Source organism: Leifsonia sp. PARNA 1/14, assembly GCF_055720965.1.
Map to the genome: position 1 here is coordinate 523,361 of NZ_JBVQSP010000001.1, position 55,203 is coordinate 578,563.

Below are 55,203 nucleotides of genomic sequence, written 5' to 3' on the forward strand. Positions count from 1 at the left end.
CGCTCGCCAGCAGCCAGCGGTCGCCGCGCCGCAGCGGCTGCGCGGCGACGTGCAGGGCGGCCGCGTCGTCGGGGTCTCCATCCAGCACGTGGGTCACGACCGAACGCAGGGGATGCTCGGCGACCTCCGCCTCCATGATCGCGCCGGAGGCCAGGAGTTCGCGCACCAGCGAGTCGTCCTCGGTGATCTGCGCCAGGCCGCCGTCGCGCAGCCGGTAGGCGCGGGAGTCGCCCGTGTGCGCGACGAGGGTCTGCTCACCGTCGGAGAACAGCCCGACGAGCGTGGTCGCCATGCCGGCCAGCGCAGCGTCCATCCGCACCCGGAGGGCCAGGTCGGCATTGGCGATGGCGACCAGTTCGCGCAGCCGTTCCTCGCCGGGGAGGCGGCCCTCGGTCGCGTCCAGCATCGACGCGAGCCGGATCGCGACGGTGGCCGAAGCCACCTCGCCGGCCGCGTGGCCGCCGACGCCGTCGGCGACGAACGCCGACCAGGAGGACGCGTAGAGCGAGTCCTCGTTGCCGTCCCGGTAGTCGCCGCTGATGGATGCCTGTCCGGTCTCGAAGCCCAGGGGAGCGGGCGGCGCGGGCGGGGTGCCCGCGACGATGTCGTCGGCGTTGCCAGCGATCCACTGCATGAGGGGAAGCAGGTGCGAGGTGACCTCCCTGCCCCGGCCGGTCAGGCTGTAGTCGACGCGCGGCGGCACGGTGGGCTGAGCGGTGCGCAGCACGAAGCCGTCCCGCTCGAGGGTGCGGAGCGTCTGCGCGAGCATCTTCTCGCTGATGCCCTGCACGGTTCGGCGCAGCTCGCCCCACCGCAGATCGCTGCGGGCGAGGGCGACGAGCACGAGCACGCCCCAGGTGCTCGTGACGTGATTGAGCACGATGCGCGACGGGCACTCCGAGGGGAGTACGCCGTCCGTGAAGCCGAGGGCCTCGAACGACGGGAATCTGGTGTCCACGTCAGTAACTTACCGAAAAGTGGGTACCTCCGACAGGGAAGTATCGCGCTCTTTCCCCGGTTGCGAAAGGAGACCGAACGAAAGGAAACACCCCTATGACCATCGTCGTCACCGGAGCAACCGGACACCTGGGCCGCCTCACCGTCGACTCCCTGCTGGAGCGCGGCGTGCCCGCGGCCGACATCCGCGCCGTCGGCCGCAGTGCGGAGCGCCTCGCCTCCCTCGCGGCCCTCGGCGTGCAGACCGCCGTCATCGACTTCGAGCAGCCGGAGACCCTCGACGAGGCCTTCGCCGGTGCGGAGGCCCTCCTCCTGGTGTCCGGTTCGGAAGTCGGCCAGCGCATCCCACAGCACCGCAACGCCATCGAGGCGGCGGCGCGGGCGGGCGTCGGGCGGATCGTCTACACGAGCGCTCCCCGCGCGACGGACACCGACCTGATCCTCGCGCCCGAGCACGCCGAGACCGAGCGCCTTCTCGCGGAGTCCGGTCTCCCTGTGACGGTGCTGCGCAACAACTGGTACACCGAGAACTACACCGGCCAGGTCGACATCGCGGCGGCGACGGGCGAGCTCGTCGGCAGCGCGGGAACCGGGCGCGTGGCCTCCGCCTCCCGCAAGGACTACGCGGAGGCCGCGGCCGTCGTGCTCACCACGGACGGACACGAGGGCGCGGTCTACGAGCTGGGCGGGGACGTCGCATGGACGTTCGACGACCTCGCGGCGACGGTGGGCGAGCTGCTCGGCCGTCCGGTCTCCTACCGCTCGGTGGCACCGGAGGAGCACACGGCCGCTCTGCGCGAGGCGGGCCTCGACGAGGGGACGGCCGGTTTCGTGGTCGCGCTCGACGGCAACATCCGCGACGGCGCGCTCGCCGAGGTGACCGGCACCCTGAGCGAGCTCATCGGGCGGCCGACCACCCCGTTGGCGGCAGGACTCGAGGAGGCGCGGACGACCAGCGCCGCCGCCTGACCGTTCACGCCGACGCCGATACCCCGGGCGTCGGTGTCGGTGTCGGGGTCGGTGCCGGGCTCGTCGGAACGGGCGAGCTCGGCCCCGGCGTCGGTGAGATGCCGCCGTAGAAGTCGAGCAGCACGGGGTCGGTCGAGAAGATGATCCCGAGGATCACGAAGAGCGTGACCAGCGCGACGACGCCGGCGACCAGCGGGATGTAGAACGCCAGCCGTTTCTGCACGAGCAGCCAGACCGACAGACCGGCCGAGATCGCCCAGATGCCCGCCATCGCGATCGTTCCCGCGGTGATCAGCGGCGCGACCGACGGGTCCTGCACGTAGGGGCCGAGGTTCTGCGAGGAGTGCAGGAGTTCCATCGCCGCGGGCAGGGCCTGAAGGGTGCCGATCGAGTACGACATGCCGAAGAACCCGATCACGAGCATCACGATCGTGAAGGCGAGGTTCCAGCGCGGCGCATCCGCACGCAGCTGAGGGCCGGGAGCGTACGGCCCCGGGCCGTGCTGACCCGGCCCCGCCGGCGGTTCCGGCGGCGCAGGGGGACGCGGTTCGATCTCCGACGCCGCCGGACTGTGGTGCGCGGTGTCCAGGCGGTCGGCGTCCTGCGGCGGACGCCACACCCAGCCGGGAGGCGCGAGCTCGCCGTACTTCGGTCGCGGACGCTCGTCCGGCCGCTTCTCCGGCTCGTGCTCGCTCATCCCCCCTGCCTTCTGGACTACTTGCCGGAGTGCCCGGCGCTGCCCAGCTGCTGCGTGGCCTCCACGACGCGCGCGGCCATGGCGGTCTCGGCGACCTTGCCCCACGCGCGCGGGTCGTACGCCTTCTTGTTGCCGACCTCGCCGTCCACCTTGAGCACGCCGTCGTAGTTCTCGAACATGTAGCCGGCGACCGAGCGGGTGAACGCGTACTGGGTGTCGGTGTCGATGTTCATCTTCACGACGCCGTTGCGGACCGCCTCGGCGATCTCCTCGTCGGTCGAGCCGGAGCCGCCGTGGAAGACGAGGTCGAGCGGCTTGGGGCCGGTGCCGTACTTGGCGGCGAGGCCGTCCTGGATCTCCTTGAGCAGCTCCGGGCGCAGCTTGACGTTGCCCGGCTTGTACACGCCGTGCACGTTGCCGAAGGTCAGCGCGGCCATGTACCGGCCGTTCTCGCCGAGTCCGAGGGCCTCGACGGCCTGCTCGACATCGCCGAGAGTCGTGTAGAGCGCCTCGTTGGAGCCCTCGTGCCGCACGCCGTCCTCCTCGCCGCCGACGACGCCGATCTCGACCTCGAGGATGGCGTTGATGGCCTTGGTGCGCTTGATCATCTCCTGCGCGATCTCGAGGTTCTCGGCCAGCGGCACCGCGGAGCCGTCCCACATGTGCGACTGGAAGATCGGGTTGCGGCCGGCGCGCACCTCCTCCTCGGAGGCGGCGATCAGCGGCAGCACGAAGTCGTCGAGGGCGCCCTTCGGGCAGTGGTCGGTGTGCAGCGCGACCGTGATCGGGTAGTTCTTGGCGACCTCGGTGGCGAACTTGGCGAACGCGAGAGCGCCGGTCGCGCGGGCCTTGACCGTCTGGCCGGCGAAGTAGTCGGCGCCACCGGTGGTGACCTGGATGATGCCGTCGCTGCCCGCCTCGGTCAGGCCCTGGAGCACGGAGTTGATGGTCTGCGACGACGAGACGTTGAACGCGGGATACGCGAACCCGCCCGCCTTCGCCTTGTCGAGCATCTCTGCGTACTGGTCCGGCGTGGCGATGGGCATTGCAGCTCCTTGAGGATCGGGGTGTCGAACGGCTCTCATCATACCGAGGCGGCCGGTGCGGCCTGCCGTCGATGAACGTTCACCCGGGGTGGGGGTGCGCGGCGACCGTGCGCGGATACACTGGCATCGCCGTCGTCCGGCGGCTGACGCCGTCGTTCGATTCGCCGGTGTCGTTCTCGATTCGTCCGGGAGGACCCATCATGACCAGCACCGACACCGCGACCCTCTTCCTGCATCCCGATCGGAACCTGGCCATGGAGCTGGTGAGGGCGACCGAGGCCGCCGCGATCCGCGCCACGCCGTGGATCGGGCGCGGCGACAAGAACGCGGCCGACGGTGCGGCGGTGGACGCGATGCGCAAGTTCCTCGGCACGGTGAACTTCGACGGACTGATCGTGATCGGCGAGGGCGAGAAGGACAACGCGCCGATGCTGTTCAACGGGGAGCACGTGGGCAACGGCCGCGGGCCAGCGTGCGACATCGCCGTCGACCCGATCGACGGCACGTCCCTGACCGCGGCCGGACGCCAGAACGCGCTGTCGGTGATCGCGGTGTCCGATCGCGGCACGATGCTGGACGCCTCCAGTGTGTTCTACATGGACAAGATCGTCACCGGGCCGGAGGGCCGCGGCGTCGTCGACCTGTCGCAGCCGATCGGCGACAACATCCGGGAGCTCGCGAAGGCCAAGGGCAAGCCGGTCGGCGAGATCCGCGTCGCGGTGCTCGACCGGCCGCGCCACGAGGGCCTGATCGAGGAGATCCGCGCGGCGGGCGCCGGAACGCGCCTGATGCTCGACGGCGACGTGGCCGGAGGCATCAATGCGGCCCGCTACGAGTCGCGCATCGACCTGTGCGTCGGCATCGGCGGCAGCCCGGAGGGCATCACGACCGCGTGCGCGATCAAGGCGATCGGCGGGTTCATGCAGGGCCGGTTGGCGCCCAAGGACGATGCCGAGCGCGCCGGCGGGATCGCGGCCGGGCTCGACATGGACAGGATTTACGGCGCGGACGACCTCGTGAAGGGCGACAACACCTTCTTCGTCGCGACCGGCGTCACCGACGGTGGCCTCGTGGAGGGCGTGCGCCGCAAGGGCCCGATCATCCGTACCGAGTCGATCGTGCTGCGCTCCAAGTCGGGCACCATCCGCCGCGTGGTCGCCGACCACCTCGCCGAGAAGTGGCTGTCGGCCGACGAGCTGTGAGCTTCAGCGAACTCTGACCCGCGACGGCGCGGCGTCAGGCGGCGCCGGACTCGGCGTCGCCGGCGTCGGCGCGCTGCTTCTCTTCGAGGGCGAGCTTGTCGATGCCGTGCATATCGCGCGCGTCGTCGGGGGCGGCAGCGCCGGCGTGTGAGCGAACTTCGGCCTGCGCTTCGAGCTCGTTCGTGAGTTCGAACGCCGTGAGTTCGCGCGGGGACTCCTCGATGCCTTCCAGCACCCCGATGATCTTTGACTCGTCGTACGCTCCGAGCTTGCGCGCGGCTGGGAACACCTGGCGTTCGAACGACCCGACGAAGCCGTTGTAGTCCTTGACCGTGCGTTCGATCGACCGGCCGAGCTTCTCGATGTGGCCCGCGGTGGTACTGAGCCGTCCGTAGAGCGTCCGGCTCAGGTCGAAGAGCTCTTTGGCTTCCTTGGTCAGCACATCCTGCTGCCAGCTGAATGCGACCGTCTTCAGCACCGACCACAGAGTCACCGGCGACGCGAGCGCGACGCGCTTGCCGAAGGCGAACTCCATGATCGACGGGTCGGCCTCCATCGCCGACGAGACCAGCGACTCGCTCGGGATGAACGCGATCACAAGCTCGGGGGAGGACTCCAGGCCTGTCCAGTACGCCTTGCTGCCCAGCGTCGTGATGTGGTCGCGGACCGCCTTCACGTGCTGCTTGAGCAGCGCCTCGCGCTGCGCCCCCTCAGGGCCCGTGGCGGTGGCGGGGATCTGGCTGGCCTCGAGATACGCGTTGAACGGCACTTTCGCGTCGAGCGCGATGCTCTTGCCGCCGGGGAGCCGGATGATCATGTCGGGTCGGCCGGCGCCGGACTCGGAGTGGATGCTGGACTGCACGTCGAAGTCGACCCGCTCGATCAATCCGGCGGCCTCCACGACGCTGCGGAGCTGGGTCTCGCCCCACACGCCCCGGGTGCTGTTGGAGCGCAAGGCCGACGCCAGCGACTCGGCGGTGCTGCGCAGCCGCTCCTCGGACTCGGCGGCCGAGCGCAGCTGCTGGGCGAGCTGGCCGTGCTGCTGGTGCCGCTGAGTCTCGAGCTCGACGACTTTGCGCTGCATGTCGGTGAGGCTCTCGCGGACGGGAGCGAGGGCCTGCAGCACCTTGCTCTCGGCGCGCTCGCGCTCGCTCTGAGCAAGCGCCTCTGTGCGATGACGCTCCTCGGTCTCCCGCAACTGCTGCTGCAGCCCGCGCAGCTGCTCCTGAAGGGCGTCGACGCGGGTATCGGCGGCCGCGAGGTCGGCGCGCAGCTCCGACTGGACCGCGGCCTCCGCCGCGCGCACCTCGACGAGCTCCTTCTCGTGCCGGGCGGCGACGATCGCGGGGCTCTCCGCCGGCTCGGCCGCGGCCTCCCGCCCGCGCAGCAGCCTCACGACGGCGAATCCTGCCGCTGCAGCACCGACGATCAGGCCGATGAGGAGGCCGAGAAGGAGGGCGAGTGTGTCCATGCCCTCAGTGTGCCAGGGGCCGCCGACAGCGACCGTGAGCTCCTGTGGGCGGGGCGCGAAATCGCCTCGCGAGCCTGCGGGTTATGCGGCGGCGGGGTAGCCGATGCGGCCGATGCGCGCGCCGGTGAGCGCCGAGAGGTCGTCGATCGTCGCGGCCTCGTGACGGCGCGCGGCGTGCACCACGATGGCGGCGCAGGCCTCGGCGTCGGCGAGTGCGTCGTGGTGGTGGAAGTCCTCGAATCCCGCCGCCATCGCGGCGACGGGGAGCCGGTACGACTCCAGGTGGTAGGTGCGGCGGGCGACCTGGAGGCTGCACAGGTAGCGGTACTCGGGACAGGAGACGAACGTCGCGGCACACGCCGCGCGGATCACGCCCATGTCGAAGCCGGCATTGTGCGCGACGAGGTGGTCGTCTTCGGCGAACTCGACGAGGTCGGCCAGCTGGTCGACCCAGCCCGCTGCGCCCACGACATCCTCCGGCCGGATGCCGTGGATGCGGATGTTCCATTCCTGGAACAGGTCGTGCCCGAGCGGCGGCCGGATGAACCAGCTCGCGCGGTCGACGACCCGGCCGTCCCGCACCTTGACCAGTCCGACCGAACAGGCGGACGCCGCAGACGAATTCGCGGTCTCGAAGTCGATGGCGGTGAAGTCCAGTGGCACGCCTGAATGCTTGCATGACCCGCCGACGCCGCCCGCGCGCACCGCCGAGCACACCCGAAATCCGTCGGCGGCCACCGAGTCGGCGGCCACCGACCCGGAGGGTAGGGTCGCGGTATGCGGGAGAGGCGAGAGCGGGTGGAGCACGCGCGGTCGTTCGACCGGGCGGCAGACGTCTACGAGGCGTCGCGGCCGGGTTACCCGGCGGACGCCGTCGCGTGGCTCACCGACGGGACGGAGGGTCTCGTCGTCGATCTGGGCGCCGGCACCGGCAAGCTGACGCGCGCGCTGATCGGCGCGGGCCGGGAGGTCGTGGCCGTCGACCCGTCGCCGCAGATGCTGGCGGTGCTCGGCGAGCGGGTGCCGGAGGCCGAGGCGCGGCTCGGGAGCGGCGAGAGCCTCCCGCTGCCCGATGAGAGCGCGGGGCTCGTCGTCTCCGCGCAGGCGTGGCACTGGGTCGATCCGGTTGTCGCCGTGCCGGAGGCCGCGCGCGTTCTGCGCCCGGGCGGCCGGCTCGGCCTGGTCTGGAACGACCGCGACGAGAGCGTCGAGTGGGTTCGCGAGCTGGGCGAGCTGATGGGCGCGGGGGATGCAGTGACCGGCGACGAGGAGGACCCTGTGGTGGGGCCTCCCTTCGGTGCGCTGGAGCGCCTCGACGTGCACTGGGTGCAGGCGCTCACGCTCGACGGCCTGCTCGATCTCGCGCGATCGCGCAGCTACTTCATCACCAAGGACCCTGACGCGCAGGCGGCGGTCATCGGCTCGCTGCGCCGCCTCCACGCCGAGCACCCCGACCTCGCCGGTGCCGAGACCATCGAGCTGCCGTACGTGACCCGCTGCTACCGGGCGACGTTGGGCGGCTGAAGCTGTTTCCGCCGCCGAGGGGCACGTAAACGCCCTTTCCCGCGCGTTTGAGGGGCGTCCGCGTGCCCTTCGGTCGTCTTTCGCTCGCCCGGCCGCCCGTAGAATGGACGACCGTGGCTCTCACTATCGGTATCGTCGGACTCCCGAACGTCGGCAAGTCGACCCTTTTCAACGCGCTGACCAAGAACGACGCCCTCGCGGCGAACTACCCGTTCGCGACCATCGAACCGAACGTCGGCGTCGTCAACCTGCCCGACCCCCGGCTGGACACGCTCGCCGAGCTGTTCGGCAGTGAGCGCGTCCTCCCCGCCCCGGTGTCGTTCCTCGACATCGCCGGCATCGTCAAGGGCGCGAGCGAGGGCGAGGGCCTCGGCAACAAGTTCCTGGCGAACATCCGGGAGGCCGACGCGATCGCGCAGGTCGTCCGCGGCTTCTCCGACCCCGACGTCGTGCACGTCGCCGGCAAGGTCGACGCCGCCAGCGACATGGAGACGATCAACACCGAGCTCATCCTCGCCGACCTGCAGACCCTCGAGAAGGCGGAGCAGCGCTACGAGAAAGAGGTCAAGGGCCGCAAGCTCGAGCCGATCGTGCTCGAGACCGCACGCGAGGCGATCGCGTTCCTGAACGACGGCAAGCCGCTCTCGACCTCCAGCATCGACCTGGAGCCGATCCGCGAGCTGGGCCTCCTGACGGCGAAGCCGTTCATCTACGTGTTCAACGTGGACGAGGACGTGCTGACCGACGACGCCCGCCGTGCGGCGCTCGCGGAGTTGGTCGCGCCCGCGCAGGCGGTCTTCCTCGACGCCAAGCTGGAGTCGGAGCTCATCGACCTCGACGCCGCCGATGCCGCCGAACTGCTGGCCTCCACCGGCCAGACCGAGAGCGGCCTCGACCAGCTCGCCCGCATCGGCTTCGACACCCTCGGCCTGCAGACGTACCTGACGGCCGGTCCCAAGGAGTCCCGCGCCTGGACCATCCACAAGGGCTGGAAGGCCCCGCAGGCGGCCGGCGTCATCCACACCGACTTCGAGAAGGGCTTCATTAAGGCCGAAGTCATCTCCTTCGACGACCTCGTCGACGCGGGCAGCGTCGCCGAGGCCCGTTCGCGCGGCAAGGCGCGGATGGAAGGCAAGGAGTACGTGATGCAGGACGGGGACGTGGTGGAGTTCCGGTTCAACGTGTAGGTCCGCGGGCGTCGGCTGCGGAGGAGAACCCGGGTCGGCGCGCCGACGGACACCTCTCAGAGTGGTCCGGAGAGGAGATTCTCGGGCGCGTCTCCTCTGAGAGGTCTGGCCGCCGGGCAGGCGCCATCGAGTTGCTGCGCTACTGGTATCGTCCGCTCATGCCGTCTCACCATCTCCGTGATCTCCGTTGATCGCCGAGTTCATCGGTGACCTGGCCGCCTCCCTCATCGGCGGCTCCATCGCGGACCTGTTCACGGCGGGGCGACGAGCGCGGATCGCGAAGAACTCGGTGTTCCTCGGCGGTCTGCGGGTCGTGTCTGGGTCGCAGACCGGACTGAGCCGCGAATGGCTGGTCGGCGAATGGGCGATCCGTGAGGGCCGCCTGAATATGGAGGGCACCCGTGTGCCCGTCGAAGCGACCGTAGCGGGATCACGTCGTCCCGCTCGGTCGAACGAAATCGTCGGCGGGAGCGACTCTGTCGTCATCACCCTCCGGACGGCCGGCGCGGAGCTCGAGTGGTGCGTCCCGCGTCGGTTCGACGGTGTGGCCCTCCGGGCTCTTGCTGTTCCGGAGGCCGTGGCAGGGGAGTGATTTGCGGCAAATGATGCGATGAGGGGCGCCAATCGCTTCATCTGCCGCAAATCTGCGGTGTTGGAACGCTACTGCTCCGTCGTCGGCGGCGCGTACCCGATCGTCGTCTGCAGCCAGATCCAGCTGCCTCCCGTGCTCCCGCGCACCAGATCGACGTGCAGCCTCTCGTCCGCGCGGTGTGGCGCGCCAGTGATCGTGATGTGTGGAATCGTCGGAAAGTGGCGTTAGGGATGAACGGGGCTCACGCTTCTCGAGCGAATCGACAGGCGCGCTATGGGCCAATTCGTTCTGGAACGATTTGGGTTGCCCCGCGGGTGGGGGGTAGCGGTACGCGGCGCTGACAACGAGGCTGAACAAATCATCACCAGAAAGCACCGTTGTGGAAGTCATCTTTAGCAAAGCCCGCGCGTTTCAATTACTGGACGCTTTTGAACACGATCTTCGCCTTGCGATCGAGCAATACTTACTGGACCACCTGACTGCGGAAGAGGTCCTTGGGGCCGACCATGAGCTTGCCGAAGCCCGTCGGGCGGCTGACGATTCGTCTGAGTCAGTTTCGATTGTCCACTACCTCTATTTACGGCAGGCGTTCGACGTTCTTATGCGTCACTCGGTCGCCCTCCCTCGCGATCTCGGGGACGAGCTTGGCCGAAACGTAACCGCGATGGACAGACTCGTTGGCATTAGAAACCGGGTAATGCACGGACGCCCGTTGCACGGCGACGACCTAGAGAGCGCACAGGGCCTCATCGGTCTGTTCGCCTCGCGCTACTTCACGCTAACTAGACAGATGCTCTCGAGGCTTGAACGAGACACGCGGTGGGAGCCACCTTTCACATCCATCCCTAAGCCAGTGGAGAAGGTGCTCCACAATCTTCCTCTTGCAGACCACGAAGAGACGGGTCTGATCGGTAGAGGCAAGGACGTCTCCGACGTGACGGCTCTTCTCCTCAAGGGTCGGGATCGAATGATCACGATCACCGGTGAAGGCGGCATCGGCAAGACTGCTCTCGCTCTGCAGGTGGCGTACCAGATGGTTGACGCGTCAGAGCCCTTCTTCGACGCTGTTCTGTGGGTGTCGCTGAAGCACGAACTGCTTACCGCTGCTGGTGTCCGCAGCATAACGGATGCGTTGAGAGACGTCGCTGGAGCCACCGAAGCCTTAGGGCGAGTGCTCGATCCTTCCTTCCGGGGCTCGCTGGACGAGCTTGCGGACCACCTATCAGGACTTCGCTGTCTGGTCGTGCTAGACAACCTCGAGTCCGCGCAAGGCAGCGAGGTACTCGAGCTGTATGACGCGCTTCCGGAATCCGTGACCTTCCTATTCACCAGCCGGGTGGGGATCGGCCAGGTCGAGCGACGGTTTGCTCTTGGAGAGCTGGCGATCGCCGACGCCGTTCTCCTGTTCAAGAAGTTCGCTGCCAGACGTCGCCAGAATGAACTGGCCGCCAGGTCGACGGACGAGATCAAGGGCTATGTATCGAATCTGCGGATGTCCCCATTAGCCATTCGTTGGTTCATACTCAGTGTCGAGGCCGGGAAAATGCCAGAGGACACCCTCCGGCACCAGGGTGAACTGCTGCGCTTTTGCGTCGACAACGTCTACGAAGCGCTGCCTTCGGATTCCAAGCTCGTGCTCGCAATTCTGCGTTCCCTTGATCGGGCGATCTCTTTCGACGAGTTGGCTGTCATCTCGGCCCTGGCCGTGGACACTCTGCGTCGGTCTGCTCAGGATTTATTTCAGGGCTCGCTTCTGACCAGGACACCGTCACCCGACGGCGACAAGCTCGACCTGCTTGAGCTCTCGATGACTGCGCGCGCATATCTGCCGCGCGCCGACCACAATTCGACTTTGATGAATCAAGTGCTGGCGCGGGAGTCGGCTTACATTCACGACAGGGAAGAGCACCGGCGCGAACTCCAAAACCGCCAATTGGACGCGAACGTCATCCGTCTTAGAAATGACCTGGATGAGCCGACCGCACACCTGCTTCGACTCGCACTCCGACTTTCGGCAGACGCCGACTGGGCTGATGCGGAAGCCTATGTAGAACGGGCGCGGTCTTTGAACCCGGGGTTCTTTGAGATCGATCGCGTAGGCGCCTTCATAGCAAGCAAGAGCGGTGACGCGGCGCGAGCGGCATCGCTTTACCGGTCGGCGATGGCCGACTCCGAGTCTTCGGAGCACAAGGCTTGCGTCGCTCACTTCTACGCTGGACACCTCGCGCGGGTTATGCACGACATACCGGCTGCCATCGAATTGGAGCGTTTTGCGCACGAGACGCTGCGCAACTCCGACACCGCCTTCGCCCTAGGCAACTTCCTGGTCTGGGACAAGTCTTATGCCGAGGGACAGGAACTCCTGGAGGAAGCCCTCGACACCTCGAGCCACAAGTTGGCACGGATCGCAACTACGGCCCTCGTCGACAGCTGGCGTCGTTGGGCTGAAGATGAGCTGTTCGAAAAACGACCCGCGGTGGCCTTAGACAAGGCTCTGGCCGGCTTCTATTGTGCGAAACCGCTCATCGACGGCGGCAGTCGCGATGCGCGCCTCGTCTCGGGAGCTGTCCGCGCGGCGGCGGTTGCTCTGCGTTCCCTGAGCAGGTTGGAGACTGATGCCAAGCGTGACGATACTGCCCGTACGAAATCGGCACTAACGAGCGTGGCGGAGCACGAAGGCTTGTTTCGGCGGTCCGAAGAGTGGCCGCGCCTAGTGGCTGCGATGCAAGGCAAGGGAGCGGCCATGCTCGATATGACTAGCGAGATTGCGCGCCTCGTAGGCGAGCCAAGCCGTCCACGTGTCCCGGTGTCGACCGGTGAATCGGTAGTCGTTCGACGAGGTCGAGTGCTGAGTTACAAAGGCACCTATGGCTTCATAAGCCACCCCGAGATCCCCGACAACGTATTTTTCCACGCTGGCGCGTTGGCGAACTTTCCGGGAGACACCGGACCGATCGTCGGGCAGTTCGTCGAGTTCATACTGGATGAGGATTCCGAAGGCAGATTCCGTGCGCGCGAAGTCGCTCCCGTGCCATAACGACTTCCGTGAGTACGGGGAGGTAGTGGAGTTTAGGTTTAATGTTTCGGACCGAAGGATGCCCGCGGAATGCGAGACGCTGTGTGCCGTAGTGCTGTTGGCAAAGTCGGAGTGACCTCCCGTTGGGCCAGACGGTTCTGAGCCGGGGACCACGGTTGAATGACGACCATTAGCTCAGTCGTTGTGTGATCTTGTTGCCTCATATCACCGGGAACACCGCCTAGCGGCCCTCCCTTGGTGGATGGATGCGCTGACGACTCCCTCTGCGTGCGCTTACCTGTTCCCGCGCAGCGACTGCCAGAATGTATGAATTATCGAGTCTTGAGTCGATCAAGGATGTGGCGATTTGCAGTTCCGGGTAAGCGACAAGCAGCCTTCAGAGCCGGAGGCAGGCACATTCTGGCTGCAACACGCTGAATGGAACGACTGGTGGAAGTTCCGCACCCTTTACTCGCTGCACTATTTCGATTCGCGCGAGTCGGCTCGACTCGGTTTCATCAAGATTCTGGATCGCGAGCACGACTACATCGAGGATGAGCGAGAGACTTGGTCGACGCCGATTCCTGAACATTTCGACTCGCTGCCGCGCAGGTACGTCTCCGTTGGCCAAGACACCGACCTTTACATCAATATCCACAATCTATTCGGAGCGGAACGCGGCGCAGATATTCTGTCGGATCTCAGAGACCTAGCCGTAGATCAGCGCGAGTTCGAGGACGTTCGTTTGTCGCCGGGTGTCATCAATTCGCTCATGAGAAGCGTCACCGCCTACTCGGTTCGCCGTCAGTACCCACGACTTCTTCAGCTCGGCGACGTGCGGGCGTCGTTCGATTTCTCGTTCGTTCGTGAATCGCTCAACCCGATTGCACCCCCACTCAAACTCGACTTTGAGGTTATTGGTGATTCGAAGCCGCCGACCAATGTCCATGTATTGATTGGCCGGAACGGTGCTGGAAAGACCAGCACACTCCTGTCACTGGGGCGCCACATCTTGGGCACGTCGACTCCAGAGGATCGTGACGGTTATATCCCGACCGACGGTCCGCCCCTTGAGGCGGCAAATCTCGTCTATGTTGCGTTCAGCGCTTTCGACAACCCGTCGCTGCCAGTCGCGGACGATCGCGAGTCGTATAAGGTGCCTTACGCGTACCTAGGTCTCCAGCGGAGGACGGACGACGGCAAGATCGTCACGCAAACCCCGAAGGATCTTGCTGTTGGCTTTGCGGACAGTGCATGGCTGGTCGCCAGTTCCAAATCGCAAGGCACGTGGGTCGAGGCGCTTGCCACCCTGGAATCCGACCCAATCTTCTCGGCGGCCGAGGTCAGAGAATTGGCGGTCAGATACGACGAAGAGACGACTGAAGCTGAGTTCCGCGAGTCGGCGATGACGGTTTACAACAGGTTGAGTTCGGGACATAAGATCGTCCTGCTCACGGTGACGCGCTTGGTGGAGACCGTAACTGAGCAGACACTCGTCTTGATGGATGAGCCGGAAGGTCATCTTCATCCGCCACTGCTATCAGCCTTCACACGGACGCTTTCGGACCTGATGCGTAACAAGAGTGGGATTGCCATAGTTGCAACGCACTCGCCCGTTGTTCTCCAAGAGGTTCCACGAAAATGTGCTTGGAGGATTCGCCGAACAGGGGCGTTCGTTCAGGGGCGTCGGCCGGTCTTGGAGACCTTCGGTGAGAACGTGAGCACTCTTACGAGCAGCGTGTTCGGATTAGAGGTAACGGATTCCGGCTTTCACAAGATGGTCATCGATGCGGCGCGCAGTGGAAATTCCTACGAGGAAGTACTCGACTACTTTGGCCACGAACTCGGGTTTGAAGCTCGAAGCGTTCTCTTGAATTGGTACTCCGAAGTCGAGTCGAAATGAGGACCCTAGCTAAGCCCCCTTTTGGCGTGGGGGAAGTTCTCGCGGTCATGGAATCATCGCCGGAGGTGATCCTCGCGGTCGCGAGCAAACAGCCCCTGGTGGATGCGGAAGCGATCTACGCGACACTGGGACAGGCCGGAGAGCTATACCGCACTCCGGAGACGCTCAGTACGATCGGTGCTCCCGAGCATGTCGCCGTCAAATGGACATACACGAACCGGCTAGTGCCTCAAGACCGGAATGCTCGCATGTTCTACGAGATTCTGAAAGAGCTGGTCGGAGATTTTGACTGTCCATACTGTCTCAGACGCGAGGTCGACGAGCTCGATCACTACCTACCTAAGTCGAAGTTCCACTATCTCGCCGTCACTCCGCTCAACCTCGTGCCGATATGCAGCAAGTGCAACAAGAAGAAGAAGGCCTTCGTGGCGGCGGTGGCGGCGGAACAACCGCTCCACCCATATTTCGATGATCTCGGCGAGTTCGATTGGCTCGTCGCCGTCCTAAACGAGACGAGCGGCGCGTTGACTTACACAATCGTGTCGCCCCCTCGGTGGAGCGCGACCTTATCGGCGCGTGTCCGTGCGCACTTCAGCCGTCATGAACTCGGGCGGCTCTACTCGAAACAGGCGTCTCGCTTCCTCGGTGGTCTCCGTCTCGAACTGACAAGAAGGTTCGTGCTTGGCGGCGCGCCCGCCGTAAGGCAATCTCTTCTGGACCTTGAACGCTCTTGGGCAACTGGAGGCTTCGAGCCGTGGAACGTTGCTGCCCTTCGCGCGTGGAGTCAAAGCGAGTGGTTCTGTGGGGGTGGTTTTGGGACGCTTGTGTTGGCCGATGATGACCTGCCGTCAGCAAGCGACCCGATTGCTTGACAAGACCCTGACCCGGGCATCCATCTTCGCGTCGACCTCAAGTAATGCTTCACGCTCGATTCGACGGGCCCAACAATGCCTAACGGTGTCGGAACCCGGTGGAGTTCCGCTTCAACGTGTAGGTCCGCGGGCGGGGTGTTCGTCGCGGAGGAGATCGGGTTGCGGCGCGCCGCAGAAATCCTCCCAGAGGGGCTCAGGGAGGAGATTCCCGGGCGATTCTCCTCTGAGCGTTTCGGGACGACGGCCCGGTTCGTGACCGACGCTCAGTCCTCCGCGGCCGGGCCGGCCTCCCGCAACCCGACGCCGCTGACCGCGGCCGCCGCCGCGGTGATCGCCGCCAGCACCCCGATCCCGGCCGTCAGCCCCACCGCGGTGCCGATGGCTCCCACGATCAGCGGCCCTCCCGCGTCGCCGAGTTCGCGGCCGAGTTCGGCGTTGCCCATCGTGCGGCCCATCCGCTCCGCGAGTGTCGCCGCCGCCAGGTGCGCGTACGCCAGTGGCGTCGCGACGCCGACCGTCAGCCCGGCGAGCAGCGCCGACAGGTACAGCGCGGCCGGATGCGGCCAGAGCAGCAGGAGAAGCGCCACCGCCCCGATAGCGAGGGCGGACGGCACTCCGACGCGCACGGGGAGGCGCCCGCGGTCTCGGAGGCGTCCGGCCAACGGCTGTGCGGAAGCCGACACGACGGCCAGAACCGCGACCGCGCCAGCTGCAGCGACGGGCGGGAGGCCCTCCCTCGTCCCGAGCAGCGGCAGGTAGCCGACCGCGACGCCCAGCAGCGCCGTCGTCGTGGCCAGGGCGAGCGTCGGGAGGAGGAAGCCGCGCTCGGTGGTCTGACGGACGAGGTCGGCGAGGGTGTAGCGCGGGCGCGGGAGCACCGGCAACGCGGGCACGGCGAGGGCGACCCAGATCGTCGTCGCCACCGCGAGGGCGGCGAGGGTGACGTAGAGCGCCCCCAGCCCGGCGAGCGACACCAGGAGGGCACCGATCAGCGGGCCGGCGGCGTAGCCGATGCTCTTCCATGCGCCGTACCGGCCGAAGTAGCGGCCGAGCCGCTCGGCTCCGGCGATCCGGGCCACCGCGCTCGACGACGCCGGCGAGAACGCCGACGCGCCGGCTCCCTGCGCGAACCGTGCGATCGCGACCACCACCGGCGTCGGGCTCACGACCGCGAGCAGGGAGGCCAGCGCGAACAGGATCAGGCCTCCCACGATCACGGGCTTCACCCCGATCCGGTCGCTCAGCGCGCCGAATATCGGCTTCAGCACGACTTCCGCCAGGTCGTACAGCGCGAGCACCAGCCCGAAGGTCAGCAGCGACAGGCCGAGATCCCCGGCCTCCACGCCGAGCGCGGTCGCCACGCCGTGAGCGCCGAACGCGGTCGTGAAACCGGCCAGGTAGAGCGGGGCCAGGGTGGCGGCGCGGGGCGGGGACGTCGGTTCGGGGCGTGCGCTCACAACGTGGAGACTACCGGCGGCCGTCCCATCGAGCTCCCAGAATGCGTGCGGGAAGTGATGTGCGGCAAATGAGGCGATGAGGGGCGTCGATCGCACCATTCGCGGCAAATCTGCGAGCCCGGCGACGCTACTGCTCCGTCGTCAGCGGCGCGTACCCGATCGTCGTCTGCAGCCAGATCCAGCTGCCTCCCGTGCTGCCGCGCACCAGATCGACGTGCAGCGTCTCGTCCTGGGCGATCGCAGCGGTGCCGACGTGAAGGGTGCGCACTTGCGGCTGGTCCAGCGTCCAGCTCGCCGGCACCGCGCCGGTGTTGGGCGACGCCTCCAGCGTCACTGTCGCGCCCAGGTCGAGGAAGAAGGGGACGACGGTCCAGGCGATGTCGTAGGCGCGGGGTTCGGTGATGCCGAAGTCCGCAGGGGTGAAGCGCAGTGAGATCCGGAACCAGTCCGGAGGCTGGTTGGCGTGGACGTCCCACGAGTAGAAGAACGCCGGGTTGAGATCGGGGGCGAAGAGGATGTCGCCGGTGGCGATGGCCGAAGGGAGGGTGAGGTTCACCCCGGTGCCCAGGTTGCGGGCGAGGTGCCCGGCGTCGATCGTGGCGATGGTGCCGGGGAACTCGCTCACCGGCGGCACGCCGGCCAGCTGGCCGCGGAGCCGGTCGGCGAAGTCGGCGAGCTCCGAACGTTCCGGCCGCCGAGACCTGCTCGGCGGGTTCGTGATGTCGTCCATGGTGCCGCACCCTACGCCGCGACGACGCTCATGGCGCTACCTGGCCCTGTGGATTTGCGCCGAATGAGGCGAGGGGCGCCCTATCGCACCATGTGCCGCAAATCCGAGGCTCAGAACTCGCGCAGCACGCGGCCCTTCGGGCCCGCGACGAGGGTGCCCGCCGGCACGTCGTCGGCGACCACGGCTCCGGCCGCGATGACGGCGTCGCGGCCGATCGTCACGCCGGGGAGGATGGTGGCTCCCGCGCCGATCCACACGTTTTCGGCGACGTCGATCGGGCCGCCCGTCAGCCAGACGCGCCGGTCCTCCACGTCGACCGGATGACCGACGGTGATGAACGTGACCCGGGGTGCGACCATCACGCGCGGCGCCAGTCGGATGCCGGCGTAATCGAGGAATGTGCAGTTCTGATTGATGAAGACGCGCTCACTCACGTCGAGGTTCAGCCCGTGGTCGGTGAAGAACGGCGGGTAGATCGTCACCCGGTCCGGCAGGGGCCTGCCCAGGAGCTGCTCGAACAGCGCGGCCTTTTCCGCCTCGTCGTCGAACGGCAGCACATTGAGCCGCGACGTCAGCTCGGTCGCCCGGAGCACCCGCTCCGACATCGCCTGGAACTCGGGGGAGTGGATGCGCATGAGGAGGTCGCTGGACACTCGACGATCCTCCCGCCGAGCGCCGCGACCCGGGCGCGGGACACGCCAGCCATGCTCGCTGTCGGTCCTCCGCGCTACCCTCGGGGCATGTCCATCGAGGTGCTGCCGGCGACCGGTCGCTGGGACGATTTTGCCACGTTCATGGTGCCGCGCAAGCCGGGAGGCGGCGGCTGCGTCTGCATGTCGTACCGGGACGCACGGCTCGGGATGCCCGAGCGCATCGACTACATGCACCACGAATGCGAGACCGAGCCGGGGCCGGGCGTGCTGGTCTACGCCGACGGGGAGGTCGCCGGCTGGTGCTCGGTGGCACCCAAGTCCACCTACCGTCGCCTGATGAACTCCCGCACCATCCCGCACGTCGATGAGGAGCTCGACCCGTGGTCGATCGTCTGTTTCGTCGTGCGCGGAGGCTTCCGCAAGCGGGGACTGATGCACGACCTCCTCGACGGCGCCGTCGAGCACGCGCGCTCGAAAGGCGCGGCGCTCGTGGAGGGCTACCCTGTCGAGACCCGCGGCGAGCGGGTGGATGTGATAAGCGGCTACGTCGGCACCGTCGAGCTTTTCGAGAAGCACGGGTTCAGCAGGCTCCAGGCCACCGACGCGCACTCGGGCGGCAGCGTCCGCTGGATCATGCGGCGCGAACTCGGCTGAACGACAGAACGGCCGCCGACCCTTCAGGTCGGCGGCCGTTCCGCAGCCGGAGGATGGAGGCCCCGGCTCACCCGCGGCTGATCCGCCGCCGGTAGATGGACATCGCGAAGCCGTAGGCGACGACGAGGATGCCGACGCACCAGGCGAGAGCGATCCAGATGTCGCCGCTGACCGGCTGCTGGGCGAACAGCGCCCGGATGGTGTCGACGATCGGCGTCACCGGCTGGTTCTCGGCGAACCAGGCGACCGGCGCCGGCATGCTGCTCGTGGGGACGAACGCCGAGCTGATGAACGGCAGGAAGATCAGCGGATAGGCGAACGCTCCTGCGCCGTCCACGCTCTTCGCCGACAGGCCGGCGATGACGGCCACCCAGGTCAGCGCCAGGGTGAACAGGACGAGGATGCCGGCGACCCCGAGCCAGGCGAGCACGCTCGCTCCGGTGCGGAAGCCGATCAGCAGCGCGACCAGGACGACCAGCGCGACCGAGATCAGGTTGGACACCAGCGAGGTGAGCACGTGAGCCCACAGCACGCTAGAGCGGGCGATCGGCATGGACTGGAACCGTTCGAAGATCCCTCCCTGCAGGTCCATGAACAGGCGGTACGACGTGTACGAGATGCCGGACGCGATCGTGATCAGGAGGATTCCGGGCAGCATGTAGTTCACATACGACCCGGAATCCGGACCGGTGTCGATCGCGCCGCCGAGGACGAACACGAACAGCAGCATGAGGGCGATCGGTGTGATCGTGACCGTGATGATGGTGTCCAGGCTGCGCGTGATGTGCTTCATGGACCGGCCGGTCAGGACCGTGGTGTCGGCGACGAACGTTGCGGTGGACATCAGGACTCCTTGGTGGTCTCGGGGGCCGCGGTCTCGGTGGAGGCCGACGGTCCGACGATGGCGAGGAACACGTCCTCCAGGCTGGGCTGCTTCTCCACGTACTCGACCTGGGTCGGCGGGAGGAGCTGCTTGAGTTCGGCCAGCGTGCCGTTCGCGATGATGCGGCCCTCGTGGAGGATGGCGATGCGGTCGGCGAGCTGCTCGGCCTCGTCGAGGTACTGCGTGGTGAGCAGCACCGTGGTGCCGCGGCCGGCGAGGCGCTTGACCGTCTCCCACACCTCGATGCGCGCCTGCGGGTCGAGCCCGGTGGTGGGCTCGTCGAGGAACACCACCGGAGGCTCGCCGATGAGGCTCATCGCGATGTCGAGCCGGCGCCGCATGCCGCCCGAGTACGTACCGACCTTGCGGCCCCCCGCGTCGGTCAGCGAGAAGCGGGCCAGCAGGTCGTCGGCGATGCCGGCGGGGTTCTTGAGGTGGCGGAGGCGGGCGACCAGGATGAGGTTCTCGCGTCCGGTCAGGACCTCGTCGACGGCGGCGAACTGCCCGGTGAGGCTGATCGACCTCCGCACATCGTCGGCCTGGCGGGCGACGTCGAAGCCGTTGACCGTCGCGGTTCCGGTGTCGCCCCTGAGCAGGGTCGACAGGATCTTCACCGCGGTGGTCTTGCCGGCGCCGTTCGAGCCGAGGAGGCCGAAGATCGTCCCCTTCTCGACTTCGAAGTCGACGCCGCGCAGCACGTGCAGGTCTTTGTAGGACTTCTCGAGGCCGCGCACCTGGATGGCCGGCGCGGCGACAGCGGTCGGGGTCATGAATCCTTCTCCTGGGTTCGTTCGGCCGCCTCGACGGCCTCGGTGAGACGGGCGCGCTCCTTGTCGATCCAGCGCGTGCCGAGGTAGGCGGCGGCGAACTCGTCCGCGAACTCGACCGGGTCGTCGCCGACGATCTCGCGGATCGGGGTGCCGTCGGTGGCTGCACGCTCGAAGAGGTCGACGAAGTCGCCCATCATCGTCATGATCGTGTCGCCGTCGACGATGCCGCCGTTGTACATGAGGTAGCGGTTGACTGCTTTGGCGACGCCGTTGTAGGGCTCGGGGAGAGCCTCCAGGCGGGCCTTGAGCTGCCGGTACTGCTTCTTCTGCTCGAGCGATCCGGTGACCAGCTCGATCCACTTCGGTGCCATTTCAGTTGCCTCCATCTCGGAGCTGTTCGATCCGTTCTGCGAGGAAGCTCCAGGTCCTCCAGAATTCTTCGAGGTATTCGCGTCCCGCTGCGTTGAGCGAGTACACCTTGCGGGGCGGTCCCTTCTCGGAGGGGACCTTCTCCACGTCGACGAGGCCGCGCTGCTCCACTCGGACGAGCAGGGCGTACACAGTGCCCTCGGCGATGTCGTCGAAGCCCTGGTCGCGCAGCCACGAGGTGATCTCGTATCCGTATGCGGCCCTGCTCGACAGGATGGCGAGGACGATGCCCTCGAGCGTGCCCTTGAGCATCTCCGTGGTCTGCTTGCCCACGACCTCCTCCTAACTACTCAGTGCTGTTGACTACCACTAGATAGTAACGCCAAGTACCACTACCTAGCAACACCAAATAGCAATTTCTTTTCGCGAGCGCAGCGAGCGACGTCGAAGGGCACGTCGTTGTCGCTTTCGACGCGCCAAAGCGACAACGACGTGCCCTTCGCGAAGAGGGGGAGGGGCTACCGCGCGGCGAGCACCTCGTCGACGAACGCGGCGGTGGTCGACACGACAAGCTCGCGCACGTCGCGCGCCGTGAGCGGGGAGGCCTTGAGTGTCTTCATCCCGTGGTCGGCTCCGGCGACGGGCACGACGCGCACGTTCGCGTGATCGCCGGGCGCGGCGTCCACCTCGGCGCGCAGAAGGCCGGCGCCGCCGAAGGTGTCTCGATCGCCCTGGAGCACCAGCACCGGGACGCGGGGCGTCAGCAGCTCGTCCAGACGGGTGGCCTCCGGACGGCCCGGCGGGTGGAGGGGGAACGCCAGGCACACGACTGCGGCGGCTCCCGTCTCGGCTGCCGTGCGGCACGCGACGCGGGCGCCGGCGCTGCGTCCGCCGACGATGACAGGGAGGCCGTCCGCGAGCTCCGCGACGACGGGCGCGGCCTCCAACCAGGCGGCATCGAGCGCGGGAGGCCGGGAGGCGACACGCTTTCCCGCGACCCGCCAAGGTTGCTCGAACCGCGCGACCGTGATCCCGGCAGCGGGGAGCGACGCGGCGAGCGCGGTCAGATCGGCGGCGCCGATGCCGCCGCCCGCGCCGTGACCGAGCCAGAGCAGCGCGCGGGGATGTTCGGCAGGCGCGACGACCAGCCGGCCGGGCCCGGCGGAGGTCGGAACATCCACATCCACGCCTCGAACGCTAGCGGGTGTCGTGCTGCCGCCGCATCCTCGATCGGCTGCGCCGCGCCGATATAATCAGTGGTACGCCAACAGTTGCGATTGCGCAATAGATTCCTTTGCGCAAGCGCACGGATCGGGGGACGTGCGGATGAGCCTGACCAGCCAGCTGGGAATCGACGTGCCGGTGGTGCTGGGTCCGTTCGGGGGGCTGTCGTCCGTCGAGCTGACCACGGCCGTGAGCGAGGCGGGGGGCCTGGGGTCGTACGGGCTCTACGGCTTCGACCGCGACCGCATCCGCGCAGTGGCCGACGACCTCCGGTCGCGCACGGGGCGCCCCTTCGCCCTCAACCTGTGGCTGCCGCACCGGGAGCGGGGCGAGCACGACCCCGCGGCGTTCGATCGCGGCGAATTCGACCGCGCCGTCGAGGGGATGGCCGAGCTCTACGCGGAGGCCGGAGTGCGGCCTCCCGAGTGGCCCGTCGCCCCGCTGCCGGACTTCGACGAGCAGCTGGAGGCCGCCCTCGACGCCCGGCCGGCCGCGCTCAGTTTCGTGTTCGGCGTTCCCTCGGCCGCGACGGTGGAGGAGGCGCACCACCGCGGTATCGCCGTCATCGGCGCCGCGACGACCGTCGCCGAGGCGCGGGCGCTGGAGGCCGGAGGCGTGGACGCCGTGGTCGCCTCGGGTCTGGAGGCCGCGGGCCACCGGCCGTCATTCCTGCTCGCGTCGGAGCGGAGCCTCGTCGGCGGGCTCTCGCTCATCCCGCAGGTCGTCGACGCCGTCCGCATCCCGGTGATCGCGGCCGGCGGGATCGCCGACCGCCGCGGAGTGGCCGCCGCCTTCGCGCTCGGAGCGTCCGCCGTCCAGGCGGGCACCGTCTTCCTCGCGACGACCCAGTCGGCAGCGCCCGGCATCCACCGCGAGCGCATCCGCACCGCGCTGGCCAATGACACCGTGCTCACCCGCGCCATGAGCGGTCGGGTCGCCCGGGGCCTCCCGAATCGCGCGGTGCGGGCGATCGAGACGAGTCGGGCCGGCGCGAGCTTCCCGCTGCAGAACATCCTGACCGGCGTGTTCCGTCGCGCCGCGCAGGCGCAGGGCGACCGGCCCGAGCTGCTGTCGCTCTGGATGGGTCAGAGCGCAGGGCTGTCGCGGTTCGACGACGCGGCGGACGTGTTCGCCGAGCTCGCGGCGGGGGTGCCGGATGTCTGGTGATGCGCTTCCGGCGCATCACGCGGCTCGGCCCGCCGATCCCGATACGGACGGGGCGGAGGGCGGCGACGCCGCGTGCTGGCTCGCCTCCGTGTGCCCCGAGTGCGGAGCGTTCCGCGAGGCGCCTGGGCCGTGCGCGCGGTGCGGCGCCGAGCCTCCCGCCTGACGGCGTCGCGCTAGACGCCCGCGGTGCCCGGCAGGATCAGGGTGAACCGGCCGTCGGCGTCCGGCAGGTCTCCGGCCGCGCGCGCGAAGGCGCGGAACGACGCGACGGCGACGGTCCGCTCGTCCGGTTCCATCTCGGCCAGGACCTCTGACAATGCGGTGCGGCGGTGACCGATGACGCGCTGGACCAGTTCTGAGCCCGCCGGCGTCAGGGCGACGCGCACGAAGCGGCGGTCGGCCGGGTCCTCCGCGCGATGGATGAGACCGGCGCGGACGAGCTTCTCGCAGGTGCGGGTGGCGTTGGAGGCGTGCACGCCCAGCTCGGTCGCGACGTTGCCGAGGGTCTGCGGCCCGTGGGTGGCGATCATCACCAGCACGCGCAGCTGCGGCGACGTGACGATGTCCTCGACTTCGGAGACGGACCGCGCGGCGACGCGCATCATCACGTCCGCGGCCTGGAGGGCGGCGTCGACGTCTCTGGCGTGCTGGTCGTCGTGACTCACCCTCTAGTTCTACCGTGCATCGCCTCCCGTGTGCACGGAAGCGAGGCTGTGACGGAGGTGCGAGGCGCCTCCGAGTGCCGCGCCCGCCCTTCCCCGCGAGTCCCGATCGGAGGATAATTGCGACGTCGCAACTAAGGAGGCGATCGACATGGTCGAAGCACAGGAACGCGACGCGGTCGAGGGCCGGTACACCCAGACCGAGCCCGAGGCGGCCGAGGGCCGCGCCGTCCACGGTCAGTACACCGAGGGCGAAGGGCACGCCGGGCCCGACACGGAGATCGCGGGAGCGTACGTGGGCTCGCAGCGCGAGGGGCGGCCTCCCATCGTGAGAAGCACCCATCAACGCAGCGGGAACTACCCGAAGGCGGACCACGAGGCGCATCACGAGCACAAGGACACCGAGCACAAGGACACCGAGCAAAAGGACACCGAGGAGAAGGAGGCCGAGGAGTAGACGGCGGCTACGCGACGATCCGGGTCAGCCCTGGACCGCCGCGACCAACCGCCCCCACGACTCGCCGAACGCGTCGATCCCGGCGCGTTCGAGTTCTGTCGTGACCGCGTCGAGCGGCACCCCGATCCGCCCCAGCTCGTCGAGCGTCGCGCGCGACTCCGCATAGCTGCCCCGGATGGTGTCCGGCCGGATCGTGCCGTGGTCGTGCAGTGCCTCCAGCGTCGCCGTCGGCACGGTGTCGACCACGTCCGGGGCGACGAGCTCCTCGATGTACCGGGTGTCGCGCATCTCCGGGTCCTTCACTCCGGTGGAGGCCCACAACGGGCGCTGCGGGTGCGCGCCGCGCGCGGCGAGTTCCTGCCACCCGGGCAGCACCAGGGACTCCTCGTACGCGGCGTACGCCAGCCGTGCGTTGGCGACGGCGGCGAGCCCGCGGAGGCCGTCGGCGACCGGCCCGCCGATCGCGTCGAGCCGCCGATCCACGGCCACATCGACCCGGGAGACGAAGAACGACGCGACGGACCGGATGCCGCCGGGGTCGATCCCCGCCGCCACCGCCCTGGCCAGTCCGGCCCGATACGCCTCCCGCACCTGCCGGTAGCGGTCGAGCCCGAACAGCAACGTCATGTTGATGGAGGCGCCTTCGGCCGTGGCGTCCTCCAGTGCGCGGACGCCGGCGTCGGTCGACGGGATCTTGACCAGCAGGTTCGGCCGGTCGACGAGGGCGCGCAGCTGCCTGACCTCCGCGAGGGTGGCCTCCGCGTCGTCGGCGGCCTCCGGAGTCACCTCGATGGACACGAATCCGTCGGCCCCGCTGGAACGCTCGTGCACGGCGAGCAGGATGTCGCAGGCAGCCCGGACGTCGGCGGCGACGATCGCCAGCGCCGCATCGCGCGGAGCGGCGCCCGATCGCCGGAGGTCGGCGAGCTGCTCCGTGTAGGCGTCCGGATGCTTCTCGACGGCGGTGGCGAAGATCGTCGGGTTGGTCGTGATCCCGGTCACGTCGCGGTCGGCGATCAGCTCGGCGAGCCGGCCCGAGCGGATGTCCTCCCGCGAGAGGTCGTCGAGCCAGATGCTGACGCCGGCGTCGCGGAGGTCTGAGGTCGCGGTCATGACGCCGCCCGCCGCTCCACCGCGAGCTCTCCGAGCGGGAGGTCGGGATCGCGCAGCTGCCCGCGCGTGACCGGAACACGGGAGGCGACGAGCGCCTTGATGTCGTCGTTGACGTCCCAGACGTTCACGTTCATGCCGGCCACCACCCGGTCGTCCCGCAGCCAGAACGCGATGAACGAGCCGGACGTGCGATCGCCGCGGTAGACCACCTCGGCTCCCCGGGTGAGCGGCGCGAAGCCGGCGTACTCCATCCCCACGTCGAACTGGTCGGTGAAGAAGTACGGCACGGCGTCGTGCTCGACGCGCTCGCCGAGGAGGGCGTGGGCGGCGGTCGTGCCGCCGTCGATCGCATTGGCCCAGTGCTCGCTGCGCAGCCGCGCGTCGAGGAAGGGGTGCACGGCGAACGCGATGTCGCCTGCAGCCCATACGTTCGGCGCGCTGGTCCGCAGCGACGAGTCGGTGAGCACTCCGTTGCCGACCGCGAGGCCCGCGTGCTCGGCCAGCTCGATGACGGGCACAGCGCCGACGCCGACGATCACGACGTCCGCGGGCACGACTTCGCCGTCGGCCATCCGCACTCCGGTGGCGTGGCCAGCCTCGCCGGCGATGGAGTCGACCTCCACCCGGGTGCGGATGCGGATGCCGTGCGTCGCGTGCACGTCGGCGAAGTAACCGCCCAGCTCGTCTCCGATCGCGGCCGCCAAGGGCACGGGATCGCGCTCCAGGATGGTGACTGCGTTGCCGAGCGCGCGTGCGGTGGCCGCGACCTCCATCCCGATCCAGCCCGAGCCGATCAAGACGACTTCGCGTCCGCCGCCGGCGATGATCTCCCGCAGCTTCTCGCTGTCGTCCAGGGTGCGCAGCGAGAGGACGCCGTCGAGTTCGGCGCCCCGGATGGGCAGCCGGCGCGGCGTCGACCCGGTCGCCAGCAGTGCGCGGTCGAACGAGTGGGTCGCCCCGCCCGCGTCGGTCAGCGTGCCGGCCGTCGGGTCGAGGCGTGCGATGCGCGTGCCGAGATGGAGGTCGATGTCGTTGTCGCGGTACCAGACCTCCTCGTGCACGTCGACGGAGGCGCGGTCGTCGGCGCCCGCGAGGTAGCCCTTGGAGAGCGGCGGCCGGATGTAGGGCAGGTGGCTCTCGGCGCCGAAGAGCCGGATGGTCCCGTTGTAGCCGGCCTCCCGCAGGACGGTTGCCGTGGTCGCGCCGGCGAGGGAGGCGCCGACGATCGCGATCTCGGACGGCGCGGTCATCGTTCGGCCCACCCGCCGGAGGATGAGCGGCGCCCGACGTCGAACCGCCGTGCTCCCGACTCTGCGAGCTCTCCCGTGAAACGGGATGTGCGGGTCAGCGCGCCCGGAGCGCGAACGCCTCGTACCGCCATGCACAGGTGCTCGGCCTCGAGCACGACGCCGACGCCGCGCGGCTCCAGTTCACTGTCGAGCCAGTCGGCGACCTGCACCGTCAGCCGCTCCTGCAGCTGCAGGTCGCGCGAGAAGTGCTCGACAGCGCGGGCGAGCTTCGAGAGGCCGAGCAGCCGGTCGCCGGGCAGGTAGCCGACGTGCGCGACGCCGCGGAACGGCAGCAGGTGGTGGGCGCACAGCGAAGTGAACGGGATGTCGCGCACCAGGACCAGGTCGTCGTACGCCTCGTCGTTCGGGAAGGTGGTGGGCCGCAGCGGGGGAGCGTCCAGCAGCTCGGCGAAGGCGGCGGCCACGCGCCGTGGGGTGTCGGCCAGCTGCGGGTCGGCGGTGTCGCGACCGAGCGCGGTCAGGAGGTCGGCGATCGCGGCCTCGGCGCGCGGCCGATCGATGGCGCCGGTCCAGGGCCCGGGCAGCGGGTCGTGGACGGGATGGAGCGGTGGGTCGTCCTCGTGGGACTCTGTCGTCAGCGACATCGTGTCCTCCTCGTGCGTCTGCGGCGAGCGTACGTACGTGTGGTTTCTTTTGTCAAGATATACTTTTTTAGAGTAGGATGAACGCATGACCGACGACGATCTCACCGCGGTCGCGGCCCTCGCCGAGCCCGTGCGCCGCGAGTTGGTGCGCCTCCTGGAGGCCGCGGGGGAGCCCCTGGGCCGCGACGAGCTCGCGGAACGCGTGGGCGTGCCGCGCGCCACGGCGGCGTTCCATCTCGAGAAGCTGGTCGACTCGGGAGTGCTCATCGCGGAGTTCCGGCACCGCGGTGACAAGCGCGGGCCGGGCTCGGGGCGTCCGGCGAAGTTCTACTCCCTCGCCCGCGACGAGTTCGCCGCCGCCGTCCCTCCGCGCCGCTACGACCTCGCCGGCGAGCTGCTCGCGAGCGCGGTCGAGCTCTCCGACAGCACCGGGCGACCCGTGCGCGAGTGCCTGTTGAGCGTCGCGGCCGAGTCCGGCGCGCAGCGGAGCGACGCCGACCGGCCGTTGGACGACACGCTCGGCGATCTCGGTTACGAGCCCGTCGACGACGAGCAGGGCGGCTACGTGCTCGCCAACTGCCCGTTCCACCGGCTGTCGAGCCGTCACACCGACGTGATCTGCTCGGCCAACGTGGCATACGTGGCGGCGCTGAGCGCCGGCGCGAGCGATCCGCGCGAGACATGGTTGGAGCCGCTGGCGGGCGGCTGCTGCGTGCGCGTCGGGCCGCCCGCCGGCTGATCCCCTCGCTCAGCCGCGCGCAGGCCCCGAGGTCACGCTCACCACGCCGTCGATCGCGCCCAGCTCCGCGAGCAGCCGGTCCGCCTCCCTCTGCTTGCCGCGCACGTGCACGGCGAGCTCGAGGTCGCGGTCGGAACGGCGACGCAGGTCGTCCACGCGTGTGTGCACGCCCGCCGCGGCGAGACGGTCGAGCACGGCGCCGAGCTCGTCGCCGGTGGCGCTGAGCCGCACGAGCAGCCGATTCTCCGACCGTCTCCGGAGCAGCCGCTCGGCCGTCGGCAGGGTGCCGACCGCGACCAGGTGCAGTGCGGTGCCGGCGACGGCGAGCAGGGGGAGACCGGCGCCGCATGCCATCCCGACCGCGGCGGTCACCCAGATGGAGGCCGCCGTGGTCAGCCCGACGACGTTGCCCCGGTTGACGAAGATCACGCCGGCGCCGACGAAGCCGATCCCCGTGACGACCTGTGCGGCGATCCGGGAGGGGTCGACGGGCCCCAGCCCGAGGGATGCGAAACCGTACGCCGACACCAGCGTGAACAGTGCGGCGCCGAGCCCGACCAGGATGTGCGTGCGCAGTCCGGCGCTCTTGAACTGGCGCTCGCGTTCGACGCCGATGATCGCGGAGAGCACGAATGCGAGCAGGAGGAGCAGCAGCTGGTCCGCCAGCGCCCCCGTGCCCAGCCACACGCTCATGGGCGGGAGTCTAGGAGGGTGCGGCCTCCGTGGCACCCCCGGCGCGGCCGCGTGGCCGCACGAACACGAGGAGGCACAGGTGCACGACCGCGAGGGCGCTGGCCACCGCGACGACGGCGAGCCAGCTGCCGGCGGTCGTCCCGGTGCTGAAGAGCAGGCCGAGGACCGTCGTCGCGACGATCGCCCCGACATAGCGGGAGGTCTGGAAGATCCCGGCGGCGACCCCCGCGTCCTGCGGGCGGGCGGCCGAATAGAGCGCCTGGTTCATCGCGATGCTCACCACGCAGTACGGGATGCCCAATGCCGCGGTCAGCAGCAGCACGACCCACGGGGTGGTCGTCGCGGCGGCGAAGCCGAGCAGCACGGCGCCGACGATCAGCGCCGAGGCGCCGGCCAGCAGCGTCGGGCGCAGCCCGACACCCTCGATCGCGCGCGCCGCCAGCGGGGTGACCGCGACGGTCACCGCCGCGAGCGGGAACATCAGCAGCCCGGTGATGCCGGCCGAGTAGCCGCCGTGCTCCTGCAGGTACTGCGGGAGGCCGAAGAACGCGGAGTAGTAGACCACGTTGAACACCGCGAAGCAGAGGTAGACCATCAGCAGCCTGCGGTTGGCCGCCAGCAGACGCAGGTCGAGGAACGGGTGCGATGTGCGCAGCTCTCGCCAGACGAAGAGCGCCGCGGCGATCGGCACCACGGGAAGAAGCCACCACAGCGGCTGCGGGCGCAGGTCGAGCAAGAAGATCAGGAGCGCGGTGAGGGTCGCGATGAAGAGCAGGATGCCGGGCACGTCCGACTCGGCGACGGTGCGACGCAACGGCGTCCGCTCGCGCGCGGCGTCGCGCGGCGCGAACACGCTCACACCGACGAAGGCGAGCGCGGCGAGCGGCACGTTGACCCAGAAGATGGCCTGCCAGCCGAGGAACGTCACCAGCAGTCCGCCGAGCACCGGGCCGATCGCGGCGCCGGAGGTGTTGGCGATCTGAATGCGTCCCAGCAGCCGCGGCGTACCGACCGTGCTCCCGGCCGCGACCGTGCGCAGCATGGCGATGGCCGACGGGAACGCCGTGGCCGTGCCGATGGCGAGCGCGACGCGTCCGGCGCACACGGCGGCGAACGACGTCGCGAACGGGGTGGCGGCGCACGCAAGCGCGACCACCAGCATCCCGAAGACGAACAGCCGGCGCGGGCCGAACCGGTCGGCGAACCGGCCCATGAGCGGCTGCCCCGCGGCGGAGGCGAGATAGAACGAGGTGACGACCCAGGTCACCGTCGTGACGCTCACCTGGAAGTCGCGCTGCAACGGCACCAGCGCGACGGCGATCATCGACGAGTTGAGCGGGTTGAGCAGGGTGCCGAGGCTGAGTGCCGCCACCGCCCACCCGGCGCGGGCGGGGGAGGAAGCGTCGGTCACCTGACCACCCTACGCGCGCGCGGAGGCACCGCCGGCGGCTGCTGCGGCCGTCGGCTCGGTCGGCCGCGTCAGCCGTCGAGGTCGGCGGTGGTGAGCGGGATCGTCGACCGATACGGGTACGCGGGCATCGACGAGAACTCCTCGTCGTCGTCCAACTCGTACACGTCGTAGGCGAGCGCGCCCGCGAACGTGGTGGCGACCCGGATCTCGCCCGGTGGACAGCCTCCGATCAGGGGCACGACCACGACACTGTCCAGGGTGCGGCCGTCCTCGTACAGAAGTGCCGCTTTGATGGTTCGCGTGAGAGCGTCCATGGCCGGACTTTACGCCGGGCCGCCGGGATCACTTGACGGCGCGCGGGAGGACGGCGAAAGTGTGAACTGGAGAGGACGCGATGGGAACGCTGATCTACGACGGAGCCGACGGCTTCACGTTCGACGACCGGGTGCTCGCACATCTGCAGGCGGTGATCGCCACGAAGCTGCGCCGACGAGAAGGGTTCCTGCTCCTGTGGGCGGACCGCACGTCCGGAGCGGAGCCGACCTTGCGGTCGATCTGGCTCGACCCCTCGATCAGCGTCCAGTTCGTGTTCGCGCACCCGCAGCTGCCAGAGCTCAACCGGGAGTGGCTCTCGATCCTCACCGAGAAGGCGAACGGCAACGGCGGTCTGATGCTCGAAGACGAGTTGCGCGCGGAGATCCGCGAGGAGGTCCCCGAGGGGACGTACCGGGAGTCCCGACCCAAGCGTCAGGCCGACTGACATGGGCAAACTGATCTACGGCACCAGCCGTGAGTACGAATTCGACGACCGCACGCTCTCGCACGTCAAGATCGCTCTGGTGACCAAGCTGCGCCGCCACGAGAGCTTCCTCCTCAACTGGGAGATCCCGGCGGAGCAAGGTGGAGGCCGCATGAGCCTCTGGATCAGCCGGGAGATCCCGCTGGCGTTCGTGTTCAACGGCAGCCGGCCTCCCGCCCTCAACGAACGGTGGATGGAGGCGCTGCTGCACACCAGCCAGCGCACGGGCGGGATGGTCGTCATGCCGGAGGAAGCCGCGGAGAGCGGCGAGTTCATGGACCGCTGACGCTGCCTGCTCGTCGAAGGTCTGAATGCCCGCTGCGAGGCAGCGTCGAATCGCCGAGATCGGCCTACCATCGAAGCATGGACAAGGTGGAGAGCCGGCTCGGCACTCGCGCCGAGCGTGCGGCCGAATGGCTGGACGCCAAGCTGCTCCCGGTCCTCGGCCCGCCTCCGCTCGGCCCGTACGGCCAGGAGGCACCGAGGACGGAAGCCGCGACGTGCCCGCTCTGCACCCGCCGGATCGACGAGCACACGATGGAGCGCGACCACGGTCACGCCTTCCTCGTCTGCCCGTCGCCCGCACGGACGCAGTTGCAGGTCGAATGAGCGACAGGCGAGGAGCACTTGCGGCACGGCCGTGAGCGCTGGGGGAGATGTGCGCCGGGAGTGGATGAGGGTTCTCAGACGACGCTCGTCTTCGGCCACCGTCCGTGATTAGCTCGCCTCATGCGTCAGGGCTATGAGTCTCCCGACGAGGCCGTCGGCCTCAATCCGCTGTTCTCCCGGCCCGGGGAGGCGACCGAGTTCCCGCGGTTCGAGCTCCCGGAGGGCGAGTCTCTCCCCGAGACGGCGTTCCAGGTCGTGCACGACGAGGCGATGCTCGACGGCAACGCGCGGTTGAACCTCGCGACCTTCGTAGGCACGTGGATGGAGGACCAGGCCGGGCGGCTGTACGCAGAGGCCGTCGACAAGAACATCGTCGACAAGGACGAGTACCCGCAGACCGCGGCGATCGAGATGCGGTGCTGGCGGATGCTCGCCGGGCTGTGGAACGCGCCGCAGCCCGACCGCTCGATCGGGACCTCCACCATCGGGTCGTCGGAGGCCTGCATGCTCGGCGGGCTCGCGCTCAAGCGGCGCTGGCAGCATCGGCGGCGTGCGGCCGGGCTCTCGACCGAGAAGCCCAACCTGGTGATGAGCGCGGCCGTGCAGGTGTGCTGGGAGAAATTCTGCAACTACTTCGAGGTCGAGCCGCGGTTCGTGCCGATCTCGGTGGAGCATCCGACCCTCGAGGGCTCGCAGCTCGACGGCTACATCGACGAGAACACGATCGGCGTCGTCGCGATCATGGGCGTGACCTATACCGGCAGGTACGAACCGGTCAAGGCGATCAGTGACGCCCTCGACGCGATCCAGGCGCGCACCGGGATCGACGTGCCCATCCATGTCGACGGAGCCTCCGGCGCGATGGTCGCCCCTTTTCTGCAGCCGGAGTTGGAGTGGGATTTCCGGCTGGAGCGGGTGGCTTCCATCAACACCTCCGGCCACAAGTACGGGCTCGTCTACCCGGGGATCGGCTGGGTGGTCTGGCGGGAGGCCGACCTGCTGCCGGACGACCTCGTCTTCCGGGTCAGCTACCTGGGCGGCGAGCTCCCGACGTTCGCGCTCAACTTCTCACGGCCGGGAGCGCAGGTGCTGCTGCAGTACTACCAGTTCCTGCGGCTCGGCTTCGACGGCTACCGCCGCGTGCAGGCGGCCTCCCGCGACGTCGCGCGCTATCTGGCGGACCAGGTGGCGGCCCTTCCGCACTTCGACATCTGGACGGACGGCTCCGACATCCCCGTCACCGCCTGGCAGCTGAAAGCAGATCACGGCGCACCGTGGACACTGTACGACTTGTCGACGCGGCTGCGGGCCCACGGCTGGCTGCTGCCGGCGTACCCGATGCCGCAGGCTCTGACCGAGGTGACGGTGCAGCGCGCCGTGATCCGCAACGGGCTCAGTCGCGACCTCGCCGGCGGGCTGGTGGACGCGATCACGGCCGCCGTCCACGAGCTGGACGAACTGCAGGCGCCCATGCCGGGACCGCCGCGCGTGCCGTTCCACCACTAGGGCAGCAGAGCGATCTTCCCTCCGGGGTGCCCCTCCGCCAGGAAGCGGAGGGCTTCCGGCGCCTCAGCCAGCGGGTAGGTGCGGGCGACCGGCACCTGGAGGCGGCCTTCCGCTGCGAGCTGCAGGAGGCGCGGCCGCACCGCGTCGCGGAACTCGGCACTCTCGGGCTGGGCGCCGGCGACGGCGCGGAAGCCGTCGGCCTTCGCGCGGTCGGAGGCGACGATGGTGACGATGCGGTCGCGGTCCGGCACGAGCTCGAGCGAGACGTCCACCGCCTCCTCGGTGCCCACCGTGTCGAGTGCGGCGGCGATCGGTCCGCCTGCCTCCGCGCGGACCCGGTCGGCGAGTCCGGGCCCGTAGGCGACCGGGTGGCCGCCGAAACGGCGCACCCGCGCGAAGCTGCCCTCGCTCGCGGTGCCGATGACACGCGCGTCGAGCTCCGCGGCCTGTTGCAGGATGCTCACGCCGACCGCGCCCGATGCGCCGTGGACGACGATCGTGTCCCCGGCGCGCACGTGCGTCACGTCGAGCATCTGCGCGGCGGTCGATCCGGCCAGGAACAGGTTCGCGGCCTCCTCGTCGGACAGGCTCGCGGGCTTCGCGAACACGTCGGACGCCGGGACCGTCACCTCGCTGGCGTAACCGCCCTGGATGCGGAACGCGACCACAGAGTCGCCAGGGGCGCCTCCGCCTGAGGCGATCTCGGTGTCCGGGCCGAGTTCCACGAGCTCGCCGGCTACCTCGTAGCCGATGGGCACCGGGAGGTCGAGGCCGGGGCGCGGGCTCGCGACATGCTTGTAGTCGGCCGGATTGACCCCGGCCGCGCGCACGCGGATGGTGACCTCTCCTCGCTCCGGACGCGAAACCTCTCGCTCCACGAAACTCCAGGTGTCGGGGGAACCCCACTGCTCTGCCATCCACACACGTGCCATGGCGACAGTCAACGCGTGGATCCTGTGCGCCGCCTTCGGATCGAGGAGGCCGGGATCGCGGCGGTCAGGACCGCGGCGCGCGCCGCGCGTCGAACCAGGCGGCGCCGCGACCGATCCACAGCGGAAGCGCGATCGCGATCGCGAGCCCCATCGACAGGATGCCCGCGATCGGCTCGCTGGTGAGCGCCGTGTAGAGGCCGACGGCCAGGTGGATCAGGCTCGCGAGGAGCACGATGACGCGCGCGACGTCGACGCCCCGGAACACGCCGAAACCGACCACCAGGTAGGCGAGCGCGACGACGAGGTAGCCGATCGACGAGGCCAGCAGGTTTCCGGCCAGCCGCGAAGGGAGCGCTCCGGGGATCGCCCCCAGCACGAGGATGAGGATGCTGAGCACGAGCTCCACCGCGCCGACGACCCAGCAGAGCACGGCGACCGCGGTCACCACTCCGGGTCGACGCCCGCGTTCGCGCCGCGCGGGCGGCTCTGCCGCTGCGGCCTGCCCGCTCATGTGGCCGACACCGTGTCGGTCGCCTTGCCGCTGTGGCGGGCGCGCCGCGACCGCGTGGGCGCCAGGCGCAGCATCTGGGCCGTCGAGCTGTCATCGAGCTCGACGAGCGTGCTCCGCGACTTGATGAAGTCGCTGAACGAGCGGAATCCGAGCGCCTTCTCGCTGAACGACGGGTCCATCCGCTTCATCTGCCCCTTCACGGACGAGCTGTGCAACCACTCGGCGTCGTCCTTCTCGTGGCCGAGCTGCATCGCGCGGGCGAGCAGCCGGGTGGCGACGATCTGCGGGTCCTCGGCGGGTTCGTCCTCGGGCTCTGCTTCCGGGGTGGCCGTCTTGCGCTTGCGAGCGGGACGCTTCGGCTGCTCCGTCTCCGGAGGGTTCTCGTCGGTCTCGGCTGCGGCGCCGCGGCGGCGTCGCGTGGAGGTCGAGGCGCTCGCCGCCGCCTGCTCCGTGGTGTCGGTGTCGATGTCGGTGTCGGTGTCGGTGTCGGTGTCGGTCTCGGGTCGCTCGACCGGCCCGACCGCCTCGGCGGCATCGTTCGCCGCTTCGTCGCGTGCGATGCCCGGGAGGTCGTCGTAGCTGACGAACTCGTCGCAGGCCGCGGCGAGGGAGCGGGCTGTGGAACCGGCCACCCCGATACCGATCACATAGCGTCCGAGGCGCTTGATCCGCTGGGCCAGCGGGACGTAGTCGGAGTCGCCCGCGACGATCACGACGTGCGTGAGTTCGGGGAGCCGGAAGAGATCCTCCACCGCGTCGACCGCGAGACGGATGTCGGCGCCGTTCTTGGCGTACGCCGCCGCCGGGAACAGCTGCACGAGGTCCACGGCGCGGCCCACGAGCTGCCCGCGGTACTCGGCGTTGACGGCAGCGGACCAGTCCGCATAGGCCCGGGTGAGCACGAGTGTGCCGAACGACGATGCGAAGTCGATGACGGCGCCGAGGTCGACGCGCGCCTCCGCCAGCTTCGCCACGAACGCTGGCTTCGGCTGCGTCCCCGACTTCTGCCGGTCGCGCATGAACTGACCGCGGCCGTGCACTTGGTCGTATCGCGAGATCACGATGTTGTCGAAGTCGATATAGACCGCGACGCGGCCGTCCCCGGGTTCGCTCATGCGTTCACGATATCCCGGGGGGCCGGTGTGGCCCCAGACGCCGTGTCGGCTGACGCCGTGTCGGCTGACGCCGTGTCGGCTGACGCCGTGTCGGTGGGTGGGCGCACAGCGGAGGAGATCAGGCCCAGGGGCGGCCCGACCTCCTCCGGAGGTCGCCCGTGCGCGGCGTGGCGGAGGAAGGCTCCTCCGTTCGCCACGCAGGGTCAGCTCGCGTAGCCGTCGGCGACGGTGAGCGCAGCGTCGATCGCGGCGAGGCCGCGACGCAGCTCACTCTCGTCGATGACGAGCGGCGGCGCGATGTGGATGCGGTTGAAGTGCGTGAACGGCCAGACGCCCGCCGCCTTGCACGCTGCAGCGACCGCCCCCATCGGTGCGGCGTCGGCGCCCGCAGCGTTGAACGGGACCAGCGGTTCCCGCGTCTCGCGGTCGCGCACCAGCTCGAGCGCCCAGAACAGCCCGCGGCCGCGGACTTCGCCCAGCGAGGGGTGACGGTCGAGCCAGGCGGTGATCTCGGGCTCGACGACGCGCTCGCCGAGGTCGCGCACGCGCTCCAGGATGCCGTCGCGTTCGAACACGTCGAACGTCGCGACGCCCGCCGCGCACGCCAGCGGATGCCCCGAGTAGGTGAGGCCGCCCGGGAAGGACACGTCATCGAAGAACGACGAGATCGCGTCGGAGATGATCACTCCACCCAGCGGGACATACCCGGAGTTGACGCCCTTCGCGAAGGTGATGAGGTCGGGGACGACGTCGAACGCGTCGACGGCGAACCATTCGCCCACGCGGCCGAAGCCGACCATCACCTCGTCGGCGATGTAGACGATCCCGTACTTGTCGCAGAGCGCACGCACGCCGGCGAGGTAGCCGGGCGGCGGCACGAGCACCCCGTTCGTTCCCACGATCGTCTCGATGATGATCGCCGCGACCGTGGCCGCGCCCTCGAGGACGATGACGCTCTCGAGGTGCTCGAGAGCGCGCTGCGTCTCCTCCTCCGGGGTCGACGCGTGGAACGCCGAGCGGTACAGATACGGCCCGAAGAAGTGGGCGACGGACGAGTCGCTGGGCTCGTTGGCCCAGCGGCGCGGGTCGCCCGTGAGCGAGATCGCCGTCGCGGTGCCGCCGTGGTACGAGCGGTACATCGAGAGCGCCTTGCGGCGACCCGTGACCCTGCGCGCCAGGCGCACGGCGTACTCGTTGGCGTCCGCCCCGCCGTTGGTGAAGAACACCTTGTTCAGGGTTCCCGGCGCCACCCGTGCGATGCGGCGGGCGAGCTCGCCGCGCACATCGTTCGCCATCGAGGGCTGGATGGTCGCGAGCCGGCTGGCCTGCTGCTGGATGGCGGCGACCAGGTCGGGGTGATGGTGCCCCAGGTTGAGGTTGACGAGCTGCGAGCTGAAGTCGAGGTACGCGTTGCCCTGGTAGTCCCAGAACGTCGAGCCCTCGCCCGCGGCGACCGGCAGCGGGTCGATCTGCGCCTGCGCGCTCCACGAGTGGAAGACGTGGCTGCGGTCGTCGCTGCGCACCTGGGTCTCGGCATCGGAGTCGCCGAAAGCGTGCTCGGCGCCGCGGCGGTCGGTGAATCCCGTGCGGGCGGCCGTGCCGGCGGGCGTGATGGTGTCGGTCATATGGATGATCCCTTCCTGCTGATCGAGCCGTGTGCGGATCAGGAGTTGCCCGGGAAGGCGAGCTCGATCTTCGAGTGCACCGGGTCGGGCCAGCGCGTGGTCACGACCTTGCTGCGAGTGTAGAAGTGGAACGACTCGGGACCGTAGATGTGCGAGTCGCCGAACAGCGAGTTCTTCCAGCCGCCGAACGAGTACGCGCCGACCGGCACGGGGATCGGCACGTTGATGCCGACCATGCCCACCTCGATCTCGAACTCGAACTGCCGTGCGGCGCCGCCGTCGCGGGTGAACAGCGCGACCCCGTTGCCGTACGGGTTCGCATTGATCAGGGCGACGGCCTCGTCGAAGGTGTCGACACGCACGACCGACAGCACCGGGCCGAAGATCTCGTCGTCGTAGACGGCCATGCCGGGCTCGACGTCGTCGATGAGGCTGACGCCGACGAAGAAACCGTCGCCGTCGAACTGCTGTGCCGTGCCGTCGACGACGACCGTGGCGCCCTCCGCCTCGGCCTTCGCCACATAGGAGGCGACCTTGTCGCGGTGCTCGCGCGTGATGAGCGGGCCCATCTCGCTCGCCGGGTCGGTGCCGGGACCGATCGCGAGGGAGCCGAGGCGGCGCTGGATGGCCGGGACGAGCTCGTCGCCGGCCCCGCCGACCGCGACGAGGACGCTGACCGCCATGCAGCGCTCGCCCGCCGAGCCGTAGGCGGCGGAGACGGCGGCGTCGGCCGCGGCCTCGATGTCGGCGTCTTCGAGCACGACCATGTGGTTCTTGGCACCGCCGAGGGCCTGCACCCGCTTGCCGTTCGCGCTGGCGCGCTGGTAGATCGACCGGGCGACCGGGGTGGAGCCGACGAACGAGACGGCCGAGACGTCGGGGGAGTCGAGCAGGGAGTCGACGGCCTCCTTGTCGCCGTGGACGACGTTGAGGACGCCGGCGGGCAGACCGGCCTCGGCGAAGAGCTTCGCGAGGTAGACGGAGGCCGACGGATCCTTCTCGCTGGGCTTCAGCACCACCGTGTTGCCGCAGGCGATGGCGCTCGCGACCATCCACAGCGGGACCATCACCGGGAAGTTGAACGGCGTGATGCACGCGACGACACCGACCGGCTGCTTGACGCTGTGCACGTCGACGCCCGTGGAGACCTGCTCGCTGAACTCGCCCTTGAGCTTGTCGATCAGGCCGGAGGCGAACTCGACGTTCTCGAGCCCGCGGCCGATCTCGCCCGCGGCGTCGGAGAGCACCTTGCCGTGCTCGCTCGTCACGATGGCGGCCAGCTCGCTGCGGCGCTCGGTGAGGAGGTGGCGGAGCCGGAAGAGCACGTCGGCGCGCTTGGTGAGGCTGGTGGCGCGCCACCCGGGCAGGGCGGCCTTCGCCGCGGCGATCGCCGCCTCGGTCTCGGCGGCGCTGGCAAGGGCGACGTCGTGCTGGCGGATGCCGGTTGCGGGATCGAAGACCGGCGCGAGACGTGCCGGCTCGCCGGCCTCCTCGCCGTTCACGAAGTGGCGGATCAGGGCCACGGGGTCCTCCTGGAGATGCTGCGCCGGACGAAATGCCCGACGGGGAAGTAGGCTTGCAATCCCCATGATCACAGAGCAGAGGAGCGATCGGTGATGCCAGATCGTCGGGCGTTCGGGCAAGACAGTACATTTCGTCCGGGAGGCGAGCGGATGCTCCTCCCGACGGTCCGGGAGATCCTCCGGATGGACCCGATGGCGGACGCCCTTCCCGAGGTCCTCGCCGGCGAGGGCGGCCTCGACGTGCTGGTGCGCTGGGTGCACGTGGCCGAAACGGTGGACGTCGCCCGGCTCGTCTCGGGGGGCGAACTGCTGCTCGCGACGGGCCTCGGCTGGCCGCGCGACGCCCGCGGGCTGCGCAGCCTGGGGCGCGAGCTCGCGGAGGCCGAGATCGCCGGGCTCGTGCTGGAGCTCGGTGACCGCACTCCCGTCGCCCCCGCGCCGCTCGTCGACGAGTTCCGCGCCGCCGGCCTGCCGTTCGTCGTGCTGCACCGCGAGGCGCGGTTCGTCGCCATCACCGAGGCGGTGCACGCCCGCATCATCGACGACCAGACAGTGGCCCTGCGGGCACGGGACGAGATCCGCGAGCTCTTCACCGGGCTGAGCCTGCGCGGCAGCCCCGCCGATTTCATCGTGGCGCAGGCGGCACGAGCGCTGGCCTGCCCGGTCGTCCTGGAGGACACCGGCCACCAGGTGCTCGTGGCCGAGAACGTGGGTGACGGCGAGGCCGAGCTCGATCGCTGGGAGCAGCGCTCGCGGGCGGCCCACCGGGGTGCGGGCGAGCCGGGCTGGACGCTGACGCCGGTGGAGGCCCGCGGGATGCGCTGGGGCCACCTCGTCGCATTGCCCGGCGAGCCGCATCCCGCCGGCCGGTCGAGCGTGCTCGAGCAGGCGGCCGTGGCACTCGCGCTCAGCCGTCTCGCCGACCGCGACGACGACGAGTGGATCCGGCGCAGCCACGACGCGCTGCTCACGGCGCTCCTCGGCCGCCGGTTCGCGCGCGACGGCGGCATGGCCGCGCGGTTCGAGGCCGCCGGCTTCCCCGTCGCCGCGCGCGTGCTCGCCGGCGTCGTCGTGCGCAGCCGCTCCGGACGCCTCGAGCGCGACGCCGTCGCTCGCGCTGTGGAGGCCGCCACGGCCGCCGGCGCCCATGCCATCGCCGCGCCGCATCCGTCGTCGCCCGGACTGTTGGTCGTGGCCGTGTCGGCGCGCACCGGACGCCCCGCGGCGGACGCCGTAGCCGACGCACTCGCGAGCGGAGACGCCGCTGTCGTCGGCGTCGGTTCGGACGCGCACGGCATCCCCGGGCTGCTCTCGTCGGTCGAGGAGGCGGTCGAGTTGAGCGGGCGCGGCGCCGGCGGCCGCGGTCGCCACGCCGTCGTGCAACGCGCAGAGAGCCGGCCCCTGCTGCGCCTGGTCACCGCCTTCGGCGACGACCCCCGGCTCCAGGAGTACGCGGAGCGGATGCTGCGGCCGCTGATCGAGTACGACCTCGCCAACGACGGCGACCTCGTGGAAGTGCTGCGGGCGTACCTGAGCCACCCGGGCAACCGGACCCGCGCGGCGGCGGCGAGCCATCTCTCGCGCTCGGTCTTCTACCAGCGGCTCGCCCTCATCGAAGACCTGTTGAGCCTCGATCTCGACGACGGGGAAACGATCGGGGCCCTGCACGCAGCGGTGCTGGCCCGGCGGGTGCGGGGCTGAGCCGGGCTCGCCCCCGCCAGGGAGGTCACGGAGTCAAGTAGACCTTCCGCAGGGTCTCGTGCACCGTCCAGACCGTCCGCTCGCCGGCGGTCAGCCGCGCGACGTCGCCGATGCCGAGCTCGAGGCGACGACCCGTGTCCGGGAAGTCGACGACAGCCCGGCCCGCGATCACGACGAACAGCTCATCGGCCTCCACGTCGGTGGCCGCGCCCGGCGCCATCTCCCACACGCCGACCTCCAGGCCGGCGAAGCGCCCCAGCTCGGCGAGCGCCGTCAGCTCGTCGCCGTCGACCGGCTGGAGCGGCAGGCCCAGGGCAGGCACGCTCGTCGTCTCGTCCAGGATGTCCATCGTCCTCCTCGTCTCGTCCTGCTCGGCGCTCACGCGCTCGCCAGCGTCTTCGCCATCTCCTCGGTGGAGGCTCCGCTTTTCCGCAGCACAAGGGCCACGACCGCCAGCGCCACCAGCGTGAGCACAAACATCACCGCCGAGACCGCCGCGATCTCGGGGCGCAGCCCGACGCGCAGCGAGCTGAAGATGTACACCGGCCACGGCGTCGCGCCCGGCACCTGCACGAAGCTCGACACGATCGTGTTGTCGAGGCTCAGCGTGAACGACATCAGCGCTCCCGCCCAGATCGCCGGGCTCGCCACCGGGAGGGTGATCTGCCAGAAGCGCTTGAGCGGGGGAGCGTAGAGGTCGGCGGCGGCTTCTTCGAGCGACTCGTCCATGCCCTGCATCCGCGCGCGCACGATGAACGTGACGACGGCGACGGAGAGCACCGCGTGCGACACGACCAGGCGCACCATGCCGTTGCTGAAGACGCCTATCCCGAAGTCGGTGCCCAGGCTGACGAACCACGGGAGCATGGAGATCGCGTCGACGATCTCGGGCGTGAAGAGCGTGATCGTCAGCAGGAGGGTCGCCCAGAGCACCCAGGGGGCCTTCCTGGCCGCGCGGGCGAGCGCGAGACCGCCCAACGTGCCGAGCAGGGTCGAGACGAGCGCTGCGCCGACCGCGACCTCCAGCGAGGTCACCACCGACGCTCGGATCACCGGGTTCGCCCAGGCGTTCGCGTAGGCGTCGAAGCCGAAGCCCTGCCAGGTGGCGAGCAGTCGTCCGGTGTTGAAGGAGTATGCCAGCATCACCAGGATCGGCAGGAACAGGAAGGCGAAGACCAGCACGCCCCAGACGGTCAGGCCGATTCCGACGCCGTCACGGCGTCGGCGGCGCGGCGCCTGGCGCCGGATCGTCGCCCCGGTCATGCGGCACCTCCCAGGTCGACGCGGCGCGATCGACGCACCACGAGGCGGATCAGCAGGGCCAGCCCGCCGACGATGACGACCGCCGCGGCGATGAAGAGCATCAGCAGCACCGCCATCGCGGAGCCGAGCGCCCAGTTCTGCGCGGTGTTGAACTGGCTCGCGACCAGCTGGCCGACCATGTTGCCCTGCGCTCCGCCGAGCACCGACGCGGTGACGTAGTCGCCCATCAGCGGGATGAACACCAGCAGGCAGCCCGAGGCGATCCCCGGCGCGGCCAGCGGAAGGGTCACCTGCAGGAACGTGCGCACCCGGTTCGCTCCGAGGTCGGCGCTGGCCTCCCGCAGCGGGCGGCCGGCGCGGTCCATCGCCACGTAGAGCGGCAGGATCATCAGCGGCAGGTAGTTGTACACCACGCCGAGCTGCACCGCCGCCTGCGTGTAGAGCACGTCGAGCTTGCCGTGCAGGAGGCCGGTGCTCTGCAGGAGCTGCGAGAGGAAGCCCTGAGGCGAGAGCACGATCTGCCAGCCGAGCGTGCGCACGAGGAAGTTCGTCCAGAACGGCACGAGCACCAGTGCGAGGGCAAGCGCGCGGTACTGCGGCTTGAGCTTGACCGCGAGCCAGTAGGCGAACGGCACCGCGATGACCAGGCAGATGGCAGTGCCCACCAGCCCGATGCGGAGGGTGTTGAGGAAGGTGCCGAGGAAGGTCGCATCCAGGGCCTCCGCGTACCGGTCGAACGACAGCCGGTCGTTCGCGTGCGCCGAGAAGAGGTCGGGCTTGTAGCCGAAGCTGTACCAGAGCACCAGGGCGAGGGGCACGATGAAGAAGAAGAGCACGAACGCCCAGGTGGGGAAGCCGGCGACTGTCGTCCCCGACATCCGCGTGCGTCCGCCCGGGCGGCGCGAGCGTTCGCGGGCGCCGCCGAGGGTCGTGGTCTGCGCTGTCGCCGTCATGATCCCGCCTTCGCCATCATCCGGTTGACGATCTGAACCAGCCGTTCGGCCGCGTCGTTGAGCTCGGCGGGGGTCAGCCGGGCGATGACCTCGTCGGACGGGAACACCAGTTCCGGCAGGTCGAACCGCTCCTTCTCGGCACGCTGCCGGAGGCCTTTCACGCCGGTCGAGTAGCCGATGTAGTCGACCTCCTTGTAGGAGGCGTCCGGCTCGAGGATCGCGTCGATGAACGCGTACGCGGCGTCGGGATGCTGGGCCCCGGTCGCGATCGCCCAGGTGTCCATCCACAGGTTCGCGGTCGGTGTCGGATAGACGAACTTCCAGTTCTTCGGGATCTTCCCGCTGGCCAGCATCCCCTGGCGGGCATCGCCGTTGAACGCCTGGATGAGGGCGAACGTGCCCTCGGGGATGCCGGAGGTGACCGCCGTGGAGTTGAACGCCTTGACGTGGGGAGCGAGAGTGCCGACGAGGTACTCCTCGGCGGCGTCGAGGTGCGCCTTGTCGGTGGTGTTCGGGTCGATGCCGTTGGCGGCGAAGTACATGCTGGTGACCTCCCACGGGTCCTCCAGCACGGCGACGTTGCGGCTCGCCTCCTTCTGGGCGGCGTCGAGGAAGTCGGCCCAGGAGGTCATCGGGCGCGCGATGACGTTCGTGTCGTACGCGTACCCGGTCGTGCCCCAGTCTTTGCAGACCGTGTAGACGTTGCCGCGGTCCCACGACTGGTCCGTGTAGGCGGTCTCCAGGTTGCCCAGGTTCTTCAGCCGCGAGTGGTCGAGCTTCTGCAGGAGGCCGTTCGCGACCATCATCGGCACGTAGTTGCCGGTCGGGACGACGATGTCGTAGCCGCTCGTGCCGCGGGTGGCCCCGAGCTTGGCGATCATCTCCTCGTTCGATCCGTACGAGTCGAGCTGGACGGTGACGCCGGAGGCCTTCTGGAACGCGTTGATGTTGCCGGGGTCGTCGTAGTCGCCCCAGCTGTAGACGTTCAGCTGGCTCTCGACGGCGCCGTCCGGGCGGGCGGAGGCTCCGAACGCGGTCTGCCGGCTGCAGGCGCTCAGCGCCAGCCCGGCTGCGCCGAGCGCGAACCCGCCGAGCAGCGCGCGGCGGCTGATCCGTGCGGAGGACCCACGGGGGATGAGCGCGACGACATCGGCGCGCGCGGGGGAAGCGCCCATCTACGCGGCCTCCTCGTCGGGCTCGGGTGCCGCGAAGACGTGCAGGGCATCGTCGCTCCAGCCGCACCAGACGCGGTCGCCCGTCGCGAGCTGCTCGGCACGCGATGGCGCGACCCGGGAGATCAGCTCGAGGCCGGAGTCGGTGACGACGACGTACTGGATGGCGTCGCCGAGGAACGAGATGCCGGCGAGCGTGCCCGCGACGGCGGAGCCGGCCGGACGCGACGCCGTGACCGCGATCGCCTCGGCGCGGACGGCCGCGCGCACCCGAGCTCCGGGTCGGGTGTCGTGTCGGGCGAAAGTCTCCGGGTGACCGCTGGTCACCGCACCGTCGGCGGCCAGCAGCCCGCCGTCGGCCTGGACGACCGCGTCGATGAAGTTCTGCTTGCCGATGAACCCCGCGACGAACGCCGTCGCCGGGTGGGTGTAGATCTCCTCGGTGCCTCCGAGCTGCTCGATCCGGCCGCCCTGCATCACGACGATCCTGTCGCTCATCGACAGGGCCTCCTGCTGGTCGTGCGTCACGAAGACGAAGGTGATGCCCAGCTGGCGCTGCAGCAGCTTCAACTCGATCTGCATCTCCTCCCGGAGCTTGCGGTCGAGGGCGGACATCGGCTCGTCGAGGAGCAGCACGCGGGGCCGGTTGACCAGCGCTCGCGCGAGGGCGACGCGCTGCTGCTGGCCGCCCGAGAGCTTCTGGGGACTGCGGTCGGCGAACGAGCCCATGCGCGAGAGCTCCAGCGCGTCCTGCACGCGCTTCGCGATCTCGGCCCGGGGCACGCGCTTCTGGCGCAGCCCGTATGCGACGTTCTCGGCGACGGTCATGTGCGGGAACAGCGCGTACGACTGGAACACGGTGTTGACCGGCCGCTTGTGCGGCGGCGTGCGCAGGACGCTCGTGCCCCCGACCAGGATGTCGCCGTCGTCCGGCTGCTCGAAGCCCGCGATCATGCGCAGAAGCGTGGTCTTGCCGCAGCCCGAGGGGCCGAGCAGCGAGAGGAACTCGCCGCTGCGCACCTCCAGGTCGATTCCGTCGACGGCCGTGGCGTCGCCGAAGCGCTTGGTCACGCCGTGCAGGCGGACGGAACCGTCGTGCTCGGACGCGGACGAAGGGGGAGAGGAGGCTGCAGTCACAGCACCGTCCTTTCTGACGGGGAGGAGGCGGGCCCGGCGCCGGTGCCGGGCCCTCAGGAGTCGAAGCCGAGCCCGACGGCGTCGAGCGTCCGGAGGAACAGGTTGCGCTGGCCTTGCCGGTGGTCGGCGCGGTCGAGCGACCAGCGGGTCAGGTTGATGCCGATCGCGGCCGCGGGCTCGGGAGGGAACGGCAGCGGCCGGCTGCGGACCATCGCCAGCTCGGTGTGCTCGGTCGAGCGGCCCGCGAGCAGGTCGAGCATCACCCGGGCGCCGAAGTGCGTCGCGGCGACGCCGAGGCCGGTGTAGCCCGTGGCGTAGGCGACCTTGCCGTCGCGGGCGGTTCCGAAGAACGCGCAGAACCGGCTGCAGGTGTCGATCGCGCCGGCCCAGCGGTGCGTGAAGGTCAGCCCCTCGAGCTGAGGGAACGTGGTGAAGAAGTGGCTCGCGAGCGTCCGGAAGGTCTCAGGGCGGTCCTCGTAGCGCTCTCGGACCCGGCCTCCGAAGTGGTAGATCGCGTCGTAGCCGCCGAAGAGGATGCGGTTGTCGCGGGTCAGCCGGTAGTAGTGGAACTGGTTGGCCGAGTCGCCGAGCCCCTGCCGCCCCGTCCACCCGATGGACGCCAACTGCTCCGCAGAGAGCGGCTCGGTCATCAGCACGTAGTCGTACACGGGGACCGTGGCGAGGCGGTTGCGCTTGAGCAGGCTCGGGAACACATTGGTCGCGAGGGCGGTGCGCTCGGACCGGAGGACGCCCTCCGGCGTGTACAGCGTGGTGCCGTCTCCGATCCCGTCGACGGGGGAGTGCTCGAAGATCTCGACGCCCGCTGCCTCGCATGCGCGGGCGAGGGCGCGTGCCAGCTTGGCGGGGTGGACCAGCGCCGAGTCCCTGGTACGCAGGAGGCCGCCGAGATACGTGGGGGAGTGCACCTCGGCCCGCACGGCCGCCTCGTCGAGGAAGCGCGCCTCGGGTCCGTCGGCGGCCTCCTGCAGCCACTCGACCTGGTGCGGCTCGGTGGCGAGGTCGATGGCGCCGTTGCGCTCGAACTCCGCGTCGAGGCCGAGCTCGGCGATCGTCGCCTCGATCTCGTCGAGGTTCGCCAGGCCGAGCTGCTGGAGGCGGTCGAACTCGTCCGCGAACCGGCTGCGTCCGTTCTCGTCGCCGTGGGTGAGGCTGGCCTCGCAGAACCCGCCGTTGCGGCCGGAGGCCGCCCAGCCGATCCGCCGGCCTTCGAGCAGCACGACGCGCGCTTCCGGGTTCTCGCGCTTGGCGAGGAGCGCGGTCCACAGGCCCGAGTAGCCTCCGCCCACCACCGCGAGGTCGCAGCTGAGGTCGCCGTTCAGACGCGGGTACGGGTCGCCGGGGGCGTCCTCGATCCAGAACACCTCCTGCCGCGCGGGAGCGAGCGCATGGGCGACGACGGAGGCGTCGGGACGCTGACGTTCGAACACGGTGCTGGACACAGGGAGACCTCTCTGCTGACGGGTTCCCGCCATTCTTCCGGGTCGTCGGCCGCCCGTTCGTCGGGAATCCGGGACGACTCCGGGCAAAGCGTCCGGCGCGGTCGCGTGCACTGAACCGCTTCAGTCCGATGTACTCTTGGCCCGTCCGGCGTGCGAAGGGAGCGGTCGATGGTGTCAGCGACGCGGGTGACGATCGGCGGCCTCGCCGACCGGCTCGGGCTGTCGAAGGCCTCGGTGTCGTACGCGCTCAACGGCCAGCCCGGGGTCAGCGACGACACCCGCCGTCGCGTGCTCGACCTCGCCGACGAGCTCGGGTGGCATCCCAGCTCGAGCGCCAGGGCGCTCTCACGCGCGCGCTCCGACGCCATCGGGATCGTGCTGCGCCGCGATCCGGGGCTGCTCGGCACGGAGCCGTACTACATGAGCCTCCTGGCGGGCGTGGAGGCCGAACTCGCCGAAAGCGGCCAGTCGCTGCTGCTGCGCATGGTCGGCCCGTCGAACGGGCAGGATCTCGCCGCGTACCGGCGCTGGAGCGCCGAACGGCGCGTCGACGGCGTCATGCTCTTCGACATCGTGATCGGCGACCAGCGCCCCGCGCTGCTCGACGAGCTCGGGCTGGCGTTCGTGCTGCACGGCAACGACGAGGAGGTCGCGCCCGGCCGGGTGCTGCTCTACGACGCGACGGGCGACGCGCGCCTCCTGGTGGGGCACCTGCACGGGCTCGGACACCGGCGTATCCTCCACATCCAGGGTCCGAGCGACTTCGAGCACGAACGCGATCGCGCACGGTCGATCGCCCGGTTCGCGGCCGGCCTCGGAGTGCAGGCCGCGTCGGAGCCGTCGGACTACTCGATGGAGGCAGGCGAGCGCATCGCGGCGGCGCACGCCGACGATCCGGAGCTGTCGGCCATCGTGACCTCCAACGATCTGCTCGCGCTCGGCGCGCAGGCCGCGCTGTCGCGCCGGGGGAGGGACGACGTCGCTCTGGTCAGCTGGGACGACTCGCTGATCTGCCGGCTCGGTTCGCGCCCGCTCACGGCGCTGGCGCGATTCCCGGAGGAGCAGGGGCGGCGCTCGACCCGGATGCTGCTCGACGAGCTCGCCGGCATCGAGACGCCCATCCGGACCGCGCGCCCCTCCGAGCTGATCGTGCGGTCGACGAGCGTCCCGGCGCGGGCCTGAGAAAAGGTATCCGATATACACCTGATTCCCAGGACGTCAACGCTTGGAATTACTGAACCGGTTCAGTTATAGTCGCGGTGGCGTCACGTGCGCTCCCCGGGGACGGGAGCGGCGAAGCGCCCATCAAGAGACGAAGGAGTCACAATGAGGAAACGCGTCATCGCCGCGGCAGCGCTGGCGGCCACGATCTCGCTCGTGGCAGCGGGCTGCAGCAGCAGCGGTTCGACATCGTCGGCCAGCGGGTCGACCATCACCTACTGGGCCAGCAACCAGGGGACCAGCCTCGACAACGACAAGCAGGTCCTGACTCCGGTGCTGGACGACTTCACCAAGAAGACCGGCGTGAAGGTCAAGCTCGAGGTCATCGGCTGGAACGACCTGCAGACGCGCATCCAGACCGCCGTCACCTCCGGCCAGGGCCCCGATGTGCTGAACATCGGCAACACCTGGGCGGCCTCCCTGCAGGCGACCGGCGCCTTCCTGCCGTTCGGCGACAGCGAGATGAAGGCGATCGGAGGCAGCGACAAGTTCGTCAAGACCGCGCTCGACACCGGCGGCGCCGCGGGCAAGACGGTCACCAGCGTCCCGCTCTACGGTCTGGCCTACGGCCTCTACTACAACAAGAAGATGTTCTCCGACGCCGGCGTGCAGCCGCCCACCAACTGGGAGGAGCTGGTCACCGACGCGAAGAAGCTGACCAACGGCACCCAGTACGGGTTCTCGCTCGCGGCCGGAAGCTACACCGAGAACGCGCACTTCGCGTTCATCAACTCGGCGCAGAACGGCGGCGAGTGGTTCGACAGCAAGGGCAACCCCACCTTCACCTCCTCGGCGAACGTCGACGGCATCAAGCGGTACCTGGATCTGATGCAGACCGACAAGGTCGTGAACACCTCCAACGCGCAGTACGACAACGGCGTGCAGGCGGTCAACGACTTCGCCACCGGCAAGGTCGCGATGATCCTCAGCCAGAACAACGCCGACTCGTCGATCAACGCCAACGGCATGAAGTCCGACGCGTACGGCGTCGTGCCGTTCCCGTCGCCCGAGGGCGGCAAGCCGGTCGCGAGCCACGTCGCCGGCATCAACCTGTCGATCTTCAAGAACACCAAGAACAAGGACGCCGCCCTCGAGTTCGTCAAGTACATGACGAGCGAGTCGGTCCAGTCCACGCTCGGCAAGCCGTACGCGACCCTGCCGGTGCTGAAGGGCGCCAAGCCGAACTTCACCGACAACGCGGACGAAGCGGCCACGTTCCAGAAGATCTACAACGAGATGTCCAAGCCTCTGCCGCTGGTGCCGGCCGAGGACCAGTTCGAGAACACCGTCGGCAAGGCGATGAACGACATGTTCGCCAAGATCGCCACCGGCGGCACGGTCTCCGACTCCGACATCAAGTCGGCGCTGCAGAACGCGCAGGACCAGGTCAAGCAGTCGATCGGCGGCTGACGCTCTGAACGACACGCTCGCCGGGCGGGAGCGCATCCCGCCCGGCGAGCACGTACCACCTGAAGGAGACCCATGTCGACGACGACAGACGTCCGCGGACCGGCGGCCGCGCAGAAGCCGGTCCCGGCCCCGCCCGCACCCAAACGGAAGCGCCCCAAGGGCTGGTGGCTCCCGTTCGTCCTGCTCGCACCCGCGATCGTGTTCGAGCTGCTCATCCACGTCGTGCCGATGCTCACCGGCATCTGGATCAGCTTCCTCCAGCTCACCAAGTTCTTCATCGCGAACTGGAGCGAGGCGCCGTTCGTCGGCCTGAAGAACTACCAGGTCGCCCTCGACTTCAACGGCTCGGTGGGCGCAGGGCTGCTGCACTCGTTCTTCGTGACAGTCGGCTTCACCATCCTGGTGGTCGGACTCTCCTGGGTGCTCGGGATGGCCGCGGCCGTCGCGCTCCAGGGCCGCTTCCGCGGACGGGCGCTCTTCCGCACCCTGTTCCTCGTGCCGTACGCGCTGCCGCTCTACGCCGGCATCATCACGTGGAAGTTCATGTTCCAGAAGGACACGGGCGCGATCAACCACTTCCTCTTCGACAACCTGGGCCTCCCCGGCGACAAGCCGTTCTGGCTGATCGGCGGCAACGCGTTCTGGGCGATCGTCATCGTCGCCATCTGGAGGCTGTGGCCGTTCGCCTTCCTGATGCTGATGGCGGGCCTGCAGTCGATCTCGTCCGAGGTCTACGAGGCGTCGGCGGTCGACGGCGCCAAGCCGTTCCGGCAGTGGCGTTCGATCACGCTGCCGATGCTGCGCCCGGTGAACTCGGTGCTGCTGCTCGTGATGTTCCTCTGGACATTCAACGACTTCAACACGCCCTACGTGCTCTTCGGGAGCACGGCCCAGCCCGCGGCGGGCGACCTGATCTCCTTCCACATCTACAACGCCTCGTTCCTGACCTGGAACTTCGGCTCCGGCGCCGCCATGAGCGTGCTCCTGCTGCTGTTCCTGCTCGTGGTCACGGGCATCTACCTGATCGCCGTCAACCGGAGGAACCGCGATGCGTGAAACCCGCTCTTCCCACGTCTTCCGCTGGGTGGTCGTCGTCTTTCTGGCGATCTTCACCGTGGTGCCGCTGTATGTGATGGTGACGTCGTCGATGAAGCCGCTGTCGGAGGTGCAGGGCGCCTTCACGTGGTGGCCGCAGACGATCACCTTCCAGCCGTTCATCGACATGTGGACGACCGTGCCGCTGGCGTCCTACTTCGTCAACAGCCTCATCGTGTCGAGCGCCGCGACGCTGATCAGCCTCGTGATCGCGGTCTTCGCCGCGTACGCCGTGTCGCGGTACCGCTTCAAGGGCCGCAACGTCTTCACGACGACCGTGCTCTCCACGCAGATGTTCCCCGGCGTGCTGTTCCTCCTCCCGCTGTTCCTGATCTTCGTGAACATCAACCAGGCGACCGGCATCCAGCTCGTCGGCACCCGCTGGGGCCTCATCATCACGTACTTCACGTTCGTGCTGCCGTTCTCGATCTGGATGCTCGCCGGCTACTTCGACGGCATCCCGCGCGAGCTCGACGAGGCGGCGAAGGTCGACGGCTCCGGCCCGATGGGCGCGCTCTGGCACGTCGTGCTCCCGGCGGCCCGGCCGGGCCTGATCGCCGTCGCGATCTACTCCTTCATGACCAGCTGGGGCGAGGTGCTCTTCGCATCCGTGATGACGACGGACGAGAACAGGACGCTGGCGGTCGGCCTCCAGCTCTACTCGACGCAGACGAACGTGTACTGGAACCAGATCATGGCCGCCTCCCTCGTGGTGTCGATCCCGATCGTCGTCGCGTTCCTGCTGCTGCAGCGCAACTTCGTCGCCGGTCTGACCGCCGGCGCGGTCAAGTGACGCCGCGGAACCCGGAAGGAAGCATGGATCGTCCATCCCCTGTGCTCACGGTCGACGACGCGCCCGTGGTCTGGCTCGGAGCGAACTTCTGGTCGCGCACCGGAGGTCCGCTCATGTGGAAGCGCTACGACCCCGCGGTTCTGCGCGAGGAGCTGCGCGTCCTCGCCGACCACGGGCTCAACATGACCCGGTCATTTTTCTACTGGCCCGACTTCCACCCCACGCCCGACACGCTGGACGAGCAGTGCCTGGCCAACTTCGCCGACTTCCTCGACGCACACACCGAGATCGGGATGACGACCGTGCCGACCTTCCTGGTCGGGCACATGTCGGGCGAGAACTGGGACCCGTCGTGGCGGGAGGGCCGCGACCTCTACAGCGATGTCTGGTTCGTCGGCCGCCAGGCCTGGTACGTACGGGAGCTGACGGCACGGTTCGCCGCGCATCCTGCGGTCGCCGGCTGGCTGCTGACCAACGAGATGCCGATCTACGGAGGGGAGGCGCCACGCCCGATCGTCGATGCATGGGCGTCGCTGCTGGTCGACGCCGTCCGGGCGGGAGGCGGCACCCAGCCGGTCTCCGTCGGCGACGGCGCGTGGGGCATCGAGACCACCGGCCACGACAACGGCTTCTCGGTGCGCGACCTCGCCCGCTTCACCGATTTCGTCGGCCCCCACGTGTACCGCATGGAGACCGACCAGACCCGGCAGCACCTCAAGGCGGCGTACATCGCCGAGCTGGCGGGCGTCGGCGGCCTGCCGGTGATCATGGAGGAGTTCGGCCTCACCAGCGACTTCGTCTCTGACGAGGGCGCCGCGTCGTACTACCGCCAGCTGCTCTACACGACCCTGCTCGCCGGTGCGACCGGCTGGATCGCCTGGAACAACACTGACTACGACGACCTGGCCGGCCAGCGCCCGTACTCGCACCACCCGTTCGAGATGCATTTCGGCATCACCGACCGCACCGGGGCGCCCAAGCCGCCGTTGCGCGAGCTCGCCCGGTTCGCCGCCGACCTCGCCGCGATCGACCTCCCGAACGTGCAGCGCAGCCCGGTCGACGCCGCCATCGTCGTGCCGTCGCACCTGGAGGCCGACTATCCGTTCACGCAGGAGGAGGAGCGCGCGCACATCGTGGTCACCGGCGAGCAGTCGTATCTCGCCGCGCACGAGGCGCACATCCCGGTCGCGGTCGTACGCGAGCGCGAGGACGGCGGCATCCCCGCCGGCTACGGGCTGTACCTGCTGCCGTCGGTCAAGCAGCTCTGCGCGACCTCCTGGCTGCAGCTGGAGGAGCTCGCCCGCGGCGGCGCGACGGTGTACGCCTCGTACTCGCACGGCGACAGCGGCGTGCAGCGCGGGCCGTGGTGGGCGAACACCGAGGCGCTCTTCGGCGTCCGCATGGCCTCGTCGTACGGGCTGGCGGAGCCGGTGACCGACGAGGTCGCGACCGTGCGCTTCGTGGCGGACTTCGGCGGCCTCCCGGCAGGCACGACGCTGTCGTTCCCCGCTGCGGGCAACGAGAACAGCCGGACCTTCCTGCCGGTGCGGGCGATCTCCGGAACCGTCGTTGCGGTGGACGCCCAGGGCCGTCCCGCGCTAGTGGTGAAGGAGCATGGCGCCGGTCGCGCGGTGCTCTGCACCTACCCGATCGAGTTCTTCGCGTCCGCCAGGGCGCGCGTGAACCCGGAGGACACCTGGCGGCTGTACGCCGCGCTCGCCGACCTGGCCGACGTGGAACGCGACGTGCGCCTGGACGACCCGCGCGTGTTCGCCGACACGCTGGTGCACGCCGACGGCCGCCGGTTCGTGGTGTTCGTCTCGCAGCACGAGACGGCGGTCACGGTCCGGCCGCAGGTCGCGGGGGAGCTGCGCACGCTGCGCGGGGACGCCGCGGCCGAGCTGACGCTCGACCCGTACGGCGTCGCCGTCCGGGAGCTCGTCCTGGAGTAGTCATCCGCCGAAGGGCACGTCGTTGTCAGTTTTCGCGCTAGAAAGCGACAACGACGTGCCCTTCGGCGTTCAGGAGGCAGCGGGAGCGGCGGGGGCGTGGCGCTCGAGGAAGTCGTAGACCTCGGTCGAGTCGACGCCGGGAAAGGTGCCGGTCGGCAGCGCGGCGAGCAGTGAGGTGGGCGTGCGCGCCGCCGGCCACGCCTGCCCCTCCCAGCGCTCGGCCAGCGCGCCCGACGGGCGCCGGCAGCACGACTCGTCGGGGCAGCGCGACACGGCGCGATGCGTCGTCTCCCGGCCGCGGAACCACTTCACGTGCGCGAACGGTACGCCCACGCTCACCGAGTAGTCGCCCTCCTTCGCCTTCTCGATGCGGGAGGTGCACCAGTACGTTCCGCGCGGCGTGTCGGTGTACTGGTAGTACGGGCTGAACCGGTCGGCGACGTCGAAAACCGTCCGCGCCGTCCAGCTGCGGCACACCGGCGTGCCCTCGATGGCGCCCAGTGCGTCCGACGGGAACGCCACCGAGTCGTTCTCGTACGCCTTGATGATCGTGCCCGACTCGTGCACCTTCATGAAGTGCACCGGGATGCCGAGCCGTGCGGTCGCGAGGTTCGTGAACCGGTGGCAGGCCGTCTCGTACGACACCGCGAAGGCGTCGCGGAGGTCCTCCATCGAGATGCGCCGGAAGTTCTTGGCCTCGGTCAGGAACGCGACGGCGTCCTTCTCGGGAAGCAGCAGCGCGGCGGTCAGGTAGTTGGTCTCGACCCGCTGCCGCAGAAAGTCGGCGTAATTTCGCGGCTCGTCGTGCCCGAGCAGCTGGGAGGCGAACGCCTGCAGGATGGGGGAGCGGGAGTCGCGGGAGGCCGACTGCTCGGTCGGCAGGTAGATGCGGCCGTTGCGCTTGTCGGTGACCGAGCGCGTGGAATGCGGCAGGTCGCCGACGTAGTGCAGCGAGAAGCCGAGGTGGTCGGCCATGTCGGCGACGGTCTGGTGGGAGACCGGGCCGCCGGTGTGTCCGACGGCGCCGAGCAGGTCGGCCGCGATGGCCTCCAGGTCGGCGAAGTAGTTGTCGCGGGCACGCATCGTCGCGCGCAGCTCCGCATTGGCGCGGCGCGCCTCCTCGGGCGTCGCCGCGCGCTCGCGATGCAGCCGCCCGACCTCCTGGTGCAGGGCGAGGATCGCCCGCAGCGTCGCATCGGGGACCGACTTCGACACCCGCACCGGGTCGATGCCGAGCGCGGCGAACACCGGCCCGCGCTGGGCGCGCTCGACAGCGATCTCGAGGGCCGCGCGCTCGTCAGGGGCGTCGGGCGCGAGGAGGTCGTCGACGGTGACTCCGAGCGCCGCGGCGATCAGGCGCAGCTGGGCGAGTCGCGGCTCCCGGTTGCCGTTCTCGATCGCCGAGATCTGGGAGGGCGCGCGGTCGATCGCCGCGGCCAGTGCCTCGAGGGTCATCGCCCGTTCGAGCCGGTAGGCGCGCACGCGGCGGCCGAGGGTGAGTGCGTCGGTCGCGGTCGCCTCGTCGTCGACTGTGACAGCGGTGTCGGTCATGGAGGCCATCGTGACACTCGCCCGGAGTTCTGGCAAACAGAAGAACCCGCGAATTTCTGTCGACGGAACCTCTCCGCAACTGGTGCCGGGCGGCCACGATCGTGTCAACCGATCCGACCGATGGAGGTCCCCATGAACACCTCAGCCCGCCCCGGCGACACGACGCAGACCGCTGCCGAGCTCCGTCTCGAGTGGGACGCCGACCCGCGCTGGTCCGGCATCCGCCGCGACTATACGGCCGAGGACGTCGTGGCGCTGCGCGGCCCTGTGCGCGAGGAGCAGACGCTCGCACGCCGCGGCGCCGAGCGGCTCTGGGAGCTCATCCAGCGTGACGGATCCGGGCCAGACGCCCAGTGGGTCGCCGCACTCGGCGCCCTCACCGGCAACCAGGCGGTGCAGCAGGTGCGAGCGGGCCTGGAGGCCATCTACCTCTCCGGCTGGCAGGTCGCCGCCGACGCCAACCTCTCGGGCCAGACCTACCCCGACCAGAGCCTGTACCCGGCGAACTCGGTTCCCGCGGTCGTGCGCCGCATCAACAACGCGCTGCTGCGCGCCGGCCAGAT

The 55,203-nt window shown here is 69.3% G+C and carries 55 protein-coding genes and 1 pseudogene (1 of these 56 running past the window's edge); 23 read left to right on the forward strand and 33 right to left on the reverse strand.

Annotated elements, in window-relative coordinates:
• The coding region (locus AC0HS0_RS02675; RefSeq protein ID WP_472962103.1) for a PP2C family protein-serine/threonine phosphatase at positions 1-442 on the reverse strand (442 nt) is incomplete at its 3' end.
• A 150-nt stretch (positions 443-592) separates the two neighbouring features.
• Positions 593-958, reverse strand: a pseudogene (locus AC0HS0_RS02680) (winged helix-turn-helix transcriptional regulator); the annotation flags it as partial.
• A 95-nt stretch (positions 959-1,053) separates the two neighbouring features.
• Here AC0HS0_RS02680 and AC0HS0_RS02685 point away from each other — a divergent pair.
• Positions 1,054-1,926: an SDR family oxidoreductase gene (locus AC0HS0_RS02685; RefSeq protein WP_472961474.1), complete on the forward strand. Its 873-nt coding sequence runs from the start codon at positions 1,054-1,056 to the stop codon at positions 1,924-1,926.
• A 4-nt stretch (positions 1,927-1,930) separates the two neighbouring features.
• Here AC0HS0_RS02685 and AC0HS0_RS02690 read toward each other — a convergent pair whose 3' ends face one another.
• Together AC0HS0_RS02690 and fbaA are read right to left on the reverse strand one after the other, a co-directional pair.
• Positions 1,931-2,623, reverse strand: coding sequence for a DUF6264 family protein (locus AC0HS0_RS02690; RefSeq protein WP_472961475.1), 693 nt, complete (start codon positions 2,621-2,623; stop codon positions 1,931-1,933).
• Positions 2,624-2,640: 17 nt separating this feature from the next.
• Complete coding sequence (gene fbaA, locus AC0HS0_RS02695; RefSeq protein WP_472961477.1) at positions 2,641-3,669, reverse strand: class II fructose-bisphosphate aldolase; 1,029 nt, start codon at positions 3,667-3,669, stop codon at positions 2,641-2,643.
• 200 nt (positions 3,670-3,869) lie between these two features.
• Here fbaA and glpX point away from each other — a divergent pair, with 200 nt between their 5' ends.
• Entirely contained in the window at positions 3,870-4,871 is a 1,002-nt protein-coding gene (gene glpX, locus AC0HS0_RS02700) for a class II fructose-bisphosphatase (protein ID WP_472961478.1), read from the forward strand.
• Between the two features lie 34 nt (positions 4,872-4,905).
• Here glpX and AC0HS0_RS02705 read toward each other — a convergent pair whose 3' ends face one another.
• The gene (locus AC0HS0_RS02705; RefSeq protein WP_472961479.1) at positions 4,906-6,342 is read right to left on the reverse strand and encodes a DNA recombination protein RmuC; all 1,437 of its coding nucleotides are present in this window, start codon (positions 6,340-6,342) and stop codon (positions 4,906-4,908) included.
• 81 nt (positions 6,343-6,423) lie between these two features.
• Positions 6,424-7,005 carry an exonuclease domain-containing protein gene (locus AC0HS0_RS02710; protein ID WP_472961481.1) on the reverse strand — a complete coding sequence of 194 codons (582 nt, stop codon included), beginning with the start codon at positions 7,003-7,005 and terminating at the stop codon, positions 6,424-6,426.
• Between the two features lie 114 nt (positions 7,006-7,119).
• On the opposite strand from AC0HS0_RS02710, the gene AC0HS0_RS02715 reads away from it, so the two are divergent.
• From AC0HS0_RS02715 to AC0HS0_RS02740, 6 genes are all read left to right on the forward strand, one after another.
• Positions 7,120-7,866: a class I SAM-dependent methyltransferase gene (locus AC0HS0_RS02715; protein ID WP_472961482.1), complete on the forward strand. Its 747-nt coding sequence runs from the start codon at positions 7,120-7,122 to the stop codon at positions 7,864-7,866.
• Positions 7,867-7,979: 113 nt separating this feature from the next.
• On the forward strand, positions 7,980-9,053 hold the full coding sequence (gene ychF / locus AC0HS0_RS02720) for a redox-regulated ATPase YchF (RefSeq protein WP_472961483.1): 1,074 nt from the start codon (positions 7,980-7,982) through the stop codon (positions 9,051-9,053).
• Positions 9,054-9,240: 187 nt separating this feature from the next.
• A complete protein-coding gene (locus tag AC0HS0_RS02725; RefSeq protein ID WP_472961484.1) occupies positions 9,241-9,645 on the forward strand; it encodes a hypothetical protein in 405 nt (134 codons plus the stop codon).
• A gap of 379 nt (positions 9,646-10,024) precedes the next feature.
• Positions 10,025-12,682 carry a cold shock domain-containing protein gene (locus tag AC0HS0_RS02730; protein ID WP_472961485.1) on the forward strand — a complete coding sequence of 886 codons (2,658 nt, stop codon included), beginning with the start codon at positions 10,025-10,027 and terminating at the stop codon, positions 12,680-12,682.
• A 346-nt stretch (positions 12,683-13,028) separates the two neighbouring features.
• Complete coding sequence (locus tag AC0HS0_RS02735) at positions 13,029-14,564, forward strand: AAA family ATPase (protein WP_472961486.1); 1,536 nt, start codon at positions 13,029-13,031, stop codon at positions 14,562-14,564.
• Positions 14,565-14,590: 26 nt separating this feature from the next.
• The gene (locus tag AC0HS0_RS02740) at positions 14,591-15,436 is read left to right on the forward strand and encodes an HNH endonuclease (protein WP_472961487.1); all 846 of its coding nucleotides are present in this window, start codon (positions 14,591-14,593) and stop codon (positions 15,434-15,436) included.
• Positions 15,437-15,699: 263 nt separating this feature from the next.
• On the opposite strand, the gene AC0HS0_RS02745 is transcribed toward AC0HS0_RS02740, so the two are convergent.
• From AC0HS0_RS02745 to AC0HS0_RS02755, 3 genes are all read right to left on the reverse strand, one after another.
• Positions 15,700-16,893, reverse strand: a complete 1,194-nt coding sequence (locus tag AC0HS0_RS02745; RefSeq protein WP_472961488.1) for an MFS transporter — start codon at positions 16,891-16,893, stop codon at positions 15,700-15,702.
• Positions 16,894-17,020: 127 nt separating this feature from the next.
• Complete coding sequence (locus tag AC0HS0_RS02750) at positions 17,021-17,623, reverse strand: hypothetical protein (RefSeq protein WP_472961489.1); 603 nt, start codon at positions 17,621-17,623, stop codon at positions 17,021-17,023.
• Positions 17,624-17,733: 110 nt separating this feature from the next.
• Positions 17,734-18,276 carry a DapH/DapD/GlmU-related protein gene (locus tag AC0HS0_RS02755; protein WP_472961490.1) on the reverse strand — a complete coding sequence of 181 codons (543 nt, stop codon included), beginning with the start codon at positions 18,274-18,276 and terminating at the stop codon, positions 17,734-17,736.
• Positions 18,277-18,363: 87 nt separating this feature from the next.
• On the opposite strand from AC0HS0_RS02755, the gene AC0HS0_RS02760 reads away from it, so the two are divergent.
• Entirely contained in the window at positions 18,364-18,930 is a 567-nt protein-coding gene (locus AC0HS0_RS02760) for a GNAT family N-acetyltransferase (RefSeq protein WP_472961491.1), read from the forward strand.
• 67 nt (positions 18,931-18,997) lie between these two features.
• Here AC0HS0_RS02760 and AC0HS0_RS02765 read toward each other — a convergent pair whose 3' ends face one another.
• The 5 genes from AC0HS0_RS02765 to AC0HS0_RS02785 form a co-directional block, all read right to left on the reverse strand.
• Positions 18,998-19,774, reverse strand: a complete 777-nt coding sequence (locus tag AC0HS0_RS02765) for an ABC transporter permease (protein ID WP_472961493.1) — start codon at positions 19,772-19,774, stop codon at positions 18,998-19,000.
• Positions 19,774-20,583 carry an ABC transporter ATP-binding protein gene (locus tag AC0HS0_RS02770; protein ID WP_472961495.1) on the reverse strand — a complete coding sequence of 270 codons (810 nt, stop codon included), beginning with the start codon at positions 20,581-20,583 and terminating at the stop codon, positions 19,774-19,776. The genes AC0HS0_RS02765 and AC0HS0_RS02770 overlap by 1 nt, the downstream gene beginning before the upstream one ends.
• Complete coding sequence (locus AC0HS0_RS02775) at positions 20,580-20,954, reverse strand: DUF1048 domain-containing protein (protein WP_472961497.1); 375 nt, start codon at positions 20,952-20,954, stop codon at positions 20,580-20,582. Before AC0HS0_RS02775 ends, AC0HS0_RS02770 begins: the two co-directional genes overlap by 4 nt.
• A gap of 1 nt (position 20,955) precedes the next feature.
• Positions 20,956-21,285, reverse strand: coding sequence for a PadR family transcriptional regulator (locus tag AC0HS0_RS02780; protein WP_055915209.1), 330 nt, complete (start codon positions 21,283-21,285; stop codon positions 20,956-20,958).
• 185 nt (positions 21,286-21,470) lie between these two features.
• Complete coding sequence (locus tag AC0HS0_RS02785) at positions 21,471-22,139, reverse strand: alpha/beta hydrolase family protein (RefSeq protein ID WP_472961498.1); 669 nt, start codon at positions 22,137-22,139, stop codon at positions 21,471-21,473.
• A gap of 139 nt (positions 22,140-22,278) precedes the next feature.
• Here AC0HS0_RS02785 and AC0HS0_RS02790 point away from each other — a divergent pair, with 139 nt between their 5' ends.
• Complete coding sequence (locus AC0HS0_RS02790) at positions 22,279-23,343, forward strand: NAD(P)H-dependent flavin oxidoreductase (RefSeq protein WP_472961499.1); 1,065 nt, start codon at positions 22,279-22,281, stop codon at positions 23,341-23,343.
• A 173-nt stretch (positions 23,344-23,516) separates the two neighbouring features.
• On the opposite strand, the gene AC0HS0_RS02795 is transcribed toward AC0HS0_RS02790, so the two are convergent.
• Positions 23,517-24,008 carry a MarR family winged helix-turn-helix transcriptional regulator gene (locus tag AC0HS0_RS02795; RefSeq protein ID WP_472961500.1) on the reverse strand — a complete coding sequence of 164 codons (492 nt, stop codon included), beginning with the start codon at positions 24,006-24,008 and terminating at the stop codon, positions 23,517-23,519.
• 148 nt (positions 24,009-24,156) lie between these two features.
• Between AC0HS0_RS02795 and AC0HS0_RS02800 the strand changes: the two genes are divergently transcribed.
• On the forward strand, positions 24,157-24,462 hold the full coding sequence (locus AC0HS0_RS02800; RefSeq protein ID WP_472961501.1) for a hypothetical protein: 306 nt from the start codon (positions 24,157-24,159) through the stop codon (positions 24,460-24,462).
• A gap of 24 nt (positions 24,463-24,486) precedes the next feature.
• On the opposite strand, the gene tal is transcribed toward AC0HS0_RS02800, so the two are convergent.
• From tal to folE, 3 genes are read right to left on the reverse strand one after another with little or no spacing between them, the layout of a single operon-like run.
• Entirely contained in the window at positions 24,487-25,575 is a 1,089-nt protein-coding gene (gene tal, locus AC0HS0_RS02805) for a transaldolase (protein ID WP_472961502.1), read from the reverse strand.
• Complete coding sequence (locus AC0HS0_RS02810; RefSeq protein WP_472961503.1) at positions 25,572-26,825, reverse strand: NAD(P)/FAD-dependent oxidoreductase; 1,254 nt, start codon at positions 26,823-26,825, stop codon at positions 25,572-25,574. Before AC0HS0_RS02810 ends, tal begins: the two co-directional genes overlap by 4 nt.
• On the reverse strand, positions 26,822-27,469 hold the full coding sequence (gene folE / locus AC0HS0_RS02815) for a GTP cyclohydrolase I (RefSeq protein WP_472961504.1): 648 nt from the start codon (positions 27,467-27,469) through the stop codon (positions 26,822-26,824). The genes AC0HS0_RS02810 and folE overlap by 4 nt, the downstream gene beginning before the upstream one ends.
• A gap of 85 nt (positions 27,470-27,554) precedes the next feature.
• Between folE and AC0HS0_RS02820 the strand changes: the two genes are divergently transcribed.
• Positions 27,555-28,208 carry a helix-turn-helix transcriptional regulator gene (locus tag AC0HS0_RS02820; protein WP_472961505.1) on the forward strand — a complete coding sequence of 218 codons (654 nt, stop codon included), beginning with the start codon at positions 27,555-27,557 and terminating at the stop codon, positions 28,206-28,208.
• A 9-nt stretch (positions 28,209-28,217) separates the two neighbouring features.
• On the opposite strand, the gene AC0HS0_RS02825 is transcribed toward AC0HS0_RS02820, so the two are convergent.
• From AC0HS0_RS02825 to AC0HS0_RS02835, 3 genes are all read right to left on the reverse strand, one after another.
• Entirely contained in the window at positions 28,218-28,901 is a 684-nt protein-coding gene (locus AC0HS0_RS02825; RefSeq protein ID WP_472961507.1) for an MgtC/SapB family protein, read from the reverse strand.
• 10 nt (positions 28,902-28,911) lie between these two features.
• On the reverse strand, positions 28,912-30,312 hold the full coding sequence (locus AC0HS0_RS02830) for an MFS transporter (RefSeq protein ID WP_472961508.1): 1,401 nt from the start codon (positions 30,310-30,312) through the stop codon (positions 28,912-28,914).
• Between the two features lie 68 nt (positions 30,313-30,380).
• Positions 30,381-30,626 (reverse strand): hypothetical protein, encoded by a 246-nt coding sequence (locus AC0HS0_RS02835; RefSeq protein WP_472961509.1) that lies wholly within the window; start codon positions 30,624-30,626, stop codon positions 30,381-30,383.
• Between the two features lie 80 nt (positions 30,627-30,706).
• Between AC0HS0_RS02835 and AC0HS0_RS02840 the strand changes: the two genes are divergently transcribed.
• From AC0HS0_RS02840 to AC0HS0_RS02855, 4 genes are all read left to right on the forward strand, one after another.
• Complete coding sequence (locus AC0HS0_RS02840) at positions 30,707-31,072, forward strand: DUF7882 family protein (protein ID WP_472961510.1); 366 nt, start codon at positions 30,707-30,709, stop codon at positions 31,070-31,072.
• Position 31,073: 1 nt separating this feature from the next.
• On the forward strand, positions 31,074-31,397 hold the full coding sequence (locus AC0HS0_RS02845; RefSeq protein WP_472961511.1) for a DUF7882 family protein: 324 nt from the start codon (positions 31,074-31,076) through the stop codon (positions 31,395-31,397).
• A 77-nt stretch (positions 31,398-31,474) separates the two neighbouring features.
• Positions 31,475-31,720, forward strand: coding sequence for a hypothetical protein (locus AC0HS0_RS02850; RefSeq protein WP_472961512.1), 246 nt, complete (start codon positions 31,475-31,477; stop codon positions 31,718-31,720).
• 120 nt (positions 31,721-31,840) lie between these two features.
• Positions 31,841-33,226 carry a glutamate decarboxylase gene (locus AC0HS0_RS02855; RefSeq protein WP_472961513.1) on the forward strand — a complete coding sequence of 462 codons (1,386 nt, stop codon included), beginning with the start codon at positions 31,841-31,843 and terminating at the stop codon, positions 33,224-33,226.
• Here the strand turns inward: AC0HS0_RS02855 and AC0HS0_RS02860 are convergent.
• The 5 genes from AC0HS0_RS02860 to AC0HS0_RS02880 all read right to left on the reverse strand — a co-directional run bounded on the left by AC0HS0_RS02860 (position 33,223) and on the right by AC0HS0_RS02880 (position 38,932).
• Positions 33,223-34,158 carry an NADP-dependent oxidoreductase gene (locus tag AC0HS0_RS02860; protein ID WP_472961514.1) on the reverse strand — a complete coding sequence of 312 codons (936 nt, stop codon included), beginning with the start codon at positions 34,156-34,158 and terminating at the stop codon, positions 33,223-33,225. The genes AC0HS0_RS02855 and AC0HS0_RS02860 overlap by 4 nt on opposite strands.
• Positions 34,159-34,222: 64 nt before the next feature.
• Complete coding sequence (locus AC0HS0_RS02865) at positions 34,223-34,669, reverse strand: hypothetical protein (RefSeq protein WP_472961515.1); 447 nt, start codon at positions 34,667-34,669, stop codon at positions 34,223-34,225.
• Positions 34,666-35,784, reverse strand: a complete 1,119-nt coding sequence (locus AC0HS0_RS02870) for an NYN domain-containing protein (protein WP_472961517.1) — start codon at positions 35,782-35,784, stop codon at positions 34,666-34,668. Before AC0HS0_RS02870 ends, AC0HS0_RS02865 begins: the two co-directional genes overlap by 4 nt.
• A gap of 203 nt (positions 35,785-35,987) precedes the next feature.
• A complete protein-coding gene (locus AC0HS0_RS02875; protein WP_472961518.1) occupies positions 35,988-37,409 on the reverse strand; it encodes an aminotransferase class III-fold pyridoxal phosphate-dependent enzyme in 1,422 nt (473 codons plus the stop codon).
• 38 nt (positions 37,410-37,447) lie between these two features.
• Complete coding sequence (locus AC0HS0_RS02880) at positions 37,448-38,932, reverse strand: CoA-acylating methylmalonate-semialdehyde dehydrogenase (RefSeq protein WP_472961519.1); 1,485 nt, start codon at positions 38,930-38,932, stop codon at positions 37,448-37,450.
• 150 nt (positions 38,933-39,082) lie between these two features.
• Here AC0HS0_RS02880 and AC0HS0_RS02885 point away from each other — a divergent pair, with 150 nt between their 5' ends.
• Positions 39,083-40,633 carry a PucR family transcriptional regulator gene (locus AC0HS0_RS02885; protein ID WP_472961521.1) on the forward strand — a complete coding sequence of 517 codons (1,551 nt, stop codon included), beginning with the start codon at positions 39,083-39,085 and terminating at the stop codon, positions 40,631-40,633.
• Positions 40,634-40,658: 25 nt separating this feature from the next.
• Here AC0HS0_RS02885 and AC0HS0_RS02890 read toward each other — a convergent pair whose 3' ends face one another.
• Genes AC0HS0_RS02890 through AC0HS0_RS02915 form a run of 6 tightly spaced genes read right to left on the reverse strand, consistent with a single transcriptional unit; the run spans position 40,659 to position 46,618 of the window.
• Positions 40,659-40,982 carry a cupin domain-containing protein gene (locus AC0HS0_RS02890; protein WP_472961523.1) on the reverse strand — a complete coding sequence of 108 codons (324 nt, stop codon included), beginning with the start codon at positions 40,980-40,982 and terminating at the stop codon, positions 40,659-40,661.
• A 29-nt stretch (positions 40,983-41,011) separates the two neighbouring features.
• Complete coding sequence (locus AC0HS0_RS02895) at positions 41,012-41,896, reverse strand: ABC transporter permease (protein ID WP_472961524.1); 885 nt, start codon at positions 41,894-41,896, stop codon at positions 41,012-41,014.
• A complete protein-coding gene (locus AC0HS0_RS02900) occupies positions 41,893-42,849 on the reverse strand; it encodes an ABC transporter permease (RefSeq protein WP_472961525.1) in 957 nt (318 codons plus the stop codon). Before AC0HS0_RS02900 ends, AC0HS0_RS02895 begins: the two co-directional genes overlap by 4 nt.
• A complete protein-coding gene (locus AC0HS0_RS02905) occupies positions 42,846-44,024 on the reverse strand; it encodes a polyamine ABC transporter substrate-binding protein (RefSeq protein ID WP_472961526.1) in 1,179 nt (392 codons plus the stop codon). Before AC0HS0_RS02905 ends, AC0HS0_RS02900 begins: the two co-directional genes overlap by 4 nt.
• A complete protein-coding gene (locus tag AC0HS0_RS02910; RefSeq protein WP_472961527.1) occupies positions 44,025-45,158 on the reverse strand; it encodes an ABC transporter ATP-binding protein in 1,134 nt (377 codons plus the stop codon).
• Positions 45,159-45,211: 53 nt separating this feature from the next.
• Entirely contained in the window at positions 45,212-46,618 is a 1,407-nt protein-coding gene (locus tag AC0HS0_RS02915; RefSeq protein WP_472961528.1) for an NAD(P)/FAD-dependent oxidoreductase, read from the reverse strand.
• Positions 46,619-46,786: 168 nt separating this feature from the next.
• On the opposite strand from AC0HS0_RS02915, the gene AC0HS0_RS02920 reads away from it, so the two are divergent.
• From AC0HS0_RS02920 to AC0HS0_RS02940, 5 genes are all read left to right on the forward strand, one after another.
• A complete protein-coding gene (locus AC0HS0_RS02920; RefSeq protein WP_472961529.1) occupies positions 46,787-47,800 on the forward strand; it encodes a LacI family DNA-binding transcriptional regulator in 1,014 nt (337 codons plus the stop codon).
• A gap of 144 nt (positions 47,801-47,944) precedes the next feature.
• A complete protein-coding gene (locus AC0HS0_RS02925; protein WP_472961530.1) occupies positions 47,945-49,249 on the forward strand; it encodes an ABC transporter substrate-binding protein in 1,305 nt (434 codons plus the stop codon).
• 72 nt (positions 49,250-49,321) lie between these two features.
• Entirely contained in the window at positions 49,322-50,305 is a 984-nt protein-coding gene (locus AC0HS0_RS02930) for a carbohydrate ABC transporter permease (RefSeq protein ID WP_472961532.1), read from the forward strand.
• Positions 50,298-51,137: a carbohydrate ABC transporter permease gene (locus AC0HS0_RS02935; protein WP_472961533.1), complete on the forward strand. Its 840-nt coding sequence runs from the start codon at positions 50,298-50,300 to the stop codon at positions 51,135-51,137. Before AC0HS0_RS02930 ends, AC0HS0_RS02935 begins: the two co-directional genes overlap by 8 nt.
• Before the next feature lie 23 nt (positions 51,138-51,160).
• Positions 51,161-53,089: a cellulase family glycosylhydrolase gene (locus tag AC0HS0_RS02940; RefSeq protein ID WP_472961534.1), complete on the forward strand. Its 1,929-nt coding sequence runs from the start codon at positions 51,161-51,163 to the stop codon at positions 53,087-53,089.
• Positions 53,090-53,158: 69 nt separating this feature from the next.
• On the opposite strand, the gene AC0HS0_RS02945 is transcribed toward AC0HS0_RS02940, so the two are convergent.
• Positions 53,159-54,640: a helix-turn-helix domain-containing protein gene (locus tag AC0HS0_RS02945; protein ID WP_472961536.1), complete on the reverse strand. Its 1,482-nt coding sequence runs from the start codon at positions 54,638-54,640 to the stop codon at positions 53,159-53,161.
• Between the two features lie 132 nt (positions 54,641-54,772).
• On the opposite strand from AC0HS0_RS02945, the gene aceA reads away from it, so the two are divergent.
• Positions 54,773-55,203, forward strand: the 5' portion of a protein-coding gene (aceA, locus tag AC0HS0_RS02950) for an isocitrate lyase (protein WP_472961537.1). Its footprint extends 877 nt past the window's final position; 431 of the gene's 1,308 nt are visible here — the first part of the coding sequence; its start codon is at positions 54,773-54,775; its stop codon lies beyond the right edge, outside the window.

What these genes read in the sequence shown, in the direction of transcription:
- AC0HS0_RS02870 (WP_472961517.1), bottom strand. Translation starts at nt 35,784, where the DNA reads ATGAGCGAACCCGGGGACGGCCGCGTCGCGGTCTATATCGACTTCGAC.
- AC0HS0_RS02940 (WP_472961534.1), top strand. Translation starts at nt 51,161, where the DNA reads ATGGATCGTCCATCCCCTGTGCTCACGGTCGACGACGCGCCCGTGGTC.
- AC0HS0_RS02690 (WP_472961475.1), bottom strand. Translation starts at nt 2,623, where the DNA reads ATGAGCGAGCACGAGCCGGAGAAGCGGCCGGACGAGCGTCCGCGACCG.
- AC0HS0_RS02890 (WP_472961523.1), bottom strand. Translation starts at nt 40,982, where the DNA reads ATGGACATCCTGGACGAGACGACGAGCGTGCCTGCCCTGGGCCTGCCG.
- AC0HS0_RS02790 (WP_472961499.1), top strand. Translation starts at nt 22,279, where the DNA reads ATGAGCCTGACCAGCCAGCTGGGAATCGACGTGCCGGTGGTGCTGGGT.
- AC0HS0_RS02920 (WP_472961529.1), top strand. Translation starts at nt 46,787, where the DNA reads ATGGTGTCAGCGACGCGGGTGACGATCGGCGGCCTCGCCGACCGGCTC.
- AC0HS0_RS02840 (WP_472961510.1), top strand. Translation starts at nt 30,707, where the DNA reads ATGGGAACGCTGATCTACGACGGAGCCGACGGCTTCACGTTCGACGAC.
- AC0HS0_RS02820 (WP_472961505.1), top strand. Translation starts at nt 27,555, where the DNA reads ATGACCGACGACGATCTCACCGCGGTCGCGGCCCTCGCCGAGCCCGTG.
- AC0HS0_RS02685 (WP_472961474.1), top strand. Translation starts at nt 1,054, where the DNA reads ATGACCATCGTCGTCACCGGAGCAACCGGACACCTGGGCCGCCTCACC.
- AC0HS0_RS02715 (WP_472961482.1), top strand. Translation starts at nt 7,120, where the DNA reads ATGCGGGAGAGGCGAGAGCGGGTGGAGCACGCGCGGTCGTTCGACCGG.
- AC0HS0_RS02945 (WP_472961536.1), bottom strand. Translation starts at nt 54,640, where the DNA reads ATGACCGACACCGCTGTCACAGTCGACGACGAGGCGACCGCGACCGAC.
- AC0HS0_RS02930 (WP_472961532.1), top strand. Translation starts at nt 49,322, where the DNA reads ATGTCGACGACGACAGACGTCCGCGGACCGGCGGCCGCGCAGAAGCCG.
- AC0HS0_RS02925 (WP_472961530.1), top strand. Translation starts at nt 47,945, where the DNA reads ATGAGGAAACGCGTCATCGCCGCGGCAGCGCTGGCGGCCACGATCTCG.
- AC0HS0_RS02770 (WP_472961495.1), bottom strand. Translation starts at nt 20,583, where the DNA reads ATGACCCCGACCGCTGTCGCCGCGCCGGCCATCCAGGTGCGCGGCCTC.
- folE (WP_472961504.1), bottom strand. Translation starts at nt 27,469, where the DNA reads ATGTCGCTGACGACAGAGTCCCACGAGGACGACCCACCGCTCCATCCC.
- AC0HS0_RS02800 (WP_472961501.1), top strand. Translation starts at nt 24,157, where the DNA reads ATGGTCGAAGCACAGGAACGCGACGCGGTCGAGGGCCGGTACACCCAG.
- AC0HS0_RS02750 (WP_472961489.1), bottom strand. Translation starts at nt 17,623, where the DNA reads ATGGACGACATCACGAACCCGCCGAGCAGGTCTCGGCGGCCGGAACGT.
- AC0HS0_RS02875 (WP_472961518.1), bottom strand. Translation starts at nt 37,409, where the DNA reads ATGACCGACACCATCACGCCCGCCGGCACGGCCGCCCGCACGGGATTC.
- AC0HS0_RS02765 (WP_472961493.1), bottom strand. Translation starts at nt 19,774, where the DNA reads ATGTCCACCGCAACGTTCGTCGCCGACACCACGGTCCTGACCGGCCGG.
- fbaA (WP_472961477.1), bottom strand. Translation starts at nt 3,669, where the DNA reads ATGCCCATCGCCACGCCGGACCAGTACGCAGAGATGCTCGACAAGGCG.
- AC0HS0_RS02905 (WP_472961526.1), bottom strand. Translation starts at nt 44,024, where the DNA reads ATGGGCGCTTCCCCCGCGCGCGCCGATGTCGTCGCGCTCATCCCCCGT.
- glpX (WP_472961478.1), top strand. Translation starts at nt 3,870, where the DNA reads ATGACCAGCACCGACACCGCGACCCTCTTCCTGCATCCCGATCGGAAC.
- AC0HS0_RS02810 (WP_472961503.1), bottom strand. Translation starts at nt 26,825, where the DNA reads ATGACCGCGCCGTCCGAGATCGCGATCGTCGGCGCCTCCCTCGCCGGC.
- AC0HS0_RS02855 (WP_472961513.1), top strand. Translation starts at nt 31,841, where the DNA reads ATGCGTCAGGGCTATGAGTCTCCCGACGAGGCCGTCGGCCTCAATCCG.
- tal (WP_472961502.1), bottom strand. Translation starts at nt 25,575, where the DNA reads ATGACCGCGACCTCAGACCTCCGCGACGCCGGCGTCAGCATCTGGCTC.
- AC0HS0_RS02885 (WP_472961521.1), top strand. Translation starts at nt 39,083, where the DNA reads ATGCTCCTCCCGACGGTCCGGGAGATCCTCCGGATGGACCCGATGGCG.
- AC0HS0_RS02760 (WP_472961491.1), top strand. Translation starts at nt 18,364, where the DNA reads ATGTCCATCGAGGTGCTGCCGGCGACCGGTCGCTGGGACGATTTTGCC.
- AC0HS0_RS02895 (WP_472961524.1), bottom strand. Translation starts at nt 41,896, where the DNA reads ATGACCGGGGCGACGATCCGGCGCCAGGCGCCGCGCCGCCGACGCCGT.
- AC0HS0_RS02850 (WP_472961512.1), top strand. Translation starts at nt 31,475, where the DNA reads ATGGACAAGGTGGAGAGCCGGCTCGGCACTCGCGCCGAGCGTGCGGCC.
- AC0HS0_RS02845 (WP_472961511.1), top strand. Translation starts at nt 31,074, where the DNA reads ATGGGCAAACTGATCTACGGCACCAGCCGTGAGTACGAATTCGACGAC.
- AC0HS0_RS02935 (WP_472961533.1), top strand. Translation starts at nt 50,298, where the DNA reads ATGCGTGAAACCCGCTCTTCCCACGTCTTCCGCTGGGTGGTCGTCGTC.
- AC0HS0_RS02900 (WP_472961525.1), bottom strand. Translation starts at nt 42,849, where the DNA reads ATGACGGCGACAGCGCAGACCACGACCCTCGGCGGCGCCCGCGAACGC.
- AC0HS0_RS02705 (WP_472961479.1), bottom strand. Translation starts at nt 6,342, where the DNA reads ATGGACACACTCGCCCTCCTTCTCGGCCTCCTCATCGGCCTGATCGTC.
- AC0HS0_RS02775 (WP_472961497.1), bottom strand. Translation starts at nt 20,954, where the DNA reads ATGGCACCGAAGTGGATCGAGCTGGTCACCGGATCGCTCGAGCAGAAG.
- AC0HS0_RS02860 (WP_472961514.1), bottom strand. Translation starts at nt 34,158, where the DNA reads ATGGCACGTGTGTGGATGGCAGAGCAGTGGGGTTCCCCCGACACCTGG.
- AC0HS0_RS02865 (WP_472961515.1), bottom strand. Translation starts at nt 34,669, where the DNA reads ATGAGCGGGCAGGCCGCAGCGGCAGAGCCGCCCGCGCGGCGCGAACGC.
- AC0HS0_RS02825 (WP_472961507.1), bottom strand. Translation starts at nt 28,901, where the DNA reads ATGAGCGTGTGGCTGGGCACGGGGGCGCTGGCGGACCAGCTGCTGCTC.
- AC0HS0_RS02835 (WP_472961509.1), bottom strand. Translation starts at nt 30,626, where the DNA reads ATGGACGCTCTCACGCGAACCATCAAAGCGGCACTTCTGTACGAGGAC.